38 protein-coding genes and 3 tRNA genes (1 of these 41 running past the window's edge) are annotated in these 57,671 nt (G+C 71.1%); 19 read left to right on the forward strand and 22 right to left on the reverse strand.

The features are described 5' to 3' along the window. Positions 1-128: 128 nt before the first annotated feature. The gene (locus ACFYW9_RS19825; protein ID WP_389151740.1) at positions 129-3,779 is read right to left on the reverse strand and encodes a S8 family serine peptidase; all 3,651 of its coding nucleotides are present in this window, start codon (positions 3,777-3,779) and stop codon (positions 129-131) included. A 382-nt stretch (positions 3,780-4,161) separates the two neighbouring features. On the opposite strand from ACFYW9_RS19825, the gene ACFYW9_RS19830 reads away from it, so the two are divergent. The 4 genes from ACFYW9_RS19830 (at position 4,162) to ACFYW9_RS19845 (ending at position 9,335) form a co-directional block, all read left to right on the forward strand. Then, the gene (locus tag ACFYW9_RS19830; protein ID WP_328452794.1) at positions 4,162-5,199 is read left to right on the forward strand and encodes a rod shape-determining protein; all 1,038 of its coding nucleotides are present in this window, start codon (positions 4,162-4,164) and stop codon (positions 5,197-5,199) included. A 24-nt stretch (positions 5,200-5,223) separates the two neighbouring features. Then, a complete protein-coding gene (locus ACFYW9_RS19835; protein ID WP_389151745.1) occupies positions 5,224-6,927 on the forward strand; it encodes a GAF domain-containing protein in 1,704 nt (567 codons plus the stop codon). A gap of 86 nt (positions 6,928-7,013) precedes the next feature. After that, complete coding sequence (locus tag ACFYW9_RS19840) at positions 7,014-7,808, forward strand: SDR family NAD(P)-dependent oxidoreductase (protein WP_389151748.1); 795 nt, start codon at positions 7,014-7,016, stop codon at positions 7,806-7,808. A 204-nt stretch (positions 7,809-8,012) separates the two neighbouring features. Next, entirely contained in the window at positions 8,013-9,335 is a 1,323-nt protein-coding gene (locus tag ACFYW9_RS19845; protein ID WP_389151751.1) for a hypothetical protein, read from the forward strand. A 522-nt stretch (positions 9,336-9,857) separates the two neighbouring features. On the opposite strand, the gene ACFYW9_RS19850 is transcribed toward ACFYW9_RS19845, so the two are convergent. From ACFYW9_RS19850 to ACFYW9_RS19875, 6 genes are all read right to left on the reverse strand, one after another. Continuing rightward, positions 9,858-11,678: a PQQ-binding-like beta-propeller repeat protein gene (locus ACFYW9_RS19850; RefSeq protein ID WP_389151754.1), complete on the reverse strand. Its 1,821-nt coding sequence runs from the start codon at positions 11,676-11,678 to the stop codon at positions 9,858-9,860. A gap of 100 nt (positions 11,679-11,778) precedes the next feature. Beyond that, positions 11,779-15,966: a hypothetical protein gene (locus tag ACFYW9_RS19855; RefSeq protein ID WP_389151757.1), complete on the reverse strand. Its 4,188-nt coding sequence runs from the start codon at positions 15,964-15,966 to the stop codon at positions 11,779-11,781. After that, positions 15,963-16,949, reverse strand: coding sequence for a hypothetical protein (locus ACFYW9_RS19860; RefSeq protein ID WP_389151760.1), 987 nt, complete (start codon positions 16,947-16,949; stop codon positions 15,963-15,965). The genes ACFYW9_RS19855 and ACFYW9_RS19860 overlap by 4 nt, the downstream gene beginning before the upstream one ends. Before the next feature lie 51 nt (positions 16,950-17,000). Then, entirely contained in the window at positions 17,001-18,482 is a 1,482-nt protein-coding gene (locus ACFYW9_RS19865) for an FHA domain-containing protein (protein ID WP_389151763.1), read from the reverse strand. Beyond that, the gene (locus ACFYW9_RS19870) at positions 18,479-19,807 is read right to left on the reverse strand and encodes a VWA domain-containing protein (protein ID WP_389151766.1); all 1,329 of its coding nucleotides are present in this window, start codon (positions 19,805-19,807) and stop codon (positions 18,479-18,481) included. The genes ACFYW9_RS19865 and ACFYW9_RS19870 overlap by 4 nt, the downstream gene beginning before the upstream one ends. Continuing rightward, the gene (locus tag ACFYW9_RS19875; protein WP_389151769.1) at positions 19,804-21,447 is read right to left on the reverse strand and encodes a hypothetical protein; all 1,644 of its coding nucleotides are present in this window, start codon (positions 21,445-21,447) and stop codon (positions 19,804-19,806) included. Before ACFYW9_RS19875 ends, ACFYW9_RS19870 begins: the two co-directional genes overlap by 4 nt. 260 nt (positions 21,448-21,707) lie before the next feature. On the opposite strand from ACFYW9_RS19875, the gene ACFYW9_RS19880 reads away from it, so the two are divergent. The 7 genes from ACFYW9_RS19880 to ACFYW9_RS19910 all read left to right on the forward strand — a co-directional run bounded on the left by ACFYW9_RS19880 (position 21,708) and on the right by ACFYW9_RS19910 (position 28,246). Next, the gene (locus ACFYW9_RS19880; protein ID WP_389151772.1) at positions 21,708-23,222 is read left to right on the forward strand and encodes a serine/threonine-protein kinase; all 1,515 of its coding nucleotides are present in this window, start codon (positions 21,708-21,710) and stop codon (positions 23,220-23,222) included. Positions 23,223-23,421: 199 nt separating this feature from the next. Then, positions 23,422-24,564, forward strand: coding sequence for an FHA domain-containing protein (locus ACFYW9_RS19885; RefSeq protein WP_389151775.1), 1,143 nt, complete (start codon positions 23,422-23,424; stop codon positions 24,562-24,564). Between the two features lie 91 nt (positions 24,565-24,655). Then, positions 24,656-24,892 carry a hypothetical protein gene (locus tag ACFYW9_RS19890; RefSeq protein WP_351867264.1) on the forward strand — a complete coding sequence of 79 codons (237 nt, stop codon included), beginning with the start codon at positions 24,656-24,658 and terminating at the stop codon, positions 24,890-24,892. 317 nt (positions 24,893-25,209) lie between these two features. After that, positions 25,210-26,550, forward strand: coding sequence for a GH25 family lysozyme (locus tag ACFYW9_RS19895; RefSeq protein ID WP_389151779.1), 1,341 nt, complete (start codon positions 25,210-25,212; stop codon positions 26,548-26,550). A gap of 32 nt (positions 26,551-26,582) precedes the next feature. Beyond that, positions 26,583-26,975, forward strand: coding sequence for a hypothetical protein (locus ACFYW9_RS19900; protein ID WP_351867259.1), 393 nt, complete (start codon positions 26,583-26,585; stop codon positions 26,973-26,975). Positions 26,976-27,008: 33 nt separating this feature from the next. After that, the gene (locus tag ACFYW9_RS19905) at positions 27,009-27,422 is read left to right on the forward strand and encodes a hypothetical protein (protein ID WP_389151783.1); all 414 of its coding nucleotides are present in this window, start codon (positions 27,009-27,011) and stop codon (positions 27,420-27,422) included. 44 nt (positions 27,423-27,466) lie between these two features. Then, a complete protein-coding gene (locus tag ACFYW9_RS19910; RefSeq protein ID WP_389151786.1) occupies positions 27,467-28,246 on the forward strand; it encodes a D-Ala-D-Ala carboxypeptidase family metallohydrolase in 780 nt (259 codons plus the stop codon). A 163-nt stretch (positions 28,247-28,409) separates the two neighbouring features. Here the strand turns inward: ACFYW9_RS19910 and ACFYW9_RS19915 are convergent, their stop codons facing one another. After that, on the reverse strand, positions 28,410-29,501 hold the full coding sequence (locus tag ACFYW9_RS19915; RefSeq protein ID WP_389151789.1) for a helix-turn-helix domain-containing protein: 1,092 nt from the start codon (positions 29,499-29,501) through the stop codon (positions 28,410-28,412). A 331-nt stretch (positions 29,502-29,832) separates the two neighbouring features. Beyond that, positions 29,833-31,596 (reverse strand): NlpC/P60 family protein, encoded by a 1,764-nt coding sequence (locus ACFYW9_RS19920; protein WP_389151792.1) that lies wholly within the window; start codon positions 31,594-31,596, stop codon positions 29,833-29,835. A gap of 37 nt (positions 31,597-31,633) precedes the next feature. Here ACFYW9_RS19920 and ACFYW9_RS19925 point away from each other — a divergent pair, with 37 nt between their 5' ends. Further along, on the forward strand, positions 31,634-32,062 hold the full coding sequence (locus ACFYW9_RS19925; RefSeq protein ID WP_389151795.1) for a hypothetical protein: 429 nt from the start codon (positions 31,634-31,636) through the stop codon (positions 32,060-32,062). A 1,428-nt stretch (positions 32,063-33,490) separates the two neighbouring features. On the opposite strand, the gene ACFYW9_RS19930 is transcribed toward ACFYW9_RS19925, so the two are convergent. The 6 genes from ACFYW9_RS19930 to ACFYW9_RS19955 form a co-directional block, all read right to left on the reverse strand. Then, on the reverse strand, positions 33,491-34,105 hold the full coding sequence (locus ACFYW9_RS19930) for a hypothetical protein (protein ID WP_389151798.1): 615 nt from the start codon (positions 34,103-34,105) through the stop codon (positions 33,491-33,493). Then, a complete protein-coding gene (locus ACFYW9_RS19935) occupies positions 34,102-34,689 on the reverse strand; it encodes a sigma-70 family RNA polymerase sigma factor (protein WP_351867233.1) in 588 nt (195 codons plus the stop codon). Before ACFYW9_RS19935 ends, ACFYW9_RS19930 begins: the two co-directional genes overlap by 4 nt. Positions 34,690-35,058: 369 nt before the next feature. After that, positions 35,059-35,742: a peptidase inhibitor family I36 protein gene (locus ACFYW9_RS19940; RefSeq protein WP_389151802.1), complete on the reverse strand. Its 684-nt coding sequence runs from the start codon at positions 35,740-35,742 to the stop codon at positions 35,059-35,061. Further along, positions 35,739-36,176, reverse strand: a complete 438-nt coding sequence (locus tag ACFYW9_RS19945) for a hypothetical protein (protein ID WP_389151805.1) — start codon at positions 36,174-36,176, stop codon at positions 35,739-35,741. The genes ACFYW9_RS19940 and ACFYW9_RS19945 overlap by 4 nt, the downstream gene beginning before the upstream one ends. Then, positions 36,169-36,696 (reverse strand): hypothetical protein, encoded by a 528-nt coding sequence (locus ACFYW9_RS19950; protein WP_389151808.1) that lies wholly within the window; start codon positions 36,694-36,696, stop codon positions 36,169-36,171. The genes ACFYW9_RS19945 and ACFYW9_RS19950 overlap by 8 nt, the downstream gene beginning before the upstream one ends. Positions 36,697-37,108: 412 nt before the next feature. Then, positions 37,109-37,264 (reverse strand): hypothetical protein, encoded by a 156-nt coding sequence (locus ACFYW9_RS19955; protein ID WP_389151811.1) that lies wholly within the window; start codon positions 37,262-37,264, stop codon positions 37,109-37,111. A 447-nt stretch (positions 37,265-37,711) separates the two neighbouring features. Between ACFYW9_RS19955 and ACFYW9_RS19960 the strand changes: the two genes are divergently transcribed. The 3 genes from ACFYW9_RS19960 to ACFYW9_RS19970 all read left to right on the forward strand — a co-directional run bounded on the left by ACFYW9_RS19960 (position 37,712) and on the right by ACFYW9_RS19970 (position 44,254). Beyond that, the gene (locus tag ACFYW9_RS19960) at positions 37,712-38,668 is read left to right on the forward strand and encodes a hypothetical protein (protein ID WP_384798014.1); all 957 of its coding nucleotides are present in this window, start codon (positions 37,712-37,714) and stop codon (positions 38,666-38,668) included. Positions 38,669-39,222: 554 nt separating this feature from the next. Beyond that, a complete protein-coding gene (locus ACFYW9_RS19965) occupies positions 39,223-43,329 on the forward strand; it encodes an SGNH/GDSL hydrolase family protein (RefSeq protein ID WP_389151815.1) in 4,107 nt (1,368 codons plus the stop codon). Between the two features lie 427 nt (positions 43,330-43,756). After that, positions 43,757-44,254 carry a DUF6234 family protein gene (locus ACFYW9_RS19970; protein ID WP_369482495.1) on the forward strand — a complete coding sequence of 166 codons (498 nt, stop codon included), beginning with the start codon at positions 43,757-43,759 and terminating at the stop codon, positions 44,252-44,254. 997 nt (positions 44,255-45,251) lie between these two features. Here the strand turns inward: ACFYW9_RS19970 and ACFYW9_RS19975 are convergent. The 3 genes from ACFYW9_RS19975 to ACFYW9_RS19985 form a co-directional block, all read right to left on the reverse strand. Further along, a tRNA-Ile gene (locus ACFYW9_RS19975) sits at positions 45,252-45,328 on the reverse strand. A gap of 165 nt (positions 45,329-45,493) precedes the next feature. Continuing rightward, a tRNA-Asn gene (locus tag ACFYW9_RS19980) sits at positions 45,494-45,566 on the reverse strand. A 5-nt stretch (positions 45,567-45,571) separates the two neighbouring features. After that, a tRNA-Asn gene (locus ACFYW9_RS19985) sits at positions 45,572-45,644 on the reverse strand. A gap of 144 nt (positions 45,645-45,788) precedes the next feature. Here ACFYW9_RS19985 and ACFYW9_RS19990 point away from each other — a divergent pair. The 4 genes from ACFYW9_RS19990 to ACFYW9_RS20005 all read left to right on the forward strand — a co-directional run bounded on the left by ACFYW9_RS19990 (position 45,789) and on the right by ACFYW9_RS20005 (position 51,540). Continuing rightward, positions 45,789-46,094 carry a YtxH domain-containing protein gene (locus ACFYW9_RS19990; RefSeq protein ID WP_326787975.1) on the forward strand — a complete coding sequence of 102 codons (306 nt, stop codon included), beginning with the start codon at positions 45,789-45,791 and terminating at the stop codon, positions 46,092-46,094. A gap of 160 nt (positions 46,095-46,254) precedes the next feature. Then, positions 46,255-47,709 carry an FGGY family carbohydrate kinase gene (locus ACFYW9_RS19995; protein ID WP_389151819.1) on the forward strand — a complete coding sequence of 485 codons (1,455 nt, stop codon included), beginning with the start codon at positions 46,255-46,257 and terminating at the stop codon, positions 47,707-47,709. Between the two features lie 169 nt (positions 47,710-47,878). Next, a complete protein-coding gene (locus ACFYW9_RS20000; protein WP_351867206.1) occupies positions 47,879-49,612 on the forward strand; it encodes an ABC transporter ATP-binding protein in 1,734 nt (577 codons plus the stop codon). Beyond that, entirely contained in the window at positions 49,612-51,540 is a 1,929-nt protein-coding gene (locus ACFYW9_RS20005; protein WP_351867202.1) for an ABC transporter ATP-binding protein, read from the forward strand. Before ACFYW9_RS20000 ends, ACFYW9_RS20005 begins: the two co-directional genes overlap by 1 nt. A gap of 137 nt (positions 51,541-51,677) precedes the next feature. Here the strand turns inward: ACFYW9_RS20005 and ACFYW9_RS20010 are convergent, their stop codons facing one another. The 4 genes from ACFYW9_RS20010 to ACFYW9_RS20025 form a co-directional block, all read right to left on the reverse strand. Next, complete coding sequence (locus ACFYW9_RS20010) at positions 51,678-52,976, reverse strand: RNA polymerase sigma factor (RefSeq protein ID WP_389151824.1); 1,299 nt, start codon at positions 52,974-52,976, stop codon at positions 51,678-51,680. 225 nt (positions 52,977-53,201) lie between these two features. Next, positions 53,202-55,106: a DNA primase gene (gene dnaG / locus ACFYW9_RS20015; protein ID WP_351867196.1), complete on the reverse strand. Its 1,905-nt coding sequence runs from the start codon at positions 55,104-55,106 to the stop codon at positions 53,202-53,204. Positions 55,107-55,251: 145 nt separating this feature from the next. Further along, on the reverse strand, positions 55,252-56,517 hold the full coding sequence (locus ACFYW9_RS20020) for an NAD(P)/FAD-dependent oxidoreductase (RefSeq protein WP_389151828.1): 1,266 nt from the start codon (positions 56,515-56,517) through the stop codon (positions 55,252-55,254). A 93-nt stretch (positions 56,518-56,610) separates the two neighbouring features. Then, a protein-coding gene (locus tag ACFYW9_RS20025) for a deoxyguanosinetriphosphate triphosphohydrolase (protein WP_389151831.1) crosses the window boundary here: on the reverse strand, positions 56,611-57,671 show its 3' portion. It continues 382 nt past the right edge of the window; 1,061 of the gene's 1,443 nt are visible here — the last part of the coding sequence; its start codon lies beyond the right edge, outside the window; it ends in the stop codon at positions 56,611-56,613.

A 57,671-nucleotide genomic window follows, 5' to 3' on the forward strand; every position in this document is an offset into this window, starting at 1 on the left:
TGTTGGTTTTGCGTGGGGGTGTGGTGTCGTGTGGGGGTGGTGTGGCGCGCTTCTCGGCGCCGGGGGGGGGGGGGGGCCGGGCGCGCCCCCCCCCCCCCCCCCCCCCCCCCCCCCCCCCCCGCGGCCGGTCACCGGACGCCCACCGCCCGGATGATCTCCTGGCCGACCCCGCCGCCCCGGTCGTCGCGGGCGGAGGCCCGCAGCGACACGAACCCGGCGCCGCGCGGCACGTTCAGCGTTCCCTTCCAGCGGGCCTTGCCGCCGCCGGTGAGCGGGACCGTCTTCCAGGTCGCCCCGTCGTCGTAGGAGACCTCCAGCTTTCCGCCGCCGAGGATGCCGGTGTCCGGCGCGCCCTTCACGTACTCGGCGTAGACGCTCACCGGGACCCGGCCGCCGCGCACGTCGCCCGCGAGGTCCGTGTCGATGTCGTAGCCGAGGTTGATGAGCGGGAGGAACGTGTAGTGGTCCTCGGGGGTGGCCGCCGACCGGACGGTCCACTCGGTGCGGCCCTTCGTGGAGAGCTTCCAGCGCTCCGGGTCGAGGGTCGTGTCCGTGACGACCTTGTAGGTGTGCTCGTCGGCGGGCGCGTCCCAGACGTATCCGGCGGAGCTCTTCCCCTGGTCGACCAGGACACCGTCCTGATAGACGGAGGTGAACTGCGTCATCCCGGTGCCGTCGCTCCACACGTCGCCGAAGCCGGTGTGGTCGGGGCCGGAGTCGCCCCAGCCGGGCGTGTTGAACTGGATCCGGTTGCCCGCGCGTTGCTGGCCCCAGCCCAGTCCGGTGCCGAGCCAGGGGTGCCAGACGGGCTTGAACCAGTTCAGGGTCCCGTGGGTGCCGCCCCGGTAGGGGACCAGGCCGCTGCGCTCCTCCAGCGCGCCGTCCCCGACGTTGACGGACTCCGTCCAGGTCTGTCCGGTGCCGGTGGAGACGTAGTCGGTCCGCTCGGCCGGGTAGTCGATCCGCTCCTGGAAACCGAGGCCGACGGGGAAGGGCTCGGCGATCGAGTAGCGGAACTCGCTGCCGGAGACGGGCTTCACGGCGTGGAACCTGGCGTCCAGCACGGCCAGTTCACCGCGCTTGGGTTCGTAGGTGAGACCGCGGTCCGGCACGGCGTTCCTGTAGCCGTGCGAAAGGTCGTACACGTAGGGCGTGTTGCGCGTGCCGGTCATGTCGACGGTCCGGGCCGCGCGCAGCCGTGCCGCGTCCGCCGCGTCGACGGTGGCGATCTGCAGCGGCCGGTTCTCGTTGTCGTCCGTGCCGAACCAGGCGTTGAGGCGTCCCGCCTCGTCGTCGGTGACGAACAGGGCCTTGGCGCCCGCGTCCTGGGCCGCCTGGGCGAGCGCGGCCGGCTCGACGCCGTCGGTGAGCCGGGCGAGGACGGCCTTGCCGCTCACCCCGGTGAACGGCCCGTCCCCGACGTCGGCCAGCGGCAGCCTGCTGCGGCCCTCGATCAGGGTGCCGCCCGGCTGGGCGAGCGCCGCCTCGACGCCCGCGACCTCGAGGAGCGGCTTCCCGAGCCGCCACACGGTCCGGTAGTCGAAGGTGCCCTCGGTGACCTTCGGGGTCGGCGCGGCGAAGATGCTGTCGTACTTGACGGGTACCTGGACCGCGCCGAACAGATCGGAGCCGCCGCCGGCGCGGTCGTACTCCATGAGCAGCTGCCGGGTCTCGGTGCGCCGGTCGACCTTCGCGCTGATCTCCCGCAACGTCCGCCCGTCCAGGGTGACTTCACGGTCCTGGTCGAGAGCGATCTGGGGTGCGGCGAGGAAGCCGATGCCGAGGGAGTCGGCGCCGTGGCCGCCGCGCACGTCGAGGAAGGACGTGAGGCTGTACGTGCCGGGCCTCAGCCGCAGTTCCAGGGTGCCGGAGTCCCCGACGGAGGCGGAGTAGGCGTCGACGTCCCGCGCCAGCTGCTGCACGGCGAGGTAGGCCGCGGTCGGGGCGCCGTCCCGGTCCTTCACGTGGACGGTGAGCGTGTACCGCTCCTCCTCCTTGACCAGCCCGAACGCGGTGTGCGCGACGGGCGTGCCGTCCACCGACGCCACGATCCGCCCCGAGGTCTCGCCCACCGGCGCCTTCGAGCCGTCGCCGGTGACCGTGGTGGACGCGGTGCCGTGCGCGGGCACCGTGAGCGTGGTGTCGGCGAGGGTGGCGACACCCTCGCCGGCCCCCTCCGCGGCGAGCGTCAACTCCACCGCCGCGTCGGAGGAGTTGGAGTAGGTGATCGTCTTGGTGACGGGCTTGTCGTCCTCGTAGGGCCAGCCGACGAAGCCGAGGTCGGCGCTGCCGGTGGCGGTGACCTTCGCGTCGACCGCGTCCGGGACGCTGACCCGGCCCGCGCCCAACCGGTAGGCGGAGGCGTCGAGTTCCTTGGAGGTGGACATCAGCGCGTCCTTGAGCCGGGCGCCGGTCCAGTCGGGGTGTTCCTGGGCGAGCAGCGCGGCCACGCCGGCGACGTGCGGGGTCGCCATCGACGTACCGCTCATGGAGGTGTAGTGGCCGCTGCCGCTCACGAGCCGGGAGCGGGCGGCGAGGATGTCGACGCCGGGTGCGGAGAGGTCGGGCTTGAGGGCGTTGTCGCCGTAGCGGGGTCCGGCGCTGGTGAAGTACGCGGCCTCGTCGGCGGAGTCCACCGCGCCGACGGTCAGGGCGGAGTCTGCGGCGCCGGGCGAGCCGATGGAGGAGGGGGCACCGGTGTTTCCGGCCGCGACGACGAAGAGGGCGCCGGTCTCCTCGGAGAGGGTGTCGACGGCGGCGGCCATGGGGTCGGTGCCGTCGCTGGGCTCGGTCGAGCCGAGGCTCATCGAGATCACCTTGGCGTGCACGTCGCGCGCGGCCCACTCCATGCCGGCGATGATCTGCGACTCGCTGCCCGAACCCTGGTCGCTGAGCACCTTGCCGACGGCGAGCGTGGCCTCGGGCGCGACACCCTTCTCCTGGCCGTCGGAGGCGGCGCCGGTGCCGCCCACGGTGGAGGTGACGTGCGTGCCGTGCCCGTTGCGGTCGGCGACCTCCTCCCCGTCGATGAAGCTCCTGGTCTGCGCGACCCGTCCGGCGAGGTCGGGGTGGCTCGTGTCGACACCGGTGTCGAGGACGGCGACGGTCACGCCCTTGCCGGTGAGCCCGGCCTCCCAGGCCTTCGGGGTGCCGATCTGCGCGTTGCTCTCGGCCATGTCGGCCTCGACCCGACCGTCGAGCCAGACCTTGCCGATCCCCGGCTGACGGGTCATCGCCTTCCAGAAGGTCCGGCCCTTGTCCGCGTCGAGGGCCGCGCCGCGGATGCTCGGCAGCGAGCGCGTCCGCTCGGCCCCGCCCGGGACCGTGGTCCGCGCCTTCGGGTCGTACGTCACGATCAGCGGCAGCTCGTCCGTCCGCCGGTCGGTGAGCCCCTGCCGTATCAGCTCGCTCACGTCGAACAGCCGCCGGTCGAGGGTGCCGGCCCGCAGATACGGCAGCGCCTCGTCCGGTACGACGGTGACGGTGCCGTCGGCGACCTGGGTGCGCACGGCCCCGGTGGCCCCGCGGGGGCGTACGACGGAGACGGTCTTCTTTCCGCCGCCGATGTCGGTGACGGTCACCTCGTCGCCGGTCACGAGGGTGACGGTGTGCGCGGCACCGGCGGCACCGGCGGCTCCCGCCTTCGCCGGGGCGCCTGTGGTCCCGGGGCCCGCGGTGTCCGCGGCGGCGAGGGCGCCGGCCCGGCCCGTGGGCAGCAGGGCGAGCACGAGCCCGGCCGACAGCAGCGCCGCCGGACGTATCAGTGGTCCTCTGGTCATTCATGGCCTCTCTTCGTCGGCCGTGCGCGCGCCGGGCAGGGGGTGGCGCCCGGTACTTGCGAAGAGTGTCGGGGGGCTCGTGCCGCGAAGGCGCCGACGAAGCCTGGCGGGAAGGCGCCCTGGCGGCTTCCCGCCAGGACATGCCGGTAGGAGCCTCGGAAACCGGGACAGCTCCGAGGGACGGGACCGGGTTCAGGGACCGAGTGGGGCGATTCCAGGAATCAGGTCGGGGGCGCGGCCCGGGGACCGGGTCGGACCACCCGTCCGGCGGCACCTCGCACAGCCGCCCAAAAGGGGCGCGGCCCTCCCCGCGCCCGCAAAATGCGAGAGAGGACCGCCGCCCGGCGGAGCCCCACGGTCTGCGCTCTCGGGAGGACTTGCCATGACCGCCAGTCTGGAGCAGCTGCGCCGCTGTCACTTCGCCGTCGACCTGGGCGCGTCGCGGACCCGTGTGTGGGTGCGGGGCGCGGGTCTGGTCGTCGATCAGCCGAGCGTCGCGGCGATCAACACGAAGACGGGCGCGCTGATCGCGGTCGGGGAGTTCGCGGAGCGGATGACGGGCCGTACGCCCGACTACATCCGGGTGGTGCGCCCGGTGTCCGGCGGCACCGTCGTCGACATCGACATGGCCCAGCGGATGCTGCGCAATCTGCTCGGCGACAAGGTCCGGCGCACCCTGCGCCGCAAGCCCCGGCTGCGGGCCGCGGCCTGCACGCCGCACGACGCGGACCCGCTGGCGCAGCGCGCCACGATCGAGACACTGGTCGGGCTGGGGGCGCGGCGGGTCGAGCTCGTCGACACGCTGATCGCGGCGGCGGTCGGCTGCGGGCTGCCCGTCGAGCGGCCCGAAGCCACCATGATCATGGTCTGTGGGGCCGCCGCGACCCAGCTCGCCGTGCTGTCGCTGGGTTCGATCGTCACCGCCGAACGCATCCCGGTCGGCGGTGAGGCCGTGGACCACGCGATCGTCCAGCACCTGCGCCACCAGCACGAGCTGATGCTGCCGAGCCAGGCCGTACGGCCCCTTCAGCTCGCCCTCTCCGGGAACGGGCTGACCCCGCACGGACCGGCCCTGACCGAGATCCACGGGCGGGACGTGGCGACCGGGCTGGCGCGTTCCGTGAAGGTCGACACCGCCGCCGTACGCCTGGCGATCGAGACACCGCTGACCGCCGTGCTGGACGGCGTCGGCAAGGTGCTGCGGTCCTGCCCGCCCGATCTGGTGGCCGATGTCGCCGACCGCGGGATCATGATGGTCGGCGGCAGCGCGCTGCTCCCCGGGCTCGACCAGATGCTCCGTCAGGCGACCGGTGTACCCGTCCACATCGCCGAGCGGCCCGACGTCTGTGCCGTCCAGGGGCTCGGCTACATGCTGGAGGGCAAGATCGAGCCGATGGTCCTGAACCCGCTGGCGAACTGACGAACCGGCGCCCGAGGGCCTCGCATGACCGACCCCGCGCCCGGTCTCACACCCCTTCTGGAAGCGGTCCTCAGCGTCGGCACCGAGCTCGAACTGCGCGCGACCCTCCAGCGGATCGTGGACGCCGCCGCCGAACTGACCGGGGCCCGGTACGCGGCGCTGGGGATGCGGGACCCGGGGCGGGACGGGCTGGTACGGATCCGCACGGCGAGCCCGCACGTCCCGGGGGCGGGCCCTCGGCCCGAGGAGCCGAAAGCACCTGAGGAGCCGACGGCGCCCGAGGAGCCGGAGGCGCAAGGCTCTTCCGAGCCTCCCGGAACTCCCGGACCCCCTGTCCCTTCCGGGCCCCCCGCCACTCCCGGACACCCCGCCACTCCCGGACACCCCGTCGCTCCCGGACACCCCGGCTCCCCCGAAGACGCCGGCTCCTCCGAGCCCGACATCTGCCTGGACGTTCCCATCCGGGTCGACGACGAGGTGTTCGGCAACCTCTACCTGGCGGACAAGTCCACCGGGCCGGTGACCCTTGAGGACGAACAGCTGGTGCGCCTGCTCGCCACGCAGGCCGGCATCGCGATCGCCAACGCCCGGCTGTACGAGACGGCCCGGCAACGGGAGCGCTGGATCGAGGGTGCCGCCGCCGTCACCACCGCCCTGCTCAGCGGCGGGACCGGAGCCGACGCGCTGACGACGGTCGCCGAACGCGCCCGGATTCTCGCGGGAGCCTCGGCGGGGATCATCCTCAAGCCCACGGACGAGGGCGGCATGGAGATCGTGATCGCCTCCACCCCCGGGGACCCCGCCGGCATCGTGGGGACGACCATCGCGCCCGGCAGCCCCGTCCTCGAACAACTCCTGGGCGGGGAGCCGGTGTTCATCGAGGACTCGGCGACCGACCCGCGGATGACGACCCCGGTACGGTCCCGGTTCGGGCCGAGCATGATGCTGCCCCTGCAGACCGAGGGCCGGCTCATCGGCACGCTGGCCCTGCCGCGCGGGCGGGGCGACCGCCCGTACACGGAGGTCGAACGCCTGCTGGCCGCCCAGTTCGCCTCACAGGCCGCGCTCGCCCTGGTCCTGGCCGACGCCCGGCACAGCCATGAACTCCTCGCGGTGTACCAGGACCGGGACCGCATCGCCCGTGACCTGCACGATCTGGTCGTGCAGCGCCTCTTCGCGACCGGCATGATGCTGGAGTCGACCCAGCGCAGGAACGCCGCGCACGGGGACGGCGGTGACGGCGAGGCCGAGGAGGTGTCCGCGATCCTCGGCCGTGCGGTCGACGAACTCGAGGCCACGGTCCAGGAGGTACGCACCGCGATCTTCGCGCTGCAGCAGCCGCCGGCCGACGCCCCCACCACGTTGCGCGGCAAGGTCCTGCGCGAGACGGCCGGCGCGGCGGCGGTCCTCGGGGTCCAGCCGTCCACCCGGTTCGCGGGCCCGGTGGAGAACCGGATCACCGAGCCGGTGGCCGGCCGGCTCCTCGCCGCACTGCGGCGCGCCCTGGCCGCCGCCTCGCGACGCCCCGGGGTGTCGCGGATCGAGGTCGTCGTCGACGTGACGGTGACCCTGCCGGACGGCCGTCCCGGCGTCCGCCTGACGGTCCACGACGACGGCGCCCCGGACGGCGCCTCCGAGGCTTCGGACACCTCGGCCGAAAACGCGCCCGGCGGCGGGGACGACACGGACGCCCCCGGCACGAACGTCGTCTGGCAGTCACCGGTGTAGCGGTCCTCCGCGGGTCGACCGAGCGCACGGCCGGATCACTTGACGTCGCCTCAGACCCTCCGTAGCCTCCCGAGCGGTATCTGTACATGACCGAGATTCACATCCAGGAATACCGGACGGGGTGGGCGGACATGGGTGGACGGCATGTGGTGGTCTCCGGCGGAGGCACGGGGATCGGGCTGGCGACGGCGGAGGCGTTCGCCGCGGACGGGGACCGGGTGGTGCTTCTGGGCCGCCGCGAGAACGTTCTGCGCAAGGCCGCCGACGCGCTGAACGAGCGGTTCGGGCCCGCGACCGTGTCCTGGCACGCGGTGGATCTGGCGGACCCCGAGCAGGTCGGCGCGGCCCGGGACTCCATCGTCGCGGACGGCACTCCGGTGGACGTCCTGGTCGCCAACGCGGGCGGAAACGCCGCCGGGGCGCACGACGGCAGCCTCGCCTCCGTCGCCGACAGCTACCGGCGCAACTTCGACGCCAACGTGCTGACCGCCGTCCTGCTCACCGAGGCGCTGCTCCCCCACGTGCGCCGGCCCGGGGGCCGCATCGTGCAACTCTCCTCGATCGCCTCGCTGCGCGGCCCCGGTTCGTACGGCGGCTCGAAGGGCTGGATCAACACGTACACCTACGATCTCGCCCAGCGCGTGGGCTCCGAGGGCATCACCGTGAACGCGGTGGCCCCCGGCTTCGTCGGCGACACCGAGTTCTTCGGGGACCGCGCCACCCCGGAGTTCGTCGCCGCCCGCGTGGCCCAGTCCCTCACCGGACAGCCCGGCCGGCCCGCGCAGATCGCGGCCGCGATCCGGTACGTCGCGTCCCCGGAGGCGGCGTACGTGACCGGTCAGCTGCTGCACGTCAACGGCGGTGCGGCACTGGGCCGTTAAGGCCTGCGGTCGGCCCGGCACGGAGGACGGCGGAGCGGGTTTCGCGGTGGAGGGCGGGCCCTGCCTCCCGTCGTTTCCCGTTTCCCGTCGTTTCCCGTCGGAGTCGTACAACCGTCCGCCGACGGAAGACGTCTGACGTTCGGGAATCACCGTTCCCCTGTAGTTCACCCGTACGCATCCGCCGATCCATCGAGGAATCCCCCCATGCTCCGGACCTCACTCGACCGCTGCCTGTCTCGCAGGACCGCGGCCACGGTGGCCGCCACCACGATCGGCATCGTCGGTCTGATCCCCCTGGCCGCCGCGCCCGCCTCCGCCGACGGCTCCCCCACCGGTCTGGCGCTGGCTCCGCTGACCTCGATCGACGGGGTGAAGCCCGGCGGCAGTTTCCAGCTGCCCGGCACCTTCGCGAACAAGGGCGCCACGGATCTCGACAAGGTCTACCTGTCCTACACCGTCACCCGCGGGCTGGCCCCCCGGGAACTGCCGTCCAACTGCACCCGCTACGAGATCGGCGCCTACGACGAGAACCCGAGCCACTCCACCGTGGTGTGCGAGTTCGACCAGACGGTGAAGGCCGGTTCGGTCTACGCGCCCGAGAAGACGCTGAAGCTGAACGTCCTCGACCACGCGCTGTACGAAGTCCTCCACATGACGGTGGCCACGCACGACTCCGGCGGCGAGGACGGTACCAAGGAGACCGTCCGGGGCACCGGGCCCGCGGTGAAGTTGACCGAGCTGCCCTCGACCACGCCGGTGCGTGACGGCAACGCGGACCACCCGGACCGGGACGGGGCCAGCGTGCCGGTCACCGCGGACAACACGGCCGACTTCCAGGCGACGGACGCCCGGTTGAAGGGCCGCGTCGGGGACACGGTCGCCCTGGACGCCGGGTTCACCAACGCGGGTCCGGCCTGGGTGAGGTCGTACCTGGGCAACCCTGTCGCCAAGGTCCTGGTCAAGATGCCCGCCGGTACGACGGTGACCAAGGCGTCCCGTGCCTGCTCGAAGGTGGCCGCCGGGAGCTACACCTGCGACTTCGCCAACTTCTGGATCAACGAGAAAGGCACCGTCACCTACTCGTTCAGGCTGCGGATCGACAAGGCCGTGCCCGGGGCCGAGGGTTCGGTGACGCTGGGCGGCGAGGAGCGCCCGTACGACAGGAACAAGAAGAACGACTCGGCCGCGATCCTGCTCGACGTCGACGGCGCCGGCGGTTCGACGGGCGGCTCCGGCTCCACGGGCGGCGGCTCGACCGGCGGATCCGGTTCGACCGGCGGATCCGGTTCGACGTCCGGCACGGGCGGTTCCGGCGGCGCCTCCACCGGCGGCTCGGGCACCACGGGCGGCAGCGGTTCCACCGGCGGCTCGGCGGCGACCGGATCCTCCGGCTCCTCGACCACCGGCGGCGACCTGGCGGACACCGGCTCCGGTTCCGCCCTCCCCCTCGCGGGCGCGGCCGCCGCGGCCCTCGCCGCCGGTGCGGGCGCGGTCCTCGTCGTACGCCGCCGTGCGGCCCGGAACTGACGACCGGACCACACCCCGGACATGACACGGCCCGCCGGGCGTCCGCCCGGCGGGCCGTGCTCTTTGCACGTACAGGTGAGTCGGTGCGGATGGGTCAGGGCGCGTGGATCAGTACGGCAGGAGACGTCCCGACGGGGTCCTGCGGTCGATCGGCGTCTCGCGCGGAGCGGCGGGCCGACGGTTGACGCGAATCCGGATCTGACGGTTCATGACCCCTCCTCATGACTGATGAGACCGGCGTCCTCGTCGACGCGCATAGACGCATGGTGCCCACGGATGCGCCCCTCCTACCCTCCGAGCAGCATGTTCCGTCGCCCACTAGTGCCGTGTCAGTCAAGGTTTGCCCCTCGAGGAGCGGCGTCATGGGGGTCCCCCCTGCTCGAGCGAAGCCGAGAGCTTGGGGGAGCGTGCTCTCGGCGTGCCGGCCGGAAGTCCTCGTACTGGACGTACTCGGGCTTTCGGCCGGTGCGGCGAGAGGGCGTGCCGGGCGTCGCGACGGGGCGAACCTTGGCTGACGCGGCACTAGATCGGCACGCCCCATCCGTGCAGCAGTTGGCGCGCGTTCCACCCGTCGCGGGGGCGCAGATCCGCGGAGAGGACCTGCACGAACTTGCTGTCGTCGACGAGCATGATGGAGCCGTCCGGAACGATGAGCGTCTGGTCCGAGCCGGCGGCGCTCGTGGTCCCGCACGAGTCGCCGGAGGAGACCAGGAAGCAGGTGATCCTCCCGTTGTCGGCCAGGACGACGTGGCCGCCGGTGACCGCGGGCAGTGCGCTTTCCGGGGCCTCCACGTCCCAGGTCCGCTTTCCTGAGCGCGCGGCGAACCGTCGCAGGCGGGCCTCGTCCTTCACGAACAGGGAATCACCGGAGACGGTCAGGCCCTTGGGAGACCCGCCGTCGAGGGAAGTTCTCCACAGGCGCCTGGCGCTGCGGCCCTCGTACGCCGACAGCGTCTTGCCGGAAGCCGCGTAGACGACATCGGCCGACGCCGTGACCAGGACGGTGCCGTACGTGTCGGCGCCACCGGGCAGGGCGATCCTCCGGCGGTGCCCGCCGGAGGCCGCGTCGTAGACCTCGACGGCGTCGTGCTGCGCCACGTACGCCCTGCCGTGGCTGACCAGGAGCGGAGGAGCGGAATCGAGGGGGTACGTGACGTCCTTTCCGTACGCCTTCGCCCGCCACCGCTTCTGCCAGCGGAGCTTGCCTGTCTTCACGTCGAGCGCTCGCAGGGTGCCGTCCGTGGCGGTGAACAGGATCCGCTTCCCGGCCACCGCAGGACTGCCGAAGCGGAGGTCCGACGTGGCCTCGGGGGCGGGGTACGTCCAGCGGACCGAGCCGTCCAGGGTCGCCAGCGCGTTGACGGCGTAGCCCCCCACGTACACGGTGTCCGCCTCGGACGTCTTGGCGCGGGGCTCCGCCTTCGTCCCGTGCTCCGGGCCGGCATGGCCCTCCGCCGCGGAGGCGGGCAGCGGGACCCGCCAGTTCTCCTGCCCGGTCCCGGCGTCGAGGGAGGCGAGGGCCAGGCTCTCGTCCTCCCTTCCGTACGTCACATAGGCGACGCCGTCGGCGACGAACGCCCTGTCGACCTCGCCGGCCGCGTACCACCGCGTTCTCGGGTCGGCCGGGGCGGCGAGCCCGGCGACGAGGGCCAGCAGGACGGCCATGAACAGCACATAGCGGCGCAGCCAGGTGACGAGACGTGAGGTGGTCCGCTTCGGCCGGGCGGTCCCGGTGACGACCAGCAGTTCCTGCGGCCAGGGCGAGGCCGGCGGGGCGAGCAGCAGCTCACCGGGGACCGGCGTCTCGTCGCGTACCGCTCCCCTCGCCGCGCCGCTCCACGGCGCGTTCCTGCCAGGCGCCCCGGGGGCGATGGACCGGAACCGTGGCCTGCCGTCCCCCTCCCGGACCGATTCGGCCGGCAGCCACTGCCACAGCACCAGGCCCACGAGCGGCAGGAGCAGGGCGAGTGTCGGCGCCAGTACGGGGATTCCGACGGCGCCGAACGCTCCCCAGCGCGGGTCCCGCAGCAGGGCCAGGTCCGGCCAGGCGAACGCGCCGAGGACGGCCGCCGGGAGCATCGTCCAGACCAGGGCGTCCAGCCGGGTGATCCGGACGGGCCAGGCGGTGTGCCGCCGGTGACCGTTGCGCGCACGCACCAGCGCCAGCACCGAGCAGAGCCCGACCGGGACGGCGGCACAGACGGCGGCCGCGGCGCTCGCGCCCAGGACCAGGGGCCCGCTCTCGAGGGCGAACAGAACCGGGTACTGCACCAGCAGGTAGGCCAGGGAGGACAGGAAGGGCAGCCCGAAGAGCAGGCCCACGGTCCACAGTACGTACCGCATCACAATCCTCCGTCCGCCCGGCAGGGCAACGAGTTCCACGCGTCGGGCCGCGGAGATCCGCTCACGGTGACGGCGCCCGGCGAGCCGATGCCGTTCGGGCTCATGACCCCATCCCGTACACGGCGTTGTCGGCGAGGACCAGCAGTCGCGCCTCGTCCGCCGACTCCTCGACGCCCCGGCGCAGGACCTGGGCGGCCAGCGCGATCCGGACCCGGGAGTGGGTCTCCCGCGGATACAGGGGCGTGTGGTTGAGCAGCCTGCCCACGGCCCGGCGGTGGAGCGGGCGGCGTCCGCCCAGCACGCTGTCGACCGTGGTGAGCGCGGTGGCGGCCTCGACGGCCCCCGAAGGATGCACTCCGGCCAGCGCCAGCACCTGGACGAGGGCGGTGCCGTGGGCGCGCAGCGGTTCCAGCGCGGCCATGCCGCCCGCGGCCAGGCAGTCCGCCGTCTCCGGGGAGTCGCCGTGCTCCGTGAGGAACTGCACCACCTGCGGGCCGTTCTCCGCGCACAGGAGGGGGAAGAGTCCTCCGCCGCGGGCGGCCAGGACGCCGAAGGTGCCCGCGCAGCGGTTCTCGGCGCGGGCCAGCGGCGCCATGTGTTCCGCTCGCAGTTCCAGCGCCGCCACCCGCGCGGGCGACAGCTTCGCCATGGCCGTGAGGAGCAGGCCCCGGTCGAAGACCTGCATCGGGGCCAGGGCCGCGTGCAGGGCCGCGGCGCCGTGGCTCCGGATCAGGCCGATCAGGTCGGCGCCGCCCCGCAGGGCCAGGTGTGCCTCGGCGACCTCGCGGTACTGCCCGTCCTCCAGCTCCAGCGCGGCGAGGTCGCGCAGTTCGGAGGTCTGGAGGTCGGAGACGAACGGACCGACGCGGGCCAGCCGCACCAGTTCCTCCGCGGAGGCCCGCGGGAAGGCCCGCAGGACCAGGGAGACCACCTGGACCGGCTGCCCGGACGCCTCGGCGATCCGTCCGGCACGGGCGGGATCCGAGGACATCGCCAGGCCCTCGATGTCGCGCGGGGTGAGCTGGTCGGGCAGGTGCTCCAGCGAGGGCAGCAGTTCGCGCACCGAGGCCGGGCGGGCCTGTGCCAGGCTCCGGGCCAGCACGGGACGCCGCGCCAGCACCTCGCAGGCCGCGGTCAGCCGTTTGGCGTCCACTTCGGCGAACTCCTTGGCGGACTCGGCCGTCAGCCCGAGCAGGCCGGCCAGCCGGAGCGCCGCCACCGGGTACCACAGCGCGGCCGCGCCGCTCGCGCGGTAGTGCGGCAGGCGGTCGCGCCATTCGGCGAGCAGCCCCGAGAGGTCGGCGCCCTCGCGCACCGCGGCACGCACCATCGCGGCGAGTTCCGCGTGGTCCTCGGGCAGTTCCCACGACGCCTCGTTGTACAGGTCCGCCACCTGCGCCGGGTGGAGGCCCGCTTCCCGGGCGAACCGGCGCATGGTGTGCAGGCTCGCCGCGTCGAGCGGCCCGCTGAGCCATTCGGCGAGCAACCGCATGTCGTCGTCGGCCAGTTCGGCGAGGTCGGTGAGTTCGGCGGTGGTCCAGCGTCCCTCGCCGACGGGCGACAGCAGCTGGAAGTCGCCGAAGGCGTCCCACCAGGACCGCAGCAGGCCCTGATCGACGCGATGGGCATCGGCCCACACGCGCTGGTCGACCTTGAGGAGTTCCCGGGTCACCCGGTGGACCTGACTCTTTCCGACTCCCAGCCGGCGCAGCAGTTCGGGCAGCCGGCCGACGTCGTAGCCGGCCTCGCGGGCCCGGTTGACGATGCCGGGCATCGCGGTACCCCACACCCGCAGTTGCTCGTCGGAGGTCCGGTTCCGGTCGAGCAGCTGGACGGCCTCGGCGGGGACCAGGTGCTGCGCGTCCTCCGCCGACGGCAGGGCACGGCAGAAGTCCACTCTCCCGAGCAGGGCGAACACCCGTTCCCGGATGTCGTCCCCGTCCGCGCGGGGCCCCGCCGTCAGGGCGTCGACCAGGGTCCGGGACAGCACCCGGCCGGCGTCGGCGAGCACCCCGGCGGTGCGGCCGGTCACGTCCGGTTCGTGGAAGGCGCGCAGGACGGCCGCGTCGGCGTCGGCGAGCACCAGGTCGAGCAGGAACGGCCGGAGTCCGGGCGCGAGGCTGATCGCCTCGGCCACGGCGGCGAGCTGTTCGCAGGCGCGGCGCAGGTGGATGCCCTCGGTCGCCAGCACCTGGCACAGCTCGTCCCAGTCGGGGGCGAGGACGTCCATCCAGCCGGAGAGACCCATGAGTGCCGGGACGGCCGTGCCCTGCTTCCGGTCTCCCACGGTGCGGACCACGTCGGACACGAGCCGGCCGACCGGCGGGAGCGCCGACAGCAGATGGCGGGCGGCGGCGAGGTTGCGCAGGTGCTCCTTGACCCGGGGGGTGCCCAGCGCCTTGCGCCGGGCGGCCAGGTCGGCCACGGTCAGCACCAGGATGTCCGGGCGCCCGTGCAGTTCGTCCTTGAGGGTCTGCTGCATCGAGACGATGACGCCGGGCGGGGTTCCAGGATCCGTCGCGCGGGCCGCGAACGCCACCGGGAACGCCTGCCGGGCGGCGGACTTGCCCGCCTTGCTGTTCGGGTAGACCTCCTCGCGCACCTTGGCGAGGTCGAGGTCGTACACGAAGGGCAGGTCCTGCCAGCGCATCGGCAGCGAGGTGCCGTCGGAGGCCGAGCGTACGGCGAAGGTCACCTCCTCCTCGGGGACCAGCCGGTGGATCCGGCAGGCCGCGCGGGCCTTCGGCCCCAGGGAGTCCTCGGGAACGCTCACCAGGTACACGTCCGGGGCGGCGCCGGTCTCCTGCCCGGCCAGCTCCACCACCCGTTCCAGGAGGACGGCCGGGTCGTCCTCGGTCAGCACCCAGCCGGAGGTGCCGAGCAGTCCCGCGAGGTCACCGGCGATGTCCTGGCTGCCGATGCGCGCGATTCCGAGGACCGGGCGTCCCCGCTCCAGGAGCGCGGCCAGCCGGATCGCCTCGGGGTTGACCGACTGCCGCTCGGGCAGCGGAGTGGGCGCGCCGTCCAGAACCTGACGGCCCTTCAGCCCGCGGGGCCGTCCGTTCTTGTCGAGGCTGGTGTCGTACGAGGTGATCTCGACGACGATCCATGCGCCGACCTCGGCCCGGTGCGCCTCCGTGACGGTCTTCGGCCGGGTCAGCCGTACCCGGATGCCGTTCGACAGGGTGGCCAGGTAGACCACGTCGTCGCTCTCGGCCCTGGCCCTGACCTTGGCCCGGTGGACTCCGCCGACCAGGGCCCGCAGGACCTTCTCGTCCCGCCGCGCCCTGAGCGCCGTACTCGCGTCGTAGACGACGACGGCCGCGCTGCCCGCGATCTCGGTGACGGCGTCCGCCCCGCGCTGTTCCCGTACGGCGTCCGTGAGGACGGCGGCGGACATCGCGCGGTGCGCGAAGGGGTCGATCCGGAAGCCGGCCGACTTCAGGTAGGCCCGGAGGTTGTCGTCGCCGGCGACGGCACGCCAGGTGGCGGGCCGCCGTCCGGAGCCGAGCCAGCCCGCCAGGGCCCACAGGGCCCGGAACTGGTAGCGCCGCAACGCCTCGGCGTCCGTCGGCGGTTCCTCGTCGCCCAGCAGCCCCCGGGTCCACTCGGAGGCGTGCGCCCAGGCGGGCCTGATCCCGCGCTGGGGTGCGTAGCCGTGCCGGGAGAATCCGGTCAGCCGCAGGGAGCCGTTGTCGACGATCAGGTGGTCCGGGGACAGCTCCACCGGGAACACGCCGCGCTCGGCGGCCTCCTCCAGCAGGGCTCCCAGCGGCGCTATGAGTTCCAGGGCCCGGGTGGGCGGCAGCCGCAGACCCCGCGCCATCTCGTGGGCGAGGCTGTCGTCCTCCTGCAGGGTGGCGTCGGTCTCGATGGCGTCGCCGGTGGCCCAGGTGGTGATGTACCGGGTCCCCAGGTCGCCGCTCGCGGGCAGTACGTCGAGCAGCACGGGGACGACGAGCTGGCTGGTCCCCATCAGGACGCGCACCGCGGTGTCGAGGCTGTCCTGGTCCTGCGGCGCGGCGGCCCGCAGCGCGCCGAGGGCACTGCCGTCGTTCGCCTTGACCATCCGGACCCGGGCACGCTCGCCCACCGGCCGGATCAAGCGCTCGACGAGATCCCAGCCCCGTCCGGAACGGCCGGCCAGCGCCGCGGTGCCGCCGGTCACCGACGGTGTCCCGGAGGGGTCCGCCCCGGCCGGGGCGTCCGGAACGGGCGCGGCGGCGCCGTCGGTGTCGTCGAAGGAGAAGAAGTCCGGATCCAGGAAGGTCTTGTTCGCGTCGATCATCGGGAGAGCACCTCGGTGGCGGCGAAGGCGTTGACGGCGGCGAGTTCCCTGCGGAACGCCTGAGCGGTGATGCGGTACTTGGCGTCGTCGCGAAGACAGGTCGCGATCAGACGGATGAGCGCGGGGTGCACGTTCCGCCGGGCGAGGTCGGACGTCATGTCCGCGATCTTGACGTCCCGTCCGGGCGGCTCCTGCGTGAGGGCGAAGACCAGGGTCGCGGCGAGCGAGTACATGTCGAACCGGTCGGTCAGCCGCTCCTCGGCCATGGGCGGGGCGAAGGCGTCCGTCGCCGCCTCGACCTCGGGCGGTTCCCCCTTGAGCGGCACCCGCTGCGCCGCGCCGTGGTCGATGATGGTGAAGCGGCGCGGGTGGCCGGAGACCAGGATGTTCCCCGGCTTGAGGTCGGAGTGGGCCCAGTAGTGGCCCTTGCCCCCCGGCACGTGCATCGCCGCCAGACCGGCGGCCACCTGGTCGGCCAGGGCCACGGCCTCGGCCGAGTCCAGCGGACGGCGCTCGTCGTTCACCAGGTCTTCCAGCGTGCGCGAGGTGCGGTCCGCGTCTCCCACGAACTGCATCACGAGGAACGACTCGTGGTTGACGTCCGGTGAGCCGTAGCCGGCCGGCACCAGGCTGCCGAGGTGTCTGCGGGTCGGCGAGACCTCGCTGACCAGCTCGATCACGGCGGGTACCGACTGGGTGCGGTGGGAGAGCTCCAGCTGGATCTCGACCGAGCGCCGGAACGCGTGCTCGCGGTCCTCCCTGGTCCTCTGCGCCGTGCCGGGTTCGAGTTCGCTGTCCTGCCACCAGGCGCCCTTGACGACCACCAGTCCGCCGGACCAGGTGTCCTCGCAGAGCTCCGCGTACCCCTGGCCTCCGACCGACAGCTCCTTGACCCACCGGTAGCGGCCTTCGGGACCGTATCGGTCGGGCACCCAGGCGAACTTGCGCCCGCCGTACTGGTCGGTCTTCTCGCGCTCGCGCACGGCGTTTCACTCCTTCGGTCAGTGGCCTTGAGGCTGTGTGTCGGGGGCGGGTCAGCCGTGCGCGAGGTGCAGACGGACCTGGATCTGCTCGTCCAGCATGGAAATGCGCTCGCCCGTCCACCGCACATGGGTGTCGCTCGGCATGGGCCGGCCCTCCAGGGTGACGCCGTTGACCGAGGTGTCGAGCAGCGTCACCGTGCCGTCCTCGTCGAAACGGATGACCAGGTGCCGGCGGCTGACGTCCCGGGCCTCCTCGCCCAGGCCGGCCGAGATGTTCAGGCCGGTCTCGCCCTTGGGGAGGGTCTCGCGCGCGGCGGCCAGCCGGCCCAGGACGATCCGCCCCGGCCCGAGGGACTCGGTGTGCACCCGCCGCCCGCGCACGTCCACGTCCACCCGCAGGACCCGGGAGGCCGCGCCGGACGCCGGAACCGTGACCGGAGCCGGAGCCGTGACCGGAGCCGGAGCCGTGACCGGAGCCGGAGCCGTGACCGGAGCCGGAGAGGACGCCTGCCACGACGGGGCGGACGTGCCGGCCGGCTCCTCGGGACCGCCGGGAAGGTCCCAGCGGAGGGTGTCCGGCGCGGTCGGCGCGAACACCTGCCGCGACGCGTCGGGCGCGGCGACGCGAGGCGGAACGCCCGCCGCCGAAGGACGCGTCGGTGCCGCCTCCCCGGCACGGAGACCGCTCAGCTCGCCGGTGGAGGGGAGACCGTCCAGCGGCGGAAGCTCCAGGAAGTCGTCCGGGCCGCCGCTGTCCGCCGTACGGGCCTGGCGGCGCTGCTCGTTCTTGTTCTTCCACCTTTTGACGGGCTCGCTGCGCCGCCCGGTCCGTACCACCTTGACCGAGCACTTGGGGCAGATCAGGTCTCCGGCGGCACCTCCGGCGGCGCGCAGCGGGAACACCGCCATCCGGTCCTTGCGGCCCAGCGGGCAGTCCGGACCGACACACCGGTAGTCGTACTGGAGATCCTCGTCGGTGAGGCCGTTCGCCTTGATCAGGTCGTCGTTGGCACCCCGCCGGACGCTGCTGTCGCTGATGTCCGAGAGCTTGCGCGCGTTCAGGTCCACCTTCACCCGGCCCCCGACCAGGGCGACCGTCGGCTCCCACAGCCGGTCCGTGGTGCCGTTCAGCCAGTCGTGGTCGCCGTGGCCGCGCTTGCCGCGGAAGTTGTCCTTGCTGATCACCACGGCCCGCAGCGCCTTGGCATCACTGAGCAGCGGATCGTCCGCCTCGTCGGCCTCGCGGATCTCCTGGTCCGCCACCAGCCTGCGGTAGCGCTCACGATCCGCCTCGCCGAAGCGGCGGAACAGCGAGGAGTCGGCCCAGCCGCGGATCCTGGCGTCCTTGCCCCACTTCCTCCGCGCCGCCTCGCACACCGCGATGTACCGGTCGAGGACCGCGTCCTCGCGCTCCCTCTCCGGGGGCGGCAGCGGAAGATCCGCCGCCCTGGCGACCTGCACGTCCGTGGCCTGCCAGCCGCGGTGGTCACGGCAGACGTTGCTCACATCGATCAGTACGTGCACCTCGGTCACTTCCCCCTCATGTCGTCGGCCGTGCGGTGGTGGGGCGCGCGGACCTTCGTCTCACCGAGGAGGTCGGCCACCTCGGTCCGTGCGCGGGCGGCCCGGGCGCGCGTGGCGGACTGGACGTCGGCCGCGTGGTTTCCCTCGCCGAGTGCCTGGAGCGCGTCCTGGAAGTCGTGCGCCAGGCCGGACATGCCCCGCTTGCGGGCACGGGTCAGGCCCTCCTCGTAGACCCCGGCCTCCTGCCCGGCCGGCATCTGCGAGACCAGCTGGTCGACCTCGTCGGCCAGCCGCACTCCCTCGACCAGCCGGGCGAGCATCGGATCGTGCTGGAGGTAGACGGAGTTGGCGTCGTCCGGTACGACCTGGATCCTGATGTCCTCGGCCGAGGAACCGTCGAGCGACTGCTCCTCACCGGACATCAGGATCACTCCCTGTGCCTTGACGATCTGCCGCGAGGGCCGGGGGGTGGGCGGGGCGATGAGCTCCACGACGAACGCGGGACGCCAGCGGTTGCCGCCGAACGCGCCCAGCGGCAGGGAGACCAGGGTGCCCCCGCCCCGCGCGGGTGCGGCGCAGCCGGACAGCATCCGCTCCTGCGGGTGCGTACGCAGAACGGTGCCCACCCGCCAGTCGGGATGCACGGCCAGGAAGATCCGGCCGCCCTGTACGTACGACTCGCGGCCCCACTGGACCAGTTCCTGGCACATGCGCTGGAAGTCCGCCGCGTCGCTGCTGGTCGCCGTGGCGTGCGCGGTCTGCCCGGTGTCGCCGACCAGGCCGCTGAGCAGCGAGTCCCTCGACTCCTCCCCGATGCCCAGGGCGTCGATGTGGATTCCCTCGGCGGCCAGCCGGCTTCCCAGTTCGGCCAGCTCCTCCGGGGCCGCGCCGTCGGTGGGCTCTCCGTCCGTGAACAGCAGGATCCGTCGGGTGCCCGGGTGGTCCCGCAGTTCCCCGGCGCAGGTGAGGAGCGCCGCCTCGAAGTTGGTGGCACCGCCCACGTGCGCCTCGACGGCCAGGTCCGGCCGGGCCGCCAGCTCGCCCGCCGTACCCCGGTAGACGACCTGCGCCCGGGTGGCGAAGCGGACGACCGTGACAACGGTGTCCTTGTCCAGGGCAGCGGCGGCGGCGGCCATGCCCCGCTTCGTCACGTGCCGCCGGACAGGCTCTCCCGGGGCGAACGGCTTGTCCATGGAGCCCGACTCGTCCAGGGCGAAGGCCACCGCGCCCGCCACGCGCCTCGACGGCTTGGGCATGCGGGGCGGGCCGACCGAGATGAACACCGAACCGCCGGCCGCGGCCATGGATCGGTCGACAGTGCAGAGCATCCTCATCGGGAGCCCTCCCCTTCTTCTGCTCGTTCCGCGTCACCGTCGGGCCCCCGGTCCGGGGCGGCGGGGCCGTCGGCGGCGGGGGCTTCACCTGCTCCTCGCCCCTCGGCGGCCTCACCGGGACGGCCGTCCTCACGGAGAAGGCCGTCCTCACCGTCCTCGCCGTTCCCGACCCCGACCCCGTCCTCGTCCTCGGAGTCCAGGTCGTCCTCGGAGTCCAGGTCGTCGTCGAAGTCCTCGTCGAAGTCGTCGTCCTCGTCCTCGTCCTCGTCCTCACGGTGGTCGGCCCGCTCGGCGCCCGCTTCCTCGCCGTCCTCGCCGAAGTGCCGCTCGTCGAAGTCGTCGACGTCGTCGAAGTCCCGGTCGCCGAAGGCGTCGTGCCGCTCGTCGCGCACGCCGTCGCCGCCGACGCCGGCCGTCGCCGTGCGCCGGGAGCGGTCCTGGGTGACGGGCTCGTCGAGGAACTCCACGACCAGGGCGGTCGCGTTGTCGCGCCCGCCCAGGGACTCCGATCGCATGGCCAGCAATGTCGCCAGATGCTGCGGGCTCAACGCCCGTGCCGCCGTCTCCTCGAGGTCCGCGGCGAAGAGCCAGTCGTCGAACCCCGGTCCCGCCAGGCCCGGTTCGGCCCTGTCCCCGGAGCGTCCGGCGGTGACGCAGGCGCCGTCGCTCAGCAGGACCAGCCAGGAGCCCGCCGGCAGTTCGGGCCACACGACGTGCGGCCGGCCCTGCACTCCGTCGTCGTTGAGGTACGACGTCACCACGGACGCCTCGCTCGGCCTGGGCGGTATGCCGTCCTCGAAGTCCTCGAACACGGCGCTGCCCTCGCCACCGAGCCGCACCGCCCGGCCGGTTCCCGGCAGCAGCGCGTAGGCGCGGGGGTCACCGACGAACGCCAGGGTGACCTGCTCCGGCTCCCCGGGCGCGACGCGGCACAGCACGCCGACCGTCGCGGCCTCGGCGTACGTCTCCGCTTCCCGCTCGTTCTCGGACAGGCCCCGTTCCAGGCCCCGCAGGATCTCCAGCGGGTCACGGGCCCCCTCGGACCAGTCCCGCTCGACGATCTCCAGGGCGCGCCGCGCGGCCCAGCCGCCGCTGCCGTCACCGCGGCCGCTGACGCCGTCGAGGACCGCGGCCACGAGACCCCCGTCCGCCGGTCTGAAGAACCCGCTCGCGTCCTCGTTGTCCTCGTGACCGCGTCCGCGCGCCTTCGCCCAGCCGGTGGTCGTCGCCAGTCCCACCCGGCCCACCCGCAGGTGGCCGTACGACGCGGACCCCCGGTCGCGCCGGGCCGCTTCGGGCACCACGGCGACGATGAGACGCGCCAGTTCCTGCGGTGTCGCCACGGTGAGTCCGGGGGCGAGAGCCGCCCTGACGACCGTCTCCACACCCTGTGGCCAGGCGCCGCCGCACACACCGGTCATGGCCAGACGGGTGGCGTCGTCCTCACCGGAACGGCGGGCCGCACGGCGGAAGGCCTCCCGTCCGATGTGCCGGATCCAGCCGATGTCGTTCGCCTCGTCCAGATCCCGCGGACGCCGTCCGGCGCACAGTGGTTCGAGCTGCGCGGCCAGCCAGGCCGTCACGCTCTCGCGGGATCGTTCGTCACCGGCCGCGGCCGGCGGGCCTGGCGTGTTGTCCACGGGCGTTCCTCGGGTCGTACGTACGTCCAAAAGCTGCCCGCGCCCCAAGGGGGCGGCGGCGGCAGGTGTCACAGACGGGAAGTGCGTCTCGGCTCAGCCCGGCCAGGACACGGACCGACGACCCACATTCGTGAAGATCATATGGAGAGGTCGTGGTGATGTCACGTTCAAATTTAATCTTGAAATATTGCCGTCGATCCGATAGTCATGATCGGCGCCCGGCCGCCCGCGCATGGCGAGGTGGCCTCGGAGTTGGAGAAATGGCCTTGCACAGCGCCGTACCGTTCGACCATGTCCTCGCCGACCGCTATGAGCTGACCAAGCACCTGGGCGGCGGAGGCATGGGTGATGTGTGGGCGGGGTTCGACCGCGCCCTGAACCGCGGTGTGGCCGTCAAACTCCTCAAGGACAGCCCGATGGCCGGCGGTCTCGAGGCGCCCCACGAACGGTTCGTCCGGGAGGCCCGGCTCCTGGCGCGGATCGGCCATCCCGCCATCCCCGTCGTGCACGACGTGGGGGTCTTCGAGGGCCACGCCTACATGGTCATGCAACTGATCCACGGCATGACCCTGGGCCGGCTGCTCCGGGAGGAAGGCCGTCCGGGCATCGGACGCGCCCTCAGGTTCGCCGCACAGATCTGCGACGCGCTCTCGGCCGCGCACCGGCGGTCGGTGGTGCACCGGGACCTCAAGCCGGAGAACCTGATGATCGACCCTCAGGACACCGTCTGGCTGCTGGACTTCGGCGTGGCCGCCTCCCTCGCCCCCTCCGACCCCCGGCTGACGTCGGCCGGGATGGGAAGCCCCGGCACCGCCGAGTACGCCGCTCCCGAGCAGCATCTCGGCGAGTACGAGATCACCGGCGCCTGCGACCTGTACTCCCTGGGCTGTGTCATCCACGAACTGGTCACCGGACAGCCGCTGTTCACCGGCTCGGCCACCCGCTCCGTGGGCGCGCACCACGTCTTCACCGCCCCGGCACCACTGCGGGACCTGCGCCCCGCCTCGCCCGTCGAACTGGAACGACTCGTCCTCACCCTGCTGGCGAAGGAGCCCGGGGACCGCCCGTCCTCGGCCGAGGAGGTGAAGGCCGTGCTCGACGGGATCCTCCTGGAGCACGGCGCCGGCCTCGACGCGGACGACGACGGCCGGACCGTCCCCATGCCGTCGCACCCCCGGGCGTACGCCATGGCGGCGCCCACGGTGCCGGCCGGCGCGGACCCGGCGGCCGGGCGGCCGTACGCCATGGCCCCGCCCACCGTGCCCGTAGGCGCGGACATGCGGGTCCCGCCCACCACCCCGCTCACCGTCCCGGACTTGACCGCCGAGGAGTTCGCCGCCCTCAGAAGCACGGCGCTGACCGCCTACCTCGACGGTCACCACGCCGAGGCCCTGCCCGGCCTGGAACGCCTCAGACGCCGCGCCGACAGGGAACTGGGCCCCGGATCCGCCGAGTCCATCGACCTCGGACTGGTGATCGCGGACATCCGGATCACGCGGGACGAACTCGCCGAGGCGGAAGCCTGCCTGCGGGAGCTGCGCCTGCACTGCCCGGCCGGCACGAGCGACGGCACACCTCACGACGAGCGCGACACCGCCCCCATGCGGCACCTGGACATCGCGCACATGCTCGGCCAGGTCCTGCACGCCCAGGGCGACCCGGAAGGCCTGCCGCTCCTGACCGGCACGCACGCCTCACTGCTTCCCGCGCACGGACCGAAGGACCCCGAGGTCCGCTCGCTCCGCGCCCTGATCGACAGCACCGCGAAGGCCTGAGCCCCTCCTCCTCGCGCACCTGTCGGGCAGGAGAACACGCGCTTGCGCGACTTGATCAACATCGTTACGGTATCGACCGTCATGAGGCAGATCTGGCGAAGAACCCGTATTGCTCCGGGACATCAGCCAGACGATTTGGTACGGGGAACGACTCGCGGGGGCGGAACGCGGCGAGTGCCCCGGCCGGGGAGTGTGCACGATGAGGGTTGCGGGGGCGGTCGTCGATGTGTCCAACGTCTGCTGGTCGGACGCGCTGCCGCCGGCGGGGCGCCACTTCCCCCTGCTGGAACGCCTGTTCCTGGTACGGGACGCCTGGCACCGCCAGTTCGGCGAGCGCACGTCCCTGACCCTGGTCGCGGACGACTCCCTGCGCCGGCAGCTCGGTCCCACCGACCAGCTCCGTCTGCGGCAGCTGGAACGCGACCGGGCGATACGGTTCGCGCCGATGGCCGACCCGGTGCTGCTGGCCCTCGCCGAGGAGCACGGCCTGCACGTCATCAGCCGCGACCAGTTCACCGACCTGCGGAACGCGTTCCCGTGGATCCAGCGCTCCCCCGGCCGCTTCCTGTCCTGGAGCGCCGGCGACGGCACGGTCCGTCTCGAACCGAGCGGCATCCGCCCCATCTCCCCGCATGCCGTCTCGCGGGCGCTGGAGGGCAAGGTCCTGAAGTTCGAGCAGCACCTCGACCACCGCGACCCCGCTCACAGGAAGGTCCTCGGCCACCACTGGCGCTGCGAGAACCCTGACTGCCTCAAGGCCCGCTACTGGCCCGACCGGCTGCACGACTGGCCGCTGCTCAACCGCGGCGGAACACCGGTCTGCGGCGGCTGCCACAGCGCGGTCCGGCAGTTGGGCCCGCGCACCCGGCCCCGCTCGTTCGTCGTGGCCGACCTGCGCACCGGCGAGGAGTACCTCCGCTTCCCCGTGGGCGAGGGCGACGCGCTGGAGGTGGGCCGGGGCGAGCTGCGCCACGGCATCAACCTCGGCTCGGACGCGGTGAACGCGCCGTCCGAGGTCGACCGGGTGAGCCGGCGTCACCTGATGCTGAGTGTGCAGAGCGGTTCCGGAGGCCCCCAGGTGACCGCCGTGGACCTCGACTCGGCCAACGGCACCGTGCTGGAGCGCGGTGGCTCCTCCCGGCCCCTGAAGCCGGGAGAGCAGCAGGCCTTCGGCGTGAACGACCGGCTGCTGCTCGGCGGCGCCGTGTCGATCCGGCTCTCCGGGCAGCGGCACTTCTCCGACGAGCAGCAGGCGCTCCCCCGCCTGGGCACCGCGGGCGGCGGCCACACCAGGCTCCTGGGCCCCGGGGACATCGCCGCACTGGACCTCGGCCCGAACTGACCTCGTCCTTCCGGCGGCTCCCCCGGACCTGTCCGGCGCGACCGGCGTTTTCGGTTGTTCACGACCGTTTGTCCGTGTTCACCTGGGGCGCATGAACAGCAGACACAGCGCGCGCGTCACGCAGTGGTGGGAAGCACTGGATCCCGCCGCGCGAAAGGCCCTCCTCGATCTCCACCTGGCCGAGGGCGACAGGCTGCCCGAGCGGTTCGTGCGGGGTCTCACGGCCCACGGCATTCATCCCGTCCAGCACGAGGAGCCGGAAGCCGGGCACCTCGTGCCCGGGGAGCTGGTGGAGTTCCTCGCCGAGAAGCGGTCCGCGAACAGCTGACCGTCCGCCCCGCGGACCAAGACACCGACAGGCCGACAGCGCGCGACAGCGCCGTCCGGCGGTCCCCGAGGACCACGATGCCCCCTCTCCCCGGTGGGGCCGCCGGACGGCGCCGATCCGCATGCCCGCGCCCGGACCGGGCCCCGTCGCCGCCCGTGTCCCATGCCCGTCCCAGAGGTGATGCGTTCCCGCAGGTCACATGCGTGGGACTGTCCCGGCGTCCCGATCCCGATCAAGAGGATCCCCCGCGGGAACAGGCGCTGCCAGCATGGCCGGCGGCCGGGGATTCCCGGCTCCGATCAGAGGGGGAACACCAGATGGGAACAAGGACGCTACTGCGGGGCCTGACCCTCGCCGTGGCAGCGGTCCTGCCCCTGTGCGGGCCCGTGACGGTGCAGGCGGCGCCGGCCGCCGCGGTCGCGGTCTGCGGACACACGAGCGAACAGCCCACGCTGAAGCAGGGATCCACGGGGGACGCGACGGTCGAGGCGCAGTGCCAGCTCGACCTGGCGACGAAGCCGAGCCGCTACACGCCGATCGCGGCGGACGGCTCGTTCGGACCGGGGACGGAGACGCGGGTCAAGGAGTTCCAGCGGTGCGCCGGGCTGAGCGCGGACGGCGTGCTCGGCCCGCAGACCTGGGCGGCGCTGAACTCCTGGGCCGCCCAGCCGCACACCTGCGCGACCCAGGGCACGGCGGGCACGGCACAGGCGACCGTGTGCGGCCACACCGACGCGCGCCCGACCCTCAAGAAGGGCACGAAGAGCGATGAGGTCAAGGAGGTCCAGTGCCGGCTGAACCTCGCCATGGAGCCGTTCCACTATCCGCCGCTGACCGTCGACGGCGACTTCGGGGGCGGCACCGAGAACCGGGTCATCGAGCTCCAGCACTGCGCCAACCTCAGTGCCGACGGCACCGTGGGCCCGAACACCTGGGCCAAGCTGGTGGACTGGTCCAGCCGTAACGCGTACTGCACGCCGCCCCACCCCGCCGGTCACCCGATCGACGGTCTGGACACGGCCAAGTACCAGCACCCCGGCGGGGCGCCGATCGACTGGAAGGCCGTACGGGCCTCGGGTGCCGAGTTCGCGACGGTCAAGGCCACGCGGGGCATGAACGTCACCGACGAATACCTCGCCACCGACCTCGAGGGGGCCAGGGCGGCGGGGCTGGCCGTGGCGCCGTACCACTTCTACACGGGCACGGCGGCCGACACGGGTGCCGCGCAGGCCGACCGGTTCATCGCCGCGGTGCGGGCGACCGGCTACACGGGGAAGCGGGCGGGCGACCTGCCGCCGATCTTCGACCTGGAGCGCATGGACGACGGCAGCGGGCGCTGTCCCGCCTACGGCACGGTGGCCGACGCCAAGGCCTGGCTCGACCGGGTGGAGAGCGCCTTCGGCCGGGTCCCGATGATCTACACCCAGAAGTCCTTCCTGGACGACTGCATGGGGTCGACCACCGCCTTCGCCCGGTATCCGCTGCAACTCGCGGACTACCGCCAGTCGATCACCCAGCCGCCGGTGCCGAACGGCTCGACGAGCTGGGCGATGTGGCAGTACACCGACGCCGCGATCTTCCCGGGCGTCCGGGCGCCGGCGACCGGGGACGTGTTCAACGGCACCCAGGCCGATCTGGACCGGCTGGCCAACCGGTGACCCCGGACATGTACGTATCGAGGAGGACCCGCATGACCGGCCGATTCGCCCGCGCGTCCCTCGTCGCGCTGCTCGTCGCCCTGGGCTTCACCGTTCCGGCGCCCGCCTCGGCCGCCTCGGCCGGCGCCGCCGCCACGAGCTGTTACGGCGGGGCGGTCACGGTGCACTACGGGGAGGTGCGCGACTTCGGCCCGTACGTGACCACGAGCCGCTGCACGGACATCAACATGCGGATGACCGGCGGCGACGCCGATTTCGGCTGGGCCTGCGTGCAGTTCGCGAGGGCCGGCGCCTGCAACTACTGGACCAAGATCGGCCGGAGCTGGACGACCATCGCCACCGACGTCCTGAACGGAACCAGGTTCACCGTGCCCAACGGCGTCGACCTGGAAGGCAGTTCCGCCACCTTCCAGATCGCCTTCTGACCCTCTCACCCACCTCACCGAACGGAGACCACCATGATCAAGACCAGGGCGCTCGCCTCGGCTCTCGTCACCGTGGCCGCACTGCTGGGAGCGGGTGCCGCGCCCGCCGCCGCGCAGTCCTCGGCCGCGGCGACCAGCTGCTACGGCGGCGCGAGGAACCTGAACTACCGCTACCAGGTGGGACCCAAGGATTTCGGCCCCTTCACCACGTCCTCGCGGTGCGGTGACGTCAACATGCGGCTCACCACGGACAACGGGGCGTTCCTCTACGCCTGCGTGGTGTTCGTCGACCACACCGACAAGTGCAACCACGACAACACGTACTCCCTCCACGGCACCCCGTGGGCGACCGTCGCCACCGAGGTCAAGGACGGCACCCGCTTCGTCCTGCGCGTCGGCCCCTATGACACCGACGCGCAGAACGTGAACTTCCAACTCGCCTACTGACCTCTTTCCGCTCCTTCTCCCACCACCGTTCCGAAAGGACGACGATGAGTTTCCTCTTCCGCTCCGCCGCCGCCCGCTCCGTCGGCAGCCGCTCCCTCGACCGCCGCAGCATGCTGCGCGGCACGCTCGCCGTCGGCGCCGGCGTCGCGTTCGGCCAGGTCCTGTTCTCCGGTACCGCGCAGGCCTACTCGTGGTCGCGCACCATGAAGCAGGGCGACAACGGCGCCGACGTGCTGGAACTGCAGATCCGTGTCGCCGGCTGGGCGGCCGACAGCGCCAGCCACACCCGGGTCGGCCTCGACGGCGACTTCGGTCCCGGCACGGCCGCGGCCGTCAAGCGGTTCCAGGCGGCGTACGGCCTCGAAAACGACGGGGTCGCCGGCCCGAACACCCAGGCGAAGCTCAACGCGCTGGAGCAGTCGGACGGTTCCACGGCCCACTTCAACTGGAGTGAGTTCGTGGACCAGTCGAGCGGCACCTTCAACGGCGGCAAGGTGAGCGCGGCGGCCGCGAAGGAGAACGCCCGGCGCTGCATGTACAAGCTGGAGGCGCTGCGCAAGAAGCTCGGCGACAAGCCGATCACGGTCAACTCCGGCTTCCGCAGCATCGAGCACAACGCCGACATCGGCGGGGCCAGCGACAGCATGCACCTGTACGGCACCGCGGCCGACCTCGACGTTCCCGGCGTGGCCACCAAGACCGTCTACCAGAAGGCGGAGACCTGCGGGTTCTCCGGCCTGGAGCGGTACACCGTCGACCACCAGCACGTCGACAGCCGGGCCGACCTCGGCCGCGACTGGTGGTGGGAGAGCGGTACGGTCTGACGCTCCCGGTGACCCCGGGCCGGGGTCCCGGTGATCGGGAGCACGGAGGTCCCGGTGACCTGGAGTTCCGAGGTCACGGTGATCCGGAGCGCGGAGGTCCCGGGTATCGCGGGGCAGTACCCGGGGCCTCCGCGCTCCACCTCTCCCGCGCGGCCCTCCGCCTTCAGCTCTTCGCCGTGTCCTTGGAGTCCTTGGAGTCCTTCAGCGCCGCCTCGCAGGAGGGCCAGTCGTGGAAGTCGTGCCGGGCGCTCCACAACCGGTGGGCCGCCCGGATGTTCCACTCCGGGTCGAACGCCCGCAGCGGTGTGCCGCCGAGCTCCCGCAGGCGGACGTCGGAGATCTGGAACACGCCCCAGTTGCGGCTGCCGTTGGTGTTGGGCAGCACCCACAGCGGGTCGAGGAACGAGGCGCAGCGGGCGACGGCCACGGCGGTGCCGGGGTCCTCGGCGAACACCTCACGGATCCGCTTCGCCACTCTGTCCGGCGACCAGGTCGCCATGCTCACCTTCTGCGCGTACAGCGCCTTCTTCGTCTCCTCGTCGACGACGCTTCTGGCGGGCATGCCCGCCAGCACCTGGAACGCGGTGAGCCTGCGCAGGGTCTCGGGCCCGAAGTCACCGTCGACGGCGAGCCTGCCCTTGGCCCGCACCAGCAGGGTCTGGACCTCGCGCACGCACTCGTCGTGCTGTCCCATGCTCACCGACTTGCACGCGGAGGAGTACAGCAGCCCGTCCTCGGCCGAAGGCGGGGCGTCGGCGGGCATCCACACGAACCCGGCCACCAGACCCATCACGACCACGACCGCGCCGGCCAGTACCGCGAAGCGGGAGGACAGCTTCTCGGGCACCCGGGGCCGTCGCGGCTTCCCGGTCCCGGCGGGGGCGGTCTCCGGCGGGGCGGCGGCGTCGGGTCCGGGGGCCGTCCGCGCGGCCACGACAGGACCCTCCGGCGTCGGTTCCGGTTCGCGGCCGCCCTCGGTGGTCACTGCGGCCACGGCCGGCACGTTCCGGTCGGTGTCCGCCAGCGCCCACAGCCGGTGGAGTTCGCGGAGTTCCTCCGGACTGGCCCCGCACACCTTGCCGAAGGAGTGCACGACCCGGTAGTCCGTCGGGACACCGAGGCCGGAGCAGTAGCGATGCAGACTGGAGCCGCTGACGCCCGCTTCCTTCCCGAGGCGGTCATAGCCCCGGCCACTGCGGTCCTTCAGCATCCGAAGGCAGGCGGCGAACTTCTCGGTTTGCGAAGGGGCAGCCACGCATCCACCCTTGCTCAAGCCTCTACTGACGGGTAGAAGCTACACCGCGGAAACCTGTGCCCGCCCTTTGACTGCCGGAACGCGATCGTCAACGGCCTTTCAAAATAAGGCATTTGAAAAGGAGTCAAGGGACAGGCCCGTCGCCGCGGTCCCCGTGTGGCCCTGCCGCTCCCTCGGAGACCTGCCCGATACGGGATCCCGAACGGCGCTCCGGCCCGGCGGGCCCTCTCGGACCACGGCGCGGCGGATTCCCCTTCCGGTGCGCGGAGGCTCCGCCCCGGCACCGGGGCGGAGCCTCCGCGTCCGTCCGCGCCGCTCGCGGACGGCGGGTTCAGATACGGCGCACGGTGTGCAGCTTCGTCGCGTACGTGCCCGTGCCGTCGAGCAGTGACGCCCCGCCCAGGTCGGACATGGTGGGCCCGTCGACCGTCTTGCGACTGGAGAGGAAACGCCGTTTGCCGGCCGCGTCCTTGCCGAGGTAGATGCCGACGTGGTCGACGGTCGCGGTGCCGGTGGCCGCGTCGTCGTCGCCCGAGTCCGCGTTGAACAGCACCAGATCGCCGGGCTGGAGCAGGGCGGCTGCGGGCGGGGCGGTGCCGTCGGTGCGGTCGACGAGCACCCCGGGGGCGTGGTCGGCGATGTCCCGCGACTTGCGCGGGATCCGGTCGCCGGACGTGTCCGCGCCGGCGGCCAGGGGCACGCCCATGTGATAGCCGTAGACCATCCGCGTGTAGCCCGAGCAGTCGAGGTTGCCGACCTGCTTGCCCGACGGCCCGGTGTAGGTCCCGTCGGGGAAGGTCCAGCCGGTGTTCATGTACTCGTGGAAGTCGGCGCCCTCGTAGCGATAGCCCTGCGGGTCGAGGTAGCCGTACCCGGCCTCGCCCAGCACCTGCTTGCCCTGGGCCGGTCCGGCCCCGGCCGTGACCGCCGGCGCGCCGCCGAGGAACATCGCGGCGTGGGCCAGGACGTCGGGAGCGCAGGAACCGGCCCAGCCGCGGATCGTCTGTTCCAGCCGCGTCGTCCAGGTTCCGTCGAACGGCTCCGGCAGCACCCGCACCCAGTCCCCGTGGGTGACGGCCGGCGGCGTCCGCCAGTTCGCGGCGTCCACCTCGTAGCGGCTGACCGAAAGCTTGACCGGCAGGTTCGTACAGCCGGTGCCCGCCAGGGCACGCAGGCCCACCCGGCCCTTGGAGAAGGTGGCGTCGCCGACGTCGACGGCCCACGCGGCCGGCTCGGCCGAAGCCGAACGCCACGCCCTGGCCTGGATCCGGCTGCCCTCCCGGCGGACCCGGATCGTCCAGTCGGTCCCCGCGGGCACGCCCGTGGCGAGGGTGAGGGCGGTCGCCAGCTGTGTCACCGTGTCGTCGGCCTCCTTCTCGACGCGCAGCTCGACCGCGCCCGAGGTCAGGAAGGACAGCCGGGCCCGGTAGTTGTTGTGGGTGTCCTGATAGCCGAACGTCAGACCGACGGAACAGGCCTGGCCGGTGGGCACCTTGTCGAACCGGACCGTGCAGCGGACGTCGACATCGGTGATCTCGTCGTCGCGCAAGGTGGCGTGCCGGCTGTAGTTCTCGGTGGTCAGGCTGACGACACCGCTGCCCGGTACGACGGAGTAGTCGGTGTCCGCCGGCCCGAGCGTCGACCAGCTGCCGCCTCCGGGAGACGTACCCCAGTACTTCCGGTCCTCCGCGGCGAGCGACGGATCGGGCAGGGTGCGCTGGAAGTCGTCCACGAAGGACCGCTTGTTCTCCGCGAACGTGCGCTGCGGGCCGGGCACCACGACCGTCCGCGCGCCGTGGGTCAGCAGCGCGACGCGCCGACCGCCGGAGGTGACCTCGGTGCGCGCCGGGGTTCCCGCCAGCACGGTCGCGGTGAGCGGGGCGCCGAGTGTCACCGAGGTGAAGTAGGAGGCGTCCAACGGCGGCAGGGTCACCGAGGAACGGGCCGCGGAGAGGCCCGCCGGACCCGCGAAGGGGTCCACGGGGACGGTCGCCCCGGCGGCACGGGCCGGAGCCGACGCCGCTCCGGCGAGCGGCACGGAGGCGGCGGAGGCCGCGAGAACGGCGAGAAGCCTTCTTCGGGAAGCGTGAGACATGGGGATCATGATCCCCAACGGGTCGAACACATGAACAGTGGCTCTCTGGCCGAGTTCGGACCCCTACGACTTCGCCCTCGCCGCGGCCCGCGCGGTCGGCGAGCACAACCCCGGCATCACCTTCACGTACGTCTCCGGCGAGGGCACCGGCAGCACGGAGCGCGGCCGCACGATGTGGGCCCGGGTCAAGGGCCGCACCGAGAACGCCCTGTTGGCGATGCCGATGAACGCGTACATGTTCCGCCCGGGCTACATCCAGCCTCTGCACGGCGCCGTCTCCGAGACCCGCCTCCACCGCGTCATGTACACCCTCGTGTCCTGGCTCTACCCCGTTCTCCGCCGTATCGCCCCCTCCCACACCACGACCACCGAGCACCTCGGCCGCGCGACGCCGGCGGTCGCCAGGCCCCGTGTGCGGTGCCCGCGCGTCCTGGACAGCAGGGAGATCAACCGGCTCGGCGCATGAGCCCGTGACACGGCTCCGCCGCCCTGGGCCTCGGCGCAAGCGCAGTGAGCAGCCACGCCGGTGCGGGTCAGACCATCGCGCTGTCCCTGGTGCAGGGGCGGTTGCCGCTCCCTGCCGGGTCTTCAGCGTCAGCGTCAGCAGCAACACGGCAAAGGGGCCTGTATCCGGCGGTACGGGCCCCACGTCGCGATCAGGCGCTGCACCGCTCGGGCCGATGAGGTCGGGGAGATGTCGCCGACTCGTCGGCTCAAGTTCTGCTCGTCGGCGTTCCACAGGCCAGCGCTACGTCTGCGCCGCGGGAGAGCAAGAGCCTCACCGCGCTCCGAAGCCGCGAGCGGCGGATTCGATCCGTTGAGCCGAAGCTGACGGTCCGGCACCTCACGAGGGGCGCTTCCGCGGGTCAGGCCACTTCTGTGGTGGGGCGGGTGGGACTCGAACCCACGGCCGACGGATTATGAGTCCTTTGAGGATCTTGGCGGCCCGTGCGTTTCTACGCTCATCCTTGACGTTTTCCCTGCTCAGAGCGCGTGCAGCGTGCTCATGCTCAGCAGCCTTTGTCAGTCAGTTCCTGTCCTTGCGTCCCCAACGCGTCCCCAACACGTCCCCGCGGGGACGGACTCCAGTGCCTGGGGAAGGATCCCGGCAGGTCGGACTCAGCGGTCGAACTCGCCCGCAGCGGATTCCGCTTCCAACGCAGAGAGGCTCCACCCCTGAACCGGGGCGGAGCCTCTGTGGCCTTTCCGCAGGCCGGGCGTCTACGCAGAGCTCAGCCCCGTTCACGTGGAGCTTGCCGCCCCAGGAACCATCCACGCCGCCAGTTAGCCACCAGAACCGGAACCTGAGAGGTGGGGCAGGTCAAGATGTCACCCGATCGTGCAGCAAACCCCAGCGCCGCCAGCTGAACCGCGGCGGCGACCGCCAAGCGAACGCCGCCCTCTACCGGATCGCCCTTGGCAGTCTGCGTTGGGACGACCGCACTCGCGACTACCTGCAACGACGTCTGATCGAGAGCAAGACACGCCGCGAGATCATCCGCTGGCTCGGACGCTACGTCGCACGAGAGATCTACCGACTCCTCGTCCCCGCGACTACTCCCGCTGACCAGACAGAGACCGCCAGCATCGTTGCTTGACGTCCATAGGGGCATCAAACCCCGGACAGCTACCTCGCCAGCCTCCACCTACGAGCCTCGATGTTCTGCATCAGAGATCTCACCCGGACCACCGATTCATCACGACTCAATACACGCACCAGAGGGCAGGTCCAAAGTTGGGGCGGGCTCAAAGGGTCTGGTACGCCCCGGTTCCCCCTGCACTTCACGCCGGCCGGCTCATCCTGGCTGAACCTGGTCGAGCGATGGCTCGCGGGCTCCGCCACCAGGAGCGCCCCGGATCGCCGTTAAACGTCAACTGGCTTAAACCGTTGGTCTCAACCGCCTGCCACGGGCCTGGAGCCGATGGCTGCGCAAGCTGCCTCCTTTGTGGCGTAGCCGTCCGCCGGGTAGATCACCGGCCCGCCGAGTTCCCCATGGCCGTCGGTGGCGGAGGACTCGCCGCTGTCGGGCTGGGCGCTGGGGAAATAGCAGGCCACGAAACGGGTCGGCTTGGGAGTCTGTGGCACTGTGCCCTGTGTGGGCCGCTTCCACATCCGGTCCCAGGCCGCCGCGCAGGAACGCGCCGCGTCTTGCGGATCGAAATCCTTCATTGCTTTGAGCGGCAGTTGGCTCAGGTCCGCCTCGGGCGACAGCGTGCGAGCGCACATGACGTTGCGCCCGTCCTCGCCCCATGGCCCGAATGTGGCTACGGCGGCCGTGGTGGCGCCCCCGAGGAGGACGGCCGTGACCGCACCCACCATGAACAGGTGCCGAGGCCTCCCGGAACGGGGCGTGCCACGGGGCTGTTCGGTACGTCGCAGAACCTCCCGCAGGACGGCTTGGCCGTCTTCGGACGCCGCCCAACCGTCGGTGCCGTCGCCGGTGGGGCGCAGGGCGCGGATGGCGCCGAGGTCGGACGCCTGGCTGCGCTTGGTGACGGTCTGCTTCATGCTGACTCCCCTTGGGTGAAGTGGGCCTGGGTAAGAGCGCCATGGACCGGCTGTGCACGGTCTGAACGGGGCAGCGCCGCCCTGAACCTTTTGCGCGCCCGGTGCAGGCGCACAGCGAAGGCAGTGGCCGTACAGCCCAGGACCAGGGCCGCCTGCTTGGCCGTCAGTCCGTACCAGGCACTCAGCACGAGTACCTCCCGGTCCTGTTCGGAAAGCGCCGACAGCGCAGCGGCCACCTCGGCCCGTGTCCCTATCGCGTCCCCGATCTCCGTGGCCCCCGTCCGGTCGGCCATCACCGCCAAGCGCACGGTCAGCGCACGGTGCCGCTGGTCCGACCGCACGCGGTTGGCGAGCAGTCGTCGGGCCGAGGCGAGCAGCCACGGCAGGGCATCGTCGGGCACGGACCCGGATTTGCGCCAGGCCAGCACGAAGGTCTCCGACAGGATGTCCTGTGCTGTCTCCCGGTCCGTACGGTGCAGCAGATACGCCAGGACCCGATCGGCATGAGCCGTATAGAGAGCCTCCAGGGCCCGGTGTCCGGCCGGGTCACCGTACTCCCCGGCGGTTGTTCGTCGTCGTCTCACAGCACCTCCGTGTTCCGCCCGTCAACGACTGTCAACCGGGAGATGTCCGGCCGGGCCGGATCTCTTACAGCTCCTGGCGAATTGACGATCCCGGCTTCCACCACAGCGTGCCGGCCGACTTCCGCGAGCGTCTCACCGAGGGCGGCCGTGCCGCGCTGGAAGAGCCGGCCGGCACCGCTTCGCACCTGCCGGAAGGCCTGACCGACGAGGGGCGGGGACAGACCGTTCGATCAGGGTTCGACGGAGGTCACGGCAGGATCGTCGCAGCTCGGCGACCGCGGTGGGAGCTGTGGTCCGCGGATGCTTCGCCCCCGGTGACGTGCCCGCGCACGGAAAGCGTCACCTCTTTGCGAACGTCCGCGGTGCCTCTCATGCACGCTTGACTTCGAACGCGTCGACCTTGTCGTTCCAGTTGCCGCCACCGGGGTAGTCCATGTTCTTGAAGTTCGACCAGCCGTGCGGAGGCTCGAGATCGCGCTGCCGGTCGTGCAGCAGACCTGAACGCGAGTCCCAGATGGTCGCGTATCCGTAGTTGAGCGGCCAACGGGCGACCCAGTAGTAGACCGAGCTGAGCTTGTCCCGGAATCCGTAGTCGCCGAGGTTCTTCTTGCCGCTGCTGGAGAACTGCAGACGCCTGCCCTTGTAGTTCGGGTCCTGGTACAGGCACCAGTAGTCGGACGCGCAGTTGTCGCGCGGGTCCGAAGCAGCCTGGAGTTTCGAGGCCTTGAGGGTGTCCTCCCGGACCTTCGCAGGCAGGTCCGGATCTGCCAGGGATTCTTCGTCCGTGTCGTAGCAATGGACTTCGCCGTCGGGAAGTTCGGTGCAGATGTTGGCGCCTTCCCATGACGAGGAGAGGTCGATCTTCTGTCCCCGGTAGTCGGCGATCACCGGCTTCACCGGTTCCGTCGGCTCCTCTTCGACCGGGGCCGGGGTTGTGGTGACCGACGGTTCCGGGACGGGTTCGTCTGCGTGCGCCAACGGCCCGGTGCCGAGGAGGAGGGCGCCCGCGGAGACGGTGCAGAGGAGGGCGGAGGCAAGGGATTTGGGTATCAAGGGCTGTTCTCCAACGTGGTGTCGTAGTGGTGCAATATGGCCCCGTCGGGACCGTGAACAGTGAGGACGTAGCCCTGCTGGAGGTCGACGCCCGTTCCGGTCAGGAAAGACGTCAACGTCTTGTCGAATGCGTCGAATTCGCTTCCGTAGCCGGACTTCTTACGGGTCCACACGGTGAGGACCGGCACACCGGCCCGGTTCTTCACGTACTTGAGGCCGTACACGTCCCGGTATCCGCCGGCGCTTCGGTAGCGTGCCGCCAGGTCGCTGTCGTTCCTGGCCAAGGACGTGCCGGCCGTAGACCGACCGCCCGAGGCGGCCGGATCGCCCTTCGGTGAGGTCTCCATGCTGCATCCCGAGAGCAGGACGACGGCGATCAGCAGGAACGCGGGCAGGGTTCTCTTCCCGGCCTCGGCACGCGACGGGTCAGCCATGGACAAGGGGTGAGCCTTGCAGGTCCTTGGTGATGGCCGCCTTGTCGTCGCCCTCGATGTCGTAGACGACCGTCGAATCCGCCGACCACCACACCTCACCGTCGTAAACCGTGGACGGGGCGAGGCAGTTGTTGACCGGCTCGTCGAGGAACCAGGTGTAGTTGTCGTTGACGAGTCGGGTCAGATCGCACGTCTTGGTCGTGACGACGTGGTCCTCGCTTGTCTTGGTGAGACGCTCTTCCAGCCTTGTCGTGATCTTGAAGCTGGTGAACCGCTCGGACAGGTCGATGGCTTGATCGTCAAGGATCTGCCAGGTCGCCGTCGATTTGCCCGAGATCAGCCCGTCCTTCAGCCTGGCGGTGTTCTGCACGTAGTAGGTCGTCGCGGGTTTCTGACCGGGAAAGACGACATCGAACTGGGAACGGGAGAACTGGTCCGTGGCGGATGCCGGGGTCGCCAGCAGCACGCAAGAAGCCACGGCCGCGCCGATCGATCCGGCAGACATGAGCAGGTGACGCATCAGCACTTCCTTTGTTGGTGAACAGGCAGGATCGAAGAGCCCCCGCCACCGGGACCTGGACCGTCCGAGCAGCGGCGCTTGCCCAAGACGCGGGCCGGGATGGGGTCTTGGGGTGAGATGGCAGGAAGGACGCCGCATTCGCCGGCGGAGCAGCCGGAGCCGGGCCTTGTGCGCTTCCGGCGGTTGACCGGGCACACCGGCTCTTGCGCGCAGGCCGAACGGTCCGCGCGTCCTGGTCGGGTTCCGTCATGCCGCCGCGGCCCGCGGGCTCCGAAAACGGGCCCGGCAGGATCGGAGTCAGGGTCGGCGTCGTGGCAGGAGTGGGCGCAGTCGGCCCCACAGGATCCTGGGGAAGCCCCGCGGGGCCGGAGGCTCGGAGCGCGGGTCCTCGCTTGTCGGCCGGGTACGGAGGTCAGGCTTGGCGGCGAGCCAGCCGTTGCGCGGCCCGGCACCTGTCCGGCTGGAAGGGGTCGGCGGACGCCCCGTCCTCCTTGACAGCCATGCCGATGCGGTTGCCATAAGACGCGTTGCCGAATTCCTGCGGCTGCAGCACTATCTCGTCAGCCATCAGCACCCCTCCCTTTCGGACAGGGGAAATCACACGAAGAGGCAAGCGGATCCCCCAGTGTCCGCGCCAATACCCCCCTTTTTTCGAACGGTTGGTCAGACGCGTTCGAGGCGAGCGAGACAACTGTAGACAGGCGATAACCCTGAGACGCAAGAGAAAATCGGCAGATCGTCTCTCTCCTGTGGCTCGAAAGCGATACATCGACCGGCCAGCCGACATCACGATCCTGCCGCAGTCACAGAGGATTCCCCGTGAAAAGCAAGGGCCACCCGGACATCGCCTCGCATCAAATCGGCTGAAAGTAGGCCCCTTGGATCCCAGCCCCGCTCCCGGGAGTCCGGTCGCGTCTCCGTTCGAAACTCTTATCGTGTCTTGCATGATGAGGTGGCCGGCCGCCACGGCGGCGGTTGATCCACTACGCTCTGGCGCGAATCGAGGGAAGACGGGATGGGCACTGCGCTGGTCGAACCGGCAGCCGTGAAACGGCCGCGGTATGTGAAGCGTGCGGCACAGGCTGCTGGAGCCGGGCTCGCCTCGGTGGCCGTCTCCACACTCGCAACGTGGCTGGTCCTGGACTCCAGTGCCTGCCGGAATGCGCCGGACTACGGCTGTCTCGGCTTCGCCGTCCTATGGTTGTACGTCTTGCCTTTTCTGAACTTCCTCCTCGCCTGGCCGGCTCTGCGCCTCCTCAGAGTCCGGCCGGCCTGGCTCACCGCGCTGATCGGCACCGGCATCGGCTGGTACCTGGTCCGGAACATCAAAACTCTTCAGTGGTTTCCCGGCGGCGCTCAATATGTCCAACCCGCCTTGTGCGTGGCGGCGTTCGCCCTCGCGGCCTGGATCACCCAGCCCCACAGGCCACTGTGGCCGCGAGCAGTCGTGGCCCTCGCCCTGGCCCTGCTGATGCCCCTCGATTCGCTCGCCACCACACAGCACGTCCAAAGCGGGCAGGACAGCGAACTGGCCCGGGCACATATCCCCCTGCTCGGGCCGCAACTGCCCGCGGGCTACCACCTGAACGGCGTCGGTACCAACCGATCGACGGCCGAAGGCGAGGCCACCTTCTACTACCGGATCTCACCCGACAGCCTGAGCGGCGCGGACACCATGGACGAACTCAGACAAGAGATCCAGGTGACCGTCGGCCCCCTGCAGCCGGGTTTCACCCCACCCTCCCACTGTGCCGCGCTCACCAGCGTCTACCCGGTGCCGTCACCCGCCTGCAACCCGGTGGCTCCCGGAGTGTGGCGATGGTCGAAGTACGACTACGTCGAGTACTTCACCCGGGTCAAAAACACCGTCGCAGTCATCCAGGCCCGCACCCCTCCAGTGAGCGACACCGTTCTCCGTAAGCTCGCCGGCACCATGAGTGTGCGCACGCCTTCGTACTTCACCGGCGGCTGAACCGCTTCCCGCACCTGGCAGCCACAGGTAACGACCGTGCGGGTATCGTTTTCCGGACTTGCGGCTAACTGATCGCTGCAAAATGAGGTCTCGGTACCGGCCGGTGATCCGCCTTCGACACCCAGATCCGGCGCGTCGTCTGTACGACGAACACGATCGAGTCGGTGAACGCGCGGATCCAACTCGTCAATGCCCGCCGCAACCATGTCCGGCGACAATTTTCGGCCGACTGGAAGTCGTGTGACTCATGTCGCACATGAGTCCGCTGTGAAGATTGTTGGTGACACTTATCGTCACGCACTGATACATTCCGAGTGACCACGGAACCGAACACCGGTTCCCAATGCGCGCTTTCAATGGGGGGAATGCTGCGCTGTGTCTTGTCACGTTTCGTGTGTCACCTTGCCGCCGCAGTGTGCAGTCGCGCCTGAGGCCGACGCGGCCGGTGACCACGCAACTGCTCGATCCGTGTGACCGCCGCGCTCCCTCCTTCGCCGACGGCACCGTTCATTTATCGCAGTTCGAAAGCGCAACTCCGCAGAAGGAGAATTCACTTGAGACGCAACACCATGCTGAGGCGTGTTCAGTTACCGGTGACGGCGGTCCTCACCCTGGCCCTGTCCTCCGGTGTCGCCACGACGCAGGCCTACGCTGCGGCCGGCCCGCAGGGAAAGGCCAAGGGCTGGTCGGCACCGGCCGCCCAGGACCCGGGTGCCAAGTCCGGCGACCGGCCCGCCGCGGTCCCGGCCGACCGACGCGCGGACGTCCTCGGCAAGGACTACGGGAAGTCGTCCGACCGTGCCTTCACCACCTCCGGTGACGGAACCGGCTTCCACGTCCTCGTCGCGGACGAGAAGCAGGGATACGCCTGGAAGACGGCGGCGACCTTGTCCGAGCCCGGCTTCGACACCGACACCTGGATCGGCAACGCCTGCCTGACCGAGTCCGGGAAGTACGCGGCCGTCGCCTACGCGCCCCGTACCTTCACCAACAACCCCGAACTGATGACGCGCGGAGCGTTCACCGCCGTCGTCGACCTGACCGACGGCCAGGTCACGAAGCTGCCCTTCCAGGCCACACTGGGCTACTTCTCCCCGGGCTGCGGCCAGGGCGAGAAGGCGGTGTTCACGGCACTGACCGACGACGGGTCGGCGAAGAACCAGACCCGGCTGGTCACGGTCGACGCGAGGACCGGAAAGGCCGGCACGAAGCAGACGGTCACCGGGCAGGTGACCTCGGCCGTGCCCACCGACCAGGGCATCGTCGCCTCCGCCGGTAACCACATCGTGAGCGTCAAGGACGGCAAAACCCACGACATCGCCACCACGAAGGCCACGCCGTTCCAGCTCAAGGCCGACTCCGACGGCGGCGTCACGTTCATCGACCCGGCGCCCAGGCCGTCGAAGGCGCTCAGCTCCGCGGCGGCGCAGAACACCGCCACGGTCTCCCGCGTCAGCGCGGGACAGATCAAGAAGGCCGACGGCCGAAGCCGGCCTGCCGGGCTCGCGCAGGGCAAGCTCGACGAGTTCGACCTCACCACCACGCCCTCGGGCAAGGTGTACGTGACCGGCGAGGCCGTCTCCACCCCGCGTGCCGCGGACAACGGGCTGAGCAACCCCGGCGGCATCGACAAGGATGCCCACGTCTCCAGCCGGGGCCAGGCCGTGGTCACCGCCCGCTGGGCGGACGGCAAGGACTCCCGGATACGCCCGCAGGAGGCCCTGGAAGCCCGCACCGTCCGTACCACGGTGAAGGCCCTGGACACCCGCAAGACCGTCGTCCTGGACGCCTATCCCGGATCCGGGAACATCGGCGGGCAGCGCGCGGTGACGCAGGGAATACAGACGAGCCCGGTCCTGCTCGCGCAGGGCGCGAGGACCCGGGTCGGCCCCATGGTGGCGGCCAACGACCCGGTCGAGGACGACCGTTACTGCTCGGTCGCGCGCAACGACCCCAAGAAACAGGCGTTCCAGCCCACTCCCCGCCAGGTCGAGTGGGCGGTCGACCAGGCCGTCGTCGGCAAGCTCAACAAGGGCGCGACGCGTCCGGCGAACTGGAAGAACACCGGCATGGCGGCCTACGCCCCGCAGGCGCTCTTCCCGCTGACGTCGCTCGCGGGCGGGTCCGGCGAGGACTGGCACGTGCCCGCGCAGGTGATGCTCGGCATCACGGCGCAGGAGTCGAACATGTGGCAGGCCACCCGCCTGGCGGTGCCCGGCGTCACGGCCAACTCGCTGATCGGCAACTTCTACGGCGTCAAGTTCGCCGCCAACGGCCAGCAGCAGGATCCCTGGGCGATCGACTTCGCCAAGGCCGACTGCGGATACGGCATCGCACAGGTCACCGACGGCATGCGGATGCACGGCAAGGAGAAGGAGGGCGAGCAGCCCAAGACCACGGCGCAGCAGGAAGCCGTCGCGCTCGACTACGCCGCGAACATCGCGGCGGGTGTCAACGTACTCATCGGGAAGTGGAACGACACCCGCAAGGACGGCCTGACCGTCAACGAGGGCCAGCCGAAGTACATCGAGAACTGGTTCTACGCGCTGTGGGCGTACAACGCGGGGTACTACCCCAAGTCGGCTCCGCAGAACGGCAAGTGGGGTGTCGGCTGGACGAACAACCCGGCCAACCCGCTGTGGAAGGAGAACCGGACCCCCTTCCTGGAGAAGGCGGACGGCAAGGACGACTACAGTCACGCCGCGCACCCGCAGGACTGGCCGTACGAGGAGAAGGTGATCGGCTGGGCCGCCCGTCCGATCTCCGCCATGTTCAAGCCGGGCGACATGCAGGCGGGTTACCGTGCCGCGTGGTGGAACTCCAACGACGCCCGCACCTCCGCCAAGCCGCCCATCTTCACCTTCTGCGGTCCGCAGAACGACTGCGTGCCCTCGAAGATCAGCGAAGGCGCCTCCAACGACGACGGCAAGGGGCCGTGCGCTCTGCCCGGTGACCCGCACAGCGACAACCCGCTGTACCTCAAGTGCTGGTGGAACCAGCCGGCCAGCTGGAAGAACTGCACCACCGAGGCCCGGTGCGGCAATCCGGTCCACCGGTTCGACGACACCTATCCCGAGCAGCCCGACGAGAACTCCTACCCCCCGCGCTGCAACACCGGCCTGCCGTCCGGATCCCTGATCGTGGACGATCTGCCCAACGGCACTGTCCCTGCTGGCAGTTCGGGGCGCACCTGCACGGTGAGCTCGAACGGCTCCTTCCAGTTCACCTTCGCCGGCGAGAACAACAAGTACCCCTCCAAGATGGACCTGCACCAGGTCGGCGCGGGCAACAACAACCACTTCTGGATGGGGCACACCCGCTGGCTGGCGACCGCTGACGGCAAGCGGCTGAACGTCTCCGGCAAGTGGACGCTGAGCGGCAGCCAGCGCGGCTGGATGCGCGTCTTCGTGCACATGCCCGACCATGGCGCCCACACCCGGCAGGCCGCCTACAAGGTGGGCGGCACCGACTCGCTCTCACCCGTCCGTGTGCACCCGCAGCGGATAGGTCAGAACAAGTGGGTCGACCTGGGCGTGTTCAACTTCACCGGTACGCCGTCGGTGACCCTCGACACCGACACCCAGGACGGCACCGGGGACGAGGACATCGCCTGGGACTCGGTGGCCTTCCAGCCGCTGTCGGCCAAGCCGAAGGACTTCGTCGTCGCCATGGGCGACTCGTACTCCTCCGGTGAGGGTGCCTCCGAGGGCAACCGGGACTACTACCCGGAGACCAACTACCTGGACAAGCAGGAGGACAAGACCCGCGACGCCTGCCATCGCTCCACCCAGGCGTGGTCGCGCCAGGCGAGGCTCCCGGGCCGGTCGGCGTCGATCGGAACCCTGGCCGACGGCTACGGAAGCGCCATGGACTACCACCTGATCGCCTGCTCCGGCGCCCGCACCTACCACATGCTGCACAACGGCATCGTGCAAGGCAACGGCGGTGAGAAGCCGCAGATCGACAAGGGTTACCTGGATCAGAACACCACCCTGGTCACCCTCTCCATCGGCGGCAACGACGCCCGCTTCTCCGCCATCATCCAGAAGTGCCTGGTTGTGATGAACGGCGGCAACTGCAAGGACAAGACCTTCGAGGACGGCGACACCGACAACCAACTGGCCGGCCGGGACCGCAAGTTCATCGGCCAGCCCCTCGAGCAGGCCGTGGCCGGCATCATCGACGAGATCGTCCGGCCGGACATCGCCAAGGTCCTGGCGGAGATTCACGAGAAGGCCCCCAAGGCGAAAATCGTACTGATGGGGTACCCGCCGCTGATCGAGCACCGGGGCGAGTGCCTGAGCATCACGGTGCCCGGGGTCGGCCAGATCGGTCTGTCCGCGTCCTCCTCCGACTGGCTCAACAGTGTGGCCGACACGCTCTCGGCCGCCATGCAGCAGTCCGTGAACGCCACCAAGGCCGCAGGCGCCCAGGCATGGTTCTCCAACCCGAAGCAGAACTTCGCGGGCAAGGCGGTCTGCGGTGACCCCGAGTCCGTCCACGGCATCGTCAAGACGCTGGTGGACTCGGACCAGCCGAAGACGGACTACCCGATCCTCGAGAACTACGGTCTGTCCGCCCAGTCGTTCCACCCGAAGATCGGCGGCGCCCGTCTGTACGCCGACTCCCTGGAGCGCACTTTCATCGACATGGGCCTGTAACCCCGCTGTCCCTCAGGGGCCCCGCTCGCCGCGGGGCCCCACCCGGTCGGAACGGACATACCTCGCCATGAGGGGTCTCTGTCCACCGCCGGTGGAGCCGCCGCCCTCGCACTCGTCGCCCTGGCCGCCGCGCTGGCCTCGGCGGGCACCTCCGGCTTTCAGCCTGACCGGACTCGTCAACGACAACTGCTCATGGTTCCTGGTGGAGCCCGCGAACACCTGCACCGCACCGTCCGTGCTCCACGGCGGCGAACTGTGGTGATCAACGGACTCGACGACCGTCTACGACATCGAAGGCGACGGCAAGGGCGCCATCACCCAGGAAACCCTCGGCTCGCCCCTGATCCACGGCTGACGTCCCCACAACACCGGGTCCTGAGTACCGGTACTCAGGACCCGGTCCTGCCATCGAGGGAAACTTGTGCCCATGAACGACCCCGCCTCCCCGAAGCCTTCCGGCCTGCCACAGTTCCGCGGCGAGAACGTGCCGCCCCCACGGACCGGACACCGGTGGCTGCCCCTTGCCGGAGACATCGCACTGGCCGTCGGGCTGCTCGTTCTCGACGCCATCGCGGCCGTCGCGACCTTCCTGCTCAGCATCGACTACAGCGGCTGGAAGCCGTTCGACCCCGGTGCGGACAACTCCGACATCTCCCTTACTCCCAACTGGCTCCACGTCGGCATCGCCGGCGTCGTCATGGTGCTGAGCGCAGTGCTCCTCTACCGACTCCGCGCCGTCGTCAGCACCTGCCTGCAGGTACTCGTCGGCGTCACCGTCCTGGCGGTCGCCATCGGCGGCGCGCAGATCGACGAGCACCGCAGTGCCCGGGCCGACGCGTCCGTGTCAGGCCCCTACTCGCACCACACCACCGATCGCATTACCGACCACCCCAGCCGTCCGCCCCAAGTACGGCGCAGCCGGTGAACCGGCTTCTGGTCCGTCTTCAGACCGTGTCCTACGCGGTGAGGCGGAGGAGCCGTTTGTAGCGGCAGAGGGCGGCGAGGCCGAGTAATGCCTGTCGGCCTCGCCGATTCGGTTGGAGCGGTGAAGCGTCGTTGAGGGGTCACTGTCGGGTGGCCGAAGCATTCTGGGTGTTCGGGCATGATGGAGACCCGGCGTGGCGGTCGGGTCCTTCGGGTCTTGGGTGGCAAGGGGGTTGCCGGTCAGCCGATGAGACGGGACAGTGCGGTGAGGCGGTGGAAGGCCGCGGCCAGCTCGTTTCTCCAGGGCCAGGTCGCGGATATCCGCAAGCGCAGGCGTCGGCCGCCGCGGGTGAGGCGGGCGGCGACGTGCAGTAGTCGCCGTCCGGCCGAACACCTCAGCACCCGGACATCAGGACGCGGCTCCACAAGCGGGTGACCGGGGGCGCAGCCCTGCGGGAACTGGAGGCGGCAACCGGCCGCAGTGTCCCGTGGGCGTGGGCTCGGATCGGCGCCAGGTGATACGAACCGACGCTGGTGGCCACCGTCACACCCGCCGCTCCGGCCTCCACCGACTCATAGGAACGCCCGGGTCGTTTCAGTTCGGGCAGTTTCTGTCCGGCGCACACCAACCCCCACGCCCCGGCGCTGACGCGATCGAGCTCCTCGAAGTCGAGGTCGAACCCGGTCAGCGGTCCCGCCAAGAGGGCTCCCGGACGCCAATAAAGACAGCCCGCGGACAGTGGCCGACGGACCCCACCGAAACCCTGCGTCCCCAACACGTCCCCACGATCATGGAAATGAGATCGGGGAGATGTTGCCGACTCATCGACTCAAGCTCCGCTCGTCAGCGTTCCCGCAGGTCAGCACGATGCCTGCTCCGCGAGAGAGCAAGATCCCCACCGCGCTCCGAAGTCGCGAGCAGCGGATTCAGTCCATTGAGCCGAAGTTGACGATCCAACACCTCACGAGGGGCGCTTCCGCGGGTCAGGCCACTTCTGTGGTGGGGCGGGTGGGACTCGAACCCACGGCCGACGGATTATGAGTCCGCTGCTCTAACCGGCTGAGCTACCGCCCCGTTACGGCGCGCCGCGCACATTTGTGCGCGCCGTCTGCCGCAGCATAGCCGCTCATACGATCTCCTGCTCCAGCTGGTCGGCTTCACGCGACCATGATGCCTTCGGCATGCCCTGGGCGGTTCCCGCGGACATGAAAAAGGACCCCGAAGGGTCCTCTTTCGTTGCTCTCCCGACTGGACTCGAACCAGTAACCTGCCGGTTAACAGCCGGCTGCTCTGCCAATTGAGCTACAGGAGATCGAGCTCCCCCGACTGGACTCGAACCAGTAACCTGCCGGTTAACAGCCGGCTGCTCTGCCAATTGAGCTACAGGGGATTGATCTCTGCATCGAACGCACCCACCTGGGTATTCGCCAGGGGGCGTGCGCTTGCTGCGACACATACATTAGCGCAAGCAGGGGGGTGCTCCGCCAATCGGTTCCCTCCGCACCGATGCCGACGCAAGAGAAGGGTGGTCGTCATGCGCTACCGGCTCACGTTCGTCGCCGGACTGGCCCTGGGTTACGTGCTCGGCACGCGGGCCGGACGCGAGCGCTACGAACAGCTCAAGAAGTCCATGCGCCAGGTCGCGCAGAACCCCGCGGTGCGCAACACCGCCGAGACCGCGGCCCACCAGAGCCGCGAGATCGCGGGCAAGGCGCTGCACACCGTGAGCGAGAAGGTGGGCGACCGCGTCCCCGACTCGGTCACGGACCGGGTGCGTTCCCTGCGCGAGCGGAACGCGGCCGGCACCGGCGAGGACGACTGGGGTACCAGCAACACCTAGGGCGTGTCGTTCGGATCACGGGGCGGGACGCGGGGCGGCCTGCGAGGCACCGCGCCCCGGCCCCGCCCGATCCGGACGGCAGACCCCGGGGAGGCCGGTGCCGCCCGTCCTCGGGACGGCCCGGCGGCACCCGCTTCCGCCGTACGGCAGAATTCCCGCCATGGGGATAGTCGCCGGGCTGGACAGTGCGCCCGATTTCACTCGCATCGTCGTCTGCGACTCAGACACGGGTGCCGTGCTGAGGCAGGGGTATGCGCCGCATCCGGTCGACAGCGGCGAGGGTGGCGGCCGTCCTTCCGACGTGGACCCCCAGGCCTGGCTGCTGTCCCTGGGCGAGGCCGCAGGGGGCGGGCTGCTCGAAGGCGTTCAGGCCATCGGCGTGTCCGCCCAGCAGAACGGGCTCGTCCCGCTGGACCCGCAGGGCAACACCGTGCGCCCCGCGATGGTCGGCGGCGACAAGCGGGCGCAGGTCTCGGCGGCCGATCTGATCGACGCGCTCGGCGGTCGCGAGGCGTGGGCGCAGGCGGTGGGCAGTGTCCCGCAGGCCGCGCAGCCGGTGACCAAACTGCGCTGGCTGAGCAAGACCGAACCCGACGCGGCCCGGCGCACCAGCATGCTGCTCCAGGCCCACGACTGGCTGGTGTGGCAGCTTCTCGGACGGCCCGTGCGCAGGACCACGGACCGGGGCGGCGCCTCGGCGACCGGGTACTGGTCGGCGGCGACCGGCGCGTACCGGCAGGACCTCGTCGAGCTGGCGCTCGGCCACCAGGCCGGACTGCCGGACGTGCTCGGCCCCTCCGAGGCCGCGGGGACCACCCCCGAGGGCCTGCTGATATCCGCCGGGACCGGCGAGACCATGGCGGCGGCGTTCGGGCTCGGCATCGGGCTCGGCGACGCGGTGGTGTCGCTGGGCGCCTCGGGCTCCGTGATGGCCGTCCACGTCGAGGCGCTGGCGGACTCCACCGGCATGATCACCTCCCTGGCGGACGCGACCGGCATGCACCTCCCGGTCGTCACCACGCTCAACGCCGTACGGGCCCTGCGCGGGGCCGCGGAGCTCCTCGGCGTGCCCGACCTGGAGGGACTGTCCGAGCTGGCGATGAAGTCGACGCCGGGCTCGCACGGGCTCGTCCTGCTGCCGTACCTGGAGGGCGAGCGCACGCCGAACCTGCCGCACACGGCGGGGACGCTGGCCGGTCTGCGCCGGGAGTCGATGAAGCCCGAGCACCTGGCGCGGGCGGCCTTCGAAGGCATGCTGTGCGGGCTCGCGGACGCGCTGGACGTCCTGCGCGGCCGGGGTGTCGACGTACGCCGGATCTTCCTGCTCGGCCAGGCCGCCGAGCTGCCCGCCGTCCAGGCCGTGGCGCCCGCGCTGTTCGGCGCGCAGGTCGTCGTACCGCAGCCCGCGGACTACGCGGCGCTCGGCGCCGCCCGTCAGGCCGCCTGGGCCCTCGGCGTCGCGCGGGGCACCCTCGACCCGCGGACCCCGCCCCTGTGGCAGGGCCCGGTCGCTCAAGTGCTGGAGCCCGGTGACGAACTCGCCGTGGGACAGGCCGTACGGCAGCAGTACGTCACCGTGCGCGAACAGACACATCCCGGGGCGTTCCGGGCGTAACCCCTCCGAGGGCGTACGACCGAAGGCGGAGGCGGCATCCATTTTTGGACCGCACTTGGGTTAATCGGTTGAGGTAACGCGGGGGGAGTGTCCGACGATAGGGGGTGGTGCGTGCATCATGCACAGCCCGTCGGTCACCCCCGCCGTCCACGATTCCGAGAGACCCCGCGTGCTCATACGACTCCTGCGGACCCACCTCAGTCCGTACAAGAAACCCATCACCCTGCTGGTGCTGCTGCAGTTCCTGCAGACCTGCGCCACCCTCTACCTGCCCACCCTCAACGCGCACATCATCGACAACGGTGTCGTGAAGGGTGACACGGGTTACATCCTGACGTTCGGCGCCCTGATGATCGGCATCTCGCTGGCCCAGGTCGTCTGCAACATCGGGGCCGTCTACTACGGAGCCCGTACGGCGTCCGCGGTGGGCCGGGACATCCGGGGCGCCGTCTTCGACCGCGTGCAGTCGTTCTCGGCACGCGAGATGGGCCACTTCGGCGCGCCGTCGCTGATCACCCGCACCACCAATGACGTCCAGCAGGTGCAGATGCTCGCGCTGATGACGTTCACCCTGCTGGTGTCGGCGCCGATCATGTGTGTGGGCGGCATCGTCCTGGCCCTCGGCCTGGACGTGCCGCTGTCCGCGGTGCTCGTCGCCGTGGTGCCGACGCTCGGCATCTGCGTGACGCTCATCGTGCGCCGGCTGCGCCCGCTGTTCCGCACCATGCAGGTGCGCCTGGACACCGTGAACCGGGTGCTGCGCGAGCAGATCACCGGCAACCGCGTGATCCGCGCGTTCGTGCGCGACGGCTACGAGAAGGACCGCTTCAAGGGCGCCAACACCGACCTCACGGAGACGTCGCTGGCCACCGGCCGGATGCTGGCCCTGATGTTCCCGATCGTCATGACGGTGGTGAACCTGTCGTCCATCGCGGTGGTCTGGTTCGGCGCCCACCGCATCGACAGCGGCGGTATGCAGATCGGCGATCTGACCGCGTTCCTGGCCTACCTGATGCAGATCGTGATGTCCGTGATGATGGCCACCTTCATGTTCATGATGGTGCCGCGCGCGGAGGTCTGCGCGGAGCGCATCCAGGAGGTCCTGGGCACCGAGAGCAGTGTGGTCCCGCCCGTCGCCCCCGTCCTGGAGCTGCGCCGGCACGGCCACCTGGAGATCCGCGAGGCCGGGTTCCGCTACCCGGGCGCCGAGGAGCCGGTCCTGAGGTCCGTCGACCTGGTCGCGCGGCCCGGTGAGGTCACCGCGGTCATCGGTTCGACGGGCAGCGGCAAGTCGACGCTGCTCGGCATGATCCCCCGCCTGTTCGACGCCACCGACGGCCAGGTGCTGGTCGACGGCGTGGACGTCGCGACGATCGACCCGAAGCTGCTGGCCAGGACGGTCGGACTGGTCCCGCAGAAGCCCTACCTGTTCGCGGGGACGGTCGCCACGAACCTGCGGTACGGCAACCCGGAGGCGACCGACGAGGAGCTGTGGCACGCGCTGGAGGTGGCGCAGGCCAAGGGCTTCGTGGAAGCGCTGGAGAACGGGCTCGACTCACCGATCGCGCAGGGCGGCACGAACGTGTCCGGCGGCCAGCGCCAGCGCCTGGCGATCGCCCGCACCCTCGTGCAGCGCCCCGAGATCTACCTGTTCGACGACTCCTTCTCGGCCCTCGACTACGCGACCGACGCGGCGCTGCGCGCGGCGCTCACCGAGGAGACCGCCGAGGCGACCGTGGTGATCGTGGCCCAGCGGGTGTCGACCATCAGGGAGGCCGACCGGATCGTGGTCCTCGACGAGGGCCGGGTCGTCGGCACCGGACGCCACCACGAACTGATGGCGGACAACGAGACCTACCGGGAGATCGTGCTCTCCCAGCTGACGGAAGCGGAGGCCGCCTGATGGCAGGGCCGATGGGGCGCATGATGGCCGGGGGCGGCCCCGACCAGCGCTCGATGGATTTCAAGGGGTCGGGCCGGCGGCTCCTCACCCAGTTCAAGCCCGAGCGCGCCACGCTGTACGTGATGCTGGTGGCCGTCGTGCTGAGCGTCGGGCTCTCGGTGGTCGGCCCGAAGATCCTCGGCAGGGCCACCGACCTGGTCTTCGCGGGGATCGTCGGACGTCAGATGCCGGCCGGTACCACCAAGGCCCAGGCCCTCGACTCGCTGCGCGCGAGCGGCAAGGGCGGCGTCGCCGACATGCTCTCGGGGACGGACTTCACCCCCGGCCAGGGCATCGACTTCACCGCCGTCGGGCACGTCCTGCTGTTCGCGCTCGGCACGTTCCTGCTGGCCGGACTGCTGATGGCGGTGGCCACGCGGCTCGTGAACCGGGCGGTCAACAAGACGGTCTACCGCATGCGCGAGGACCTCCAGGCGAAGCTGTCGCGACTGCCGCTGTCGTACTTCGACAAGCGCCAGCGCGGTGAGGTGCTCAGCCGCGCGACGAACGACATGGACAACATCCAGCAGACCCTCCAGCAGTCGATGGGCCAGCTCGTCAACTCGCTGCTGACCATCGTGGGTGTCCTCGCGATGATGTTCTGGGTGTCGCCGCTGCTGGCGCTCGTCGCGCTGGTCACGGTGCCGCTGTCGTTCGTCGTGGCCACCCGGGTCGGCAAGCGCTCGCAGCCGCACTTCGTGCAGCAGTGGCGCACCACCGGCAAGCTCAACGCCCACATCGAGGAGATGTACACCGGCCACAACCTGGTGAAGGTGTTCGGGCGGGCGGAGGAGTCGGCGGCGCAGTTCGCCGAGCAGAACGACAAGCTGTACGAGGCCGGTTTCCGGGCGCAGTTCAACAGCGGCGTCATGCAGCCGCTGATGATGTTCGTGTCGAACCTGAACTACGTCCTGGTGGCGGTGGTCGGCGGGCTGCGGGTGGCCTCGGGCTCGCTGTCGATCGGTGACGTGCAGGCCTTCATCCAGTACTCCCGCCAGTTCTCGATGCCGCTGACGCAGGTCGCCTCGATGGCGAACCTGGTGCAGTCGGGTGTCGCGTCGGCGGAGCGGGTCTTCGAGGTCCTGGACGCGGACGAGCAGGAGGCGGACCCGACGGTGTCGGCCCGTCCCGGGGAACTGCGCGGGCGCGTGGCGCTGGAGAACGTGTCCTTCCGCTACGACCCGGAGAAGCCGCTCATCGAGGACCTCTCGCTGAAGGTGGAGCCGGGCCACACGGTGGCCATCGTCGGCCCGACCGGCGCCGGCAAGACGACCCTGGTGAACCTGCTCATGCGGTTCTACGACGTCACGGGCGGCCGGATCACCCTGGACGGGGTCGATGTGACCTCCATGTCCCGGGACGAGCTGCGGTCGGGGATCGGCATGGTGCTCCAGGACACCTGGCTGTTCGGGGGCACGATCGCCGACAACATCGCGTACGGGGCCTCGCGGGACGTCACCCGCGGGGAGATCGAGGAAGCGGCGCGCGCGGCGCACGCCGACCGGTTCATCCGCACGCTGCCCCAGGGCTACGACACGGTGATCGACGACGAGGGGACGGGGGTCAGCGCGGGCGAGAAGCAGTTGATCACCATCGCCCGGGCGTTCCTGTCGGACCCGGTGATCCTGGTGCTCGACGAGGCGACCAGCTCCGTCGACACCCGCACCGAGGTGCTGATCCAGAAGGCGATGGCGAAGCTGGCGCACGGGCGGACGTCGTTCGTGATCGCCCACCGTCTGTCGACCATCCGGGACGCGGACACGATCCTCGTGATGGAGGACGGGGCCATCGTGGAGCAGGGCGCCCACGCGGACCTGCTGGAGTCCGGCGGCGCCTACGCCCGCCTCTACCAGGCCCAGTTCGCCCAGGCGGTGGCCGAGGTCGACTGACCATCCCCTCCCCCGGACTCCCGCAAAATCCAGCCCCTCCGGCGTTTGAGGAGCGGGGGTCCGGGGGCGGCGCCCCCGCTATGGGAAGGGAAGGGGCGGAGGGGGCGGACAAAGGCCGTTGCCCGCAGCGAGCCCCCTCAGTCCAGATAACCCCGCAGCTGGTCCGCGAAGGCATGGTCCCTCAGCTTGTTGAGGGTCTTGGACTCGATCTGCCGGATGCGCTCGCGCGTGACACCGAAGATGCGGCCGATCTCCTCCAGCGTGCGCGGACGCCCGTCCGCGAGCCCGTACCGAAGCTGGACCACCTTGCGCTCCCGCTCGCCGAGCGTGGAGAGCACCGCCTCCAGATGCTGTCGGAGCAGGAGGAACGCGGCGGACTCCACCGGAGACGTCGCGTCGCCGTCCTCGATGAGGTCACCGAGGGCCACGTCGTCCTCCTCGCCCACGGGGGCGTGCAGGGACACCGGTTCCTGGGCCAGCCGCAGGACCTCGCTCACCCGTTCGCCGGGCAGGTCGAGCTGCGCCGCGACCTCTTCGGGCGTGGGCTCGTAGCCGCGTTCCTGGAGCATCCGCCGCTGGACGCGGACCACCCGGTTGATCAGCTCGACCACATGCACGGGGACGCGGATGGTGCGCGCCTGGTCGGCGAGCGCGCGCGACATGGCCTGCCGGATCCACCAGGTGGCGTACGTGGAGAACTTGTAGCCGCGGGCGTAGTCGAACTTCTCGACGGCCCTGATCAGGCCGAGGTTGCCCTCCTGGACCAGGTCGAGCATGGTCAGGCCGCGGCCCACGTACCTCTTGGCCACGGAGACGACGAGCCGCAGGTTCGCCTCGATGAGCCGGCGCTTCGCCATCCGGCCCATGACGACGATCTTGTCGAGGTCCAGGGCGAGCTGGCTGTCCAGGTCGGGCGTGAGCCGGAGCTTCTCCTCGGCGAACAGCCCGGCCTCGACGCGCCGGGCGAGTTCGACCTCCTCGGCCGCCGTGAGCAGCGGGATCCGCCCGATCTCCCGCAGGTACTGGCGGAACAGGTCGGACGAGGGGCCACCGGTGTCGGCGGCGCGGCTCCGGACCGGTTCCACGGGTTCGGGGGCCTCGGTCTCCACCTCCACCTCGGCCTCCGGAGCCTCTCCGAGGGCCTCGGGAGGGCTTTCCGGCCCGCCCTCGGGATGGTGCGCGGCACGCCGCTGCGCGGGGACCGCCCCGACGACGCCGGGGTCCGCGTCCGAGTCGGTGGCGTTGTCGGTCTGGGCGAGGGTCTGGGTCTGCACGGGGGCGACCTCCAGGAATGTCGCTGCTGAGGCGTGCGGCAGCGGTACGTCGGGGATGGGGTCGACGGCCTCACCGCTGTCCATCCCGCAGTCGTTTGGCGGAACCGCGGGGATGGGGAACCCGTCGCGTGCGGGTCGGCCGCGCTCCGAGGACTCAGGCACCGGAACCCAGTGTGGAGTACGACACATCGCCGCCACGAGGGGCGTGCGGTGACTTTTTGCGTCCGGTCCGTGACCGCGTGGTTACTGTCCAGGACGAGTGCGCAGCTCAGCGGAGACGAAACCTTCAAAGGGGGATGCGGGATTGGCATGTGCACCGGCCGCTCCGGCCGCCCGTCACGCTCCGCCGGGCCGCTCCCGGGACTCCCGAAGGCCCGTAGCGCGGCCTCAGAGGGCTTCGGCGCCCCGCTCGCGCAGTGCCTGACCGTACTGCTGGAGCACCCACAGCTCGTTCTGCACGGCGGCCAGCCGGGCCGGGTCGCCGCCCGCGCTGAGGCGGGACAGGGAGCCCTGGACGTCCCGGATGCGGCGGTCGACGGCGCGGCGCCGGACCATGACGAGCTGGTCGCCCGCGTACATCTCGTCGACGGTCTTGCGCAGGATCGCCTCGACGGCGAGCTCGGTGACCATCGCGCGCACCGCGTCGTCCGGGGCGGCGTCGCGGACCCGGATCAGATACTCCTGGGGGTCCTGGACGCCGTACTCGGTGCCGCCCGCGTCCATGACGGCCTGGCGCACGGCCGCGTACGGCGGGGCGGTGAACTCGTCCATGCCGTACGCGTCGAACGCCGGGGCGACCAGCTCGGGCCGCTGGAGGGCGAGTTTGAGCAGCTCGCGCTCGGTGGCGAAGACGGGGTTGCGCAGGGTGAGAGCCGGGCCGCCGCCGGTGGGCGCCTGGGTCGCGGCGTAGGTCTGCTGGGGGCGGCCGCCTGCCGGGGCCGGTCCCATGCCGCCTCGGTCGCGGGCCCAACGGGCGAGCTGCGCGACCCTCTTGACGACGAACTGGGTGTCGAGGATGCCGAGCATGCCGGCGAGCTGTACGGCGACCTCGTGCTGTGCGCCGCTGTTCTTGATGCGGGCGACGACCGGGGCGGCCTCGTCGAGAGCGGCCGCGCGTCCGGCGGGGGTCTCCAGGTCGTAGCGCAGGACGATCTGGCGCAGGGCGAACTCGAAGAGGGGGGTGCGGGGTTCGACCAGGTCGGCGACGGCCTCGTCGCCCTTGGCGAGACGCAGCTCGCAGGGGTCCATGCCGTCGGGCGCGATGGCGATGTAGGTCTCGGCGGCGAACTTCTGGTCGTCCTCGAAGGCACGCAGGGCGGCCTTCTGGCCGGCCGCGTCACCGTCGAAGGTGAAGATCACCCGGGCCGAGCCGTTGTCCATCAGGAGACGGCGGAGGATCTTGATGTGGTCGCCGCCGAACGCGGTGCCGCAGGTCGCGATGGCGGTGGTGATCCCGGCCAGGTGGCAGGCCATGACGTCGGTGTAGCCCTCGACGACGACCGCCCGGCTGCTCTTGGCGATGTCCTTCTTGGCGAGGTCGATGCCGTACAGGACCTGGGACTTGCGGTAGATCGCGGTGTCGGGCGTGTTCAGGTACTTCGGGCCGTTGTCCGACTCGTAGAGCTTGCGGGCGCCGAAGCCGACGACCTCGCCGCCGATGTCGCGGATCGGCCACATGAGACGGCCGCGGAAGCGGTCGATGGGGCCGCGGCGGCCCTCCTGGGCGAGGCCGGAGAGGACCAGCTCCTTGTCGGTGAAGCCCTTGCCGCGCAGATGGCGGGTGAGGTGGTCCCAGCCCTGGGGGCTGTAGCCGACTCCGAAGTGGGCGGCGGCGGCCTGGTCGAAGCCGCGCTCGGCGAGGAACGCCCGGCCCGTGTCGGCCTCGGGGCTGGTGTCGAGCTGCGCGGTGTAGAACTGCGCGGCCGCCTTGTGCGCCTCGACCAGACGGATGCGCTCGCCACGCTGGTGGGCGGGGTTGTACCCGCCCTCCTCGTAGCGCAGGGTGATGCCGGCCTGGGCGGCGAGGCGCTCGACCGACTCGGAGAAGGTGAGGTGGTCGACCTTCATCACGAACGTGATGGTGTCGCCGCCCTCCTGGCAGCCGAAGCAGTGGAAGAGGCCCTTGCTGGGGCTGACCTGGAACGACGGTGACTTCTCGTCGTGGAAGGGACAGAGGCCCTTGAGGTTTCCGCCGCCCGCGTTGCGCAGCTGGAGGTACTCGGACACCACGGCGTCGATCGGGACCGCGTCCCGAACAGCCTTCACGTCCTCGTCATTGATCCTGCCTGCCACGTGGTGATTCTACGGGGCCGCGCCGACACTCCCGGGGCAGGTGGACGGCCACCGTGCCGGGGTCCGGGGCACACCCCGGAAATCCCGGCACGGCGGACGGTCCGCGCGCCGGCCGGCGCGGCCCTCGCGGGGCCGTCCGGCGGCGTCACGGGGCCAGGCTCTCCAGCGGGACGTGCGGGTCGGCGAGCGCCTCGGTGTCCACCCGGGACCGGGAGCGGATGAGCCGCTGGATCGGATCGGTGACGTCCCACACGTTCACGTTCATCCCGGCGAGCAGTCTGCCGTCCTTCACCCAGAAGGCGATGAACTCCCGCTTGCCCGCGTCGCCGCGGATCACCACCTGGTCGTACGTCCCCGGGGGTGCCCAGCCCGAGTACTCCAGGCCCAGGTCGTACTGGTCGGAGAAGAAGTAGGGCACGCGGTCGTACACCGCCCCGCGGCCCAGCATCGAGCGGGCGGCGGCCGGTCCGCCGTTGAGGGCGTTGGCCCAGTGCTCGACGCGCAGCCGGGTGTCGAAGAGGCCGTGGTGGAAGGAGGCGACGTCACCGGCGGCGTACACGTCGGGGTCGGAGGTCCGCAGCTGCTCGTCGACGGCGATGCCGCCGCCGTGCGCGCGGTCGGCCATCTCCAGGCCCGCGGCCTCGGCGAGGCCGGTGCGCGGGGCGGCCCCGATGGCCGCGAGGACGTCGTGGGCGGGGTGCTCCTCCCCGTCGTCGGTGCGGGCGGCCAGGACCATGCCGTCCTGCCCGACGATCTCGGTGAGCTGGACGCCGAAGTGGAAACGCACGCCGTGCTCGCGGTGCAGTTCGGTGAAGAGCTCGCCCAGCTCGGGGCCGAGCACGTTGTGCAGCGGGGTCGGAGCGGGTTCGACGACGGTGACCTCCGCGCCGTACTCGCGGGCCGCGGCGGCGACCTCCAGGCCGATCCAGCCGGCTCCGGCGATGACGAGGTGGCCGTTGTCCCGGCCGAGCGCGGCGAGGACGCCCTTGAGGCGCTCGGCGTGGGCGAGGCGGCGCAGGTGGTGGACGCCGGCGAGGCCGGTGCCCGGGATGTCGAGGCGGCGCGGCTCGGCGCCGGTCACGATGAGCAGTTTGTCGTAGTGGACGAGGGTGCCGTCGTCACCGAAGCGGACGGTCTTGGCCGCGCGGTCGATCGCGTCGACGGTCTGGCCGAGGTGCAGCTCGATGTCGTTCCGCGCGTACCACGCGGGTTCGTGCACGAAGACGCTGTCGCGTCCCTCCTTGCCGAGGAGGTAGCCCTTGGACAGCGGCGGACGTTCGTAGGGGTGGTCGCGCTCGTCGCAGATCAGTATCACGCGGCCGGTGAAGCCCTCCGCTCGGAGCGTCTCGGCCGCCTTGGCTCCTGCCAGGCCTCCTCCGACGATGACGAATGTCTGATCCGCGTCGACCACTTGATGCCTCCTCGTAAGGATGTCGCCATATGCGAGCCTCCCGCACGGAGCGTGATGCGGGAAGGGGTAGTGGCCCGATCAGGCCACGCAGGGTCACACTTGTCCGCCCCCATGGGAACGCGTGGTGAGTCTGAGGTGCAGGGAACGCGCCGAGGCGTCGGTGAGCGATGCGATCTGGTCCACGATCACGCGCTTGCGGGCACGGTCGTCGGCCGCCTGGTCGAACAGCGCCCGGAACTGCGGGTCCAGTACCTCGGGGGCGCGGGCGGTGAGCGCCTCGGCCAGTTCGGCGACCACGACCCGCTGGTCGGCGCGGAGCAGCTCCTGTTCGGCGCGCTGCATCACGTACCGGTCGGCGACCGCCTTGAGGACGGCGCACTCCAGCCTGGCGGCCCGCGGGACGACGAGTTCCGCCGCGTACCGGGTGAGGCGTCCGCTGCCGTACCGGGCGCGGGTGGCGCCCTCCGCGGCCAGGCAGAAGCGGCCGATGAGCTGGCTGGTGGCGTCCTTCAGGCGGGCCTGCGCGACGGCCGATCCGTCGTACCCGTGCGGCCACCACTCCTGGCCGAGGAGCCGGTCGAGGGCCTCGGCCAGCTCGGCGGCATCGGTGTCCCCGGGCACGTACCGCCCGACGGCCACGGCGAAGATCTCCCGGCGTTCCGGTCCGGCGTACAGGCTGGCCGGGTCGATGTGGCCCGCGTGCAGGCCGTCCTCGACGTCGTGCACCGAGTACGCGACGTCGTCGGCCCAGTCCATCACCTGGGCCTCGAAGCACGTACGGGTGCCGGGCGCGCCCTCGCGGATCCAGTCGAACACCGGCCGGTCGTCCTCGTAGACCCCGAATTTCGGCGACTTCGGATCGTCGGGACGGGCGCCTCTCGGCCACGGGTACTTGGTGGCGGCGTCGAGGGCGGCGCGGGTGAGGTTGAGGCCGACGCTGACGAGGTCGTCGCCCGCGCCGGCGGCGGCCGAGGTGACCATGCGGCTGCGCACGAAGCGCTTGGGCTCGATCCGGGTGAGCAGGCGCAGCGACTGGGCGTTGCCCTCGAATCCGCCGCAGTCCTCGGCGAATTCGTTGAGCGCCTGTTCGCCGTTGTGTCCGAAGGGAGGGTGGCCCAGGTCGTGCGAGAGGCAGGCCGCCTCGACCAGGTCCG

Origin of the sequence: Streptomyces sp. NPDC002698, from assembly GCF_042888945.1 — a bacterium.
GTDB lineage: Bacteria > Actinomycetota > Actinomycetes > Streptomycetales > Streptomycetaceae > Streptomyces.

Bases quoted from the DNA above. Each gene is read 5' to 3' on its own strand.
- ACFYW9_RS19950 (WP_389151808.1), bottom strand. From the start codon at position 36,696: ATGCGTCACCTGCTCATGTCTGCCGGATCGATCGGCGCGGCCGTGGCT.
- ACFYW9_RS19900 (WP_351867259.1), top strand. From the start codon at position 26,583: ATGACCGGCCGATTCGCCCGCGCGTCCCTCGTCGCGCTGCTCGTCGCC.
- ACFYW9_RS19970 (WP_369482495.1), top strand. From the start codon at position 43,757: ATGAACGACCCCGCCTCCCCGAAGCCTTCCGGCCTGCCACAGTTCCGC.
- ACFYW9_RS19830 (WP_328452794.1), top strand. From the start codon at position 4,162: ATGACCGCCAGTCTGGAGCAGCTGCGCCGCTGTCACTTCGCCGTCGAC.
- ACFYW9_RS19905 (WP_389151783.1), top strand. From the start codon at position 27,009: ATGATCAAGACCAGGGCGCTCGCCTCGGCTCTCGTCACCGTGGCCGCA.
- ACFYW9_RS19930 (WP_389151798.1), bottom strand. From the start codon at position 34,105: ATGAAGCAGACCGTCACCAAGCGCAGCCAGGCGTCCGACCTCGGCGCC.
- ACFYW9_RS19845 (WP_389151751.1), top strand. From the start codon at position 8,013: ATGCTCCGGACCTCACTCGACCGCTGCCTGTCTCGCAGGACCGCGGCC.
- ACFYW9_RS19870 (WP_389151766.1), bottom strand. From the start codon at position 19,807: ATGAGGATGCTCTGCACTGTCGACCGATCCATGGCCGCGGCCGGCGGT.
- ACFYW9_RS19895 (WP_389151779.1), top strand. From the start codon at position 25,210: ATGGGAACAAGGACGCTACTGCGGGGCCTGACCCTCGCCGTGGCAGCG.
- ACFYW9_RS19835 (WP_389151745.1), top strand. From the start codon at position 5,224: ATGACCGACCCCGCGCCCGGTCTCACACCCCTTCTGGAAGCGGTCCTC.
- ACFYW9_RS19995 (WP_389151819.1), top strand. From the start codon at position 46,255: ATGGGGATAGTCGCCGGGCTGGACAGTGCGCCCGATTTCACTCGCATC.
- ACFYW9_RS19890 (WP_351867264.1), top strand. From the start codon at position 24,656: ATGAACAGCAGACACAGCGCGCGCGTCACGCAGTGGTGGGAAGCACTG.
- ACFYW9_RS19825 (WP_389151740.1), bottom strand. From the start codon at position 3,779: ATGACCAGAGGACCACTGATACGTCCGGCGGCGCTGCTGTCGGCCGGG.
- ACFYW9_RS19910 (WP_389151786.1), top strand. From the start codon at position 27,467: ATGAGTTTCCTCTTCCGCTCCGCCGCCGCCCGCTCCGTCGGCAGCCGC.
- ACFYW9_RS20005 (WP_351867202.1), top strand. From the start codon at position 49,612: ATGGCAGGGCCGATGGGGCGCATGATGGCCGGGGGCGGCCCCGACCAG.
- ACFYW9_RS19945 (WP_389151805.1), bottom strand. From the start codon at position 36,176: ATGGCTGACCCGTCGCGTGCCGAGGCCGGGAAGAGAACCCTGCCCGCG.
- ACFYW9_RS19955 (WP_389151811.1), bottom strand. From the start codon at position 37,264: ATGGCTGACGAGATAGTGCTGCAGCCGCAGGAATTCGGCAACGCGTCT.
- ACFYW9_RS19840 (WP_389151748.1), top strand. From the start codon at position 7,014: ATGACCGAGATTCACATCCAGGAATACCGGACGGGGTGGGCGGACATG.
- ACFYW9_RS19990 (WP_326787975.1), top strand. From the start codon at position 45,789: ATGCGCTACCGGCTCACGTTCGTCGCCGGACTGGCCCTGGGTTACGTG.
- ACFYW9_RS19885 (WP_389151775.1), top strand. From the start codon at position 23,422: ATGAGGGTTGCGGGGGCGGTCGTCGATGTGTCCAACGTCTGCTGGTCG.
- ACFYW9_RS19880 (WP_389151772.1), top strand. From the start codon at position 21,708: ATGGCCTTGCACAGCGCCGTACCGTTCGACCATGTCCTCGCCGACCGC.
- ACFYW9_RS19850 (WP_389151754.1), bottom strand. From the start codon at position 11,678: ATGCGGTACGTACTGTGGACCGTGGGCCTGCTCTTCGGGCTGCCCTTC.
- ACFYW9_RS19855 (WP_389151757.1), bottom strand. From the start codon at position 15,966: ATGATCGACGCGAACAAGACCTTCCTGGATCCGGACTTCTTCTCCTTC.
- ACFYW9_RS19960 (WP_384798014.1), top strand. From the start codon at position 37,712: ATGGGCACTGCGCTGGTCGAACCGGCAGCCGTGAAACGGCCGCGGTAT.
- ACFYW9_RS19920 (WP_389151792.1), bottom strand. From the start codon at position 31,596: ATGTCTCACGCTTCCCGAAGAAGGCTTCTCGCCGTTCTCGCGGCCTCC.